The organism is Planctomycetota bacterium (assembly GCA_035384565.1).
Classification (GTDB): domain Bacteria; phylum Planctomycetota; class PUPC01; order DSUN01; family DSUN01; genus DAOOIT01.
The window spans coordinates 1-57,671 of record DAOOIT010000039.1 but is presented as its reverse complement, the minus strand read 5'-3'; the positions used below and the strand labels follow the sequence as shown (position 1 = coordinate 57,671).

The following is a 57,671-nucleotide window of genomic DNA, read 5'->3' as shown; positions in this document are numbered from 1 at the left end:
GCGTGCTCGACCTGGGGGCGCACGACCTCACGAAGGGCAAGCACACGCTCACCCTCGAGATCACCGGCGCCAACGACAAGGCCGTGAAGGCCTACATGGCCGGCCTCGACTACATCAAGCTCGAGCCGGCGAAGTGAGATGACCGCCGATGGCTGAACCGCACGAGCGGACCTTTCCGTGCCCCGGCTGCGGGCGGAGGTTCTACTGGCGCGAGGCGAACATCGGCCGGCGGCTGCGCTGCCACGTGTGCGGGCGGCAAGTGGAGGTGCCGCGCGAGCCGCCCGAGGGCGTCCCCCCTTCGGAAGCCTCCTCTGAGGCGGGCGCGCTGCCAGCAGAGCAAGCTGAGGCCCCGTCTGCCGAAGCGCTGCCGCCGGCGTCCGAGGCCGCGCTCGCGGCCGCCGCGGAGGCGGGAGAGGCCGCGGCCGCTCCGAGCGTCGCTCTCGCCTTCGCGCGGGCGCATTGGGGCAAGGTGTTGGCCGTGCTCGTCGCGGCCACGCTGGCCTGTCTGTGGTACGGACGGGTCCAGCCGGTTCATCGCAAGCTCGCCGAGGTCCAGGCGGGCCTGCGCGAGGCCACCCGCATCCGCGACCTCACGCTTGCCGCGCCCTTCCTGTCGCTGAGCCTGCCCGCGAAGGTCGCCGCTTCGGGCACTACCAGCGTGCCGTACGGGGCGCGGGACCTCTACTACCGCGTGGAGGCCCCCTACGTTGTCCGCCTCGAGCCCCGCGCGATCGTCATCCCGTTCGGCTCGTCGGTGGTCTTCTCGGGCCGGGTCGCGGGCGAGTACGACACCGCGGCCCGCCGCCTCACGCTGGAGGGCGACCTGACGGCCCTGTCCATCACCGGCCACATTCACTTCGAGCTCAACACGGTCACCCCGTGAGCCCCAGCCAGAGAAGAGAAAGGAAGATTGCCCATGACAGTGCGTAAGATGCCCCGTGCTGCCCTCGTCGCTGCCGTGGCGCTGGCTGCATCTGCCCACGCCGGCCAGGCCGGCAAGAGTCCCGTCCAGGTCTTCCTCCTCGCCGGCCAGTCGAACATGGAAGGCCAGGCGGTGGTGGATCTCGATCACGAGAAGTACTACAACGGGGGCAAGGGGAACCTCGAACACGTGATGCGCGACCCCGCCAAGGCGCCGCTCTACGCCCACCTGAAGGACAAGGACGGCCAGTGGGCCGTGCGCGACGACGTGTGGGTGTGGTACAAGACCGCCCGCGAGCTGAAGAAAGGCGCCCTCTCGATCGGCTACGCCGTCTACGGCGGCAGGCACCACTTCGGGCCCGAGCTTCAGTTCGGCCACGTGATCGGCAATGCCCTCGACAACCAGGTGCTCCTCGTCAAGACCGCCTGGGGCGGGAAGAGCCTCTACAAGGACTTCCGTCCGCCCTCCTCGGGCGGCGAGGTGGGGCCGTGCTACACCCAGATGCTCGCTGAGCTCCGCGAGGCCCTCGCCAGCCTCAAGCAGAGCTTCCCCGACTACGACGGCGGGGGCTACGAGATCGCCGGCCTCGTGTGGTTCCAGGGCTGGAACGACATGTGCACCCCGCCCGCCGTGCCCGAGTACACGCAGAACCTGGCCAATCTGATCAAGGACGTGCGCAAGGAGCTGAAGCGGCCCCACCTGCCCGTGGTGATCGGCGAGACAGGCAACTGCGACCACCTGGTCTTCCGCAAGGCCCAGGCGGCGGTGGCCGACCTGCCCGAGTTCAAGGGCACGGTGGCCTTCGTGCCCACGGCAGCCTTCTTGCGCCCGGCCCAGGAGTCGCCCAATGTCACCCACGGCCACCACTGGTTCGGCAACGCCGAGAGCTACTTCCTCATCGGCAACGCCCTGGGCGAGGCGATGAAGGGGCTTCTCCACGCCGCCAAGTGACGCCCGCCGTTCCCAGCCCGCTGAGCGCCAGTTGACACGCAGCGCCTGCGCTGGTAGGGTGGGGGAGGGCGCATCCGCGCCCAGCCGCCGTTCCCATGGGCCTGCATCACGGGAAGTCATGTGGGGATGAAGAGAATACTGTTTGCCATGTTCTGCCTGGGCGCGGCCTGCCTTCTGGGCGCCGAGCCTCGGTCCGTCAGCTTCGAGGGGGCGCAGTGGATCTGGGCCTGGCCCGACCCCGGGGCCAACACGCCCGAGCCATCGGCGGGGGTGTGGTACTTCCGCGCCGCGCTCGTGCTGCCCGAGAATGCCCAGGTGAAGGCCGCTGAGGCGACAATCGCCGTGGACAATCTGTATGCCCTGAGCGTCAATGGGCAATTCGTCGGCCAGCGCGAGACGAATCCCGACGCCTGGCGCATCCCGAACCGCTTCGACCTCGCCCCCCTGCTCGTGCCGGGGCGCAACGTGATCGCGGTGGAGGCGGCCAACACGGCGCCCGGCCCCGCGGGCCTGCTCTTCGTGCTCCGCGGGCAACTGGCCGACGGCCAGCCCATCGCCCTGGCCGGCGGCGAGAACTGGCTGGTGAGCGACCGGGAGGCGAAGGACTGGCAGCAGCCGGGCTTCGACGACAGCAAGTGGCAGAAGGCCTACGTGGTGGCGCCCTACGGCGGCGGCCCGTGGGGCAGGTTCGCCGACAAACTCGAGGCCGTGCCCGTGGCCAAGCCCAAGCTGGGCAAGGCCCCGGCCCTCAACTGGCAGGCCGCCGCCGGCCCCGTCGTCTCCGTGCGGCCCTCGGTCGAGGTGGTGCCGCCCGAGGACTATCCCTGGCCCGAGGGCCTCGCCTTCGTGGGCGACGACTGCTCGCTCTACATCCCGCGCAGCGGCACCGGCAGCCGCTACGACAGCCTCACGGTCACGATCTTCAACCCCCGCAAGGCCCGCACCTTCCCCGAACACGACCTGCCCGCGCCCATGAAGGTCGGCCGCAAGCTCTACGCCCTCACGCCCGCCAGGCCCGGCGCGAAGCCCGCCGTGCTGCTCGACGCCGGCAAGGGCGCCATCGGCTCGCCCAGCGTCACCTTCGACGGCAAGGCCATCCTCGTCTCCATGGTCCCCGAGGGCGAGGGCTTCTTCAGCATCTGGCGGCTGCCCGCCGCGGGCGGCACACCCGAGCGCCTCACCCGCGGGCCGTTCCACGACATTGACCCCGCCGAGCTGCCCGACGGCCGCATCGTCTTCACCTCCACCCGCATCGGCACCTTCGAGGAGTATCACAACCCGCCCTCCCGCGCGCTCTTCGTGATGAACCCCGACGGCTCGGGCATCCGCCCCATCACCACCACCTTCATCTTCGACAACGAGCCCGAGGTGCTGGCCGACGGCCGCATCCTCTTCATCCGCTCCGACAACTTCTTCGACCGCGGCAAGGTCGAGACCCTCCTCCACGCCGTCCACCCCGACGGCACGGGCGGCTACACCGAGTTCGGGCTGGACATCGGCCCCGACTACGGCGGGCGGCTGCGCGCCTTCTGCTGCGGCAGCCCGGCCCCGATGCCCGACGGCCGGGTGGCCTGGCTCACCGGCGGCGGCATCGCCGTGGGGCCCACCGGCGGCCTGCCCTTCGGCACCCGCCACTTCGGCCTCGACGCCGGCGACGTGGCCGCCCTGCCCGACGGCCGCCTCGTGTGCACCCTCGCGCGCCGCGTCGAAATCGAGGTGCCCGCGGGCAAGCAGACGCGAAAGGTGCAGGACATCAGCTACGAGAAGATCGCGATCCTCGACCCCGACAGCCGCACGGGGGGCGTGGTGATCCTGCACGATTCGCAGGGCATGGCCCTTCATTCCCCCGTGTACCTCGGCCCGCGGCCGCGGCCCCCCGTGCTCGCCGGCAAGTCGAAGCCCCACAAGGGCGACGCGGCGGCCGCCGCCACCGGCGTGCTCTTCTGCCAGGACGCGCGCCTCACCAAGAACACCACAGCCGGCTGGAGCCACGTGCGCGCCCTGCGCGTCCTCGGCGGCAAGGGCCTGACCCTCCGTTCCTCCCACTCCTACATCGTCCACGCCGGCAGCGAGGTCGTCGAGCTGGGCACCGTGCCGCTCGCGCCCGATGGCTCGTTCGCCATCGAGGTGCCGGGCGACATGGCCATCGCCTTCCAGGCGGTGGACGCCGAGGGCCGCTCGGAGCTGAACGAGATGTCGTGGATCTACGTGCGGCCGGGCGAGACGCGCGGCTGCATCGGCTGCCACGCCGAGCGGCGCCTCGCCGCCCCCAACTCCGCGCCCACGATGCAGGCCCTCCAGGCCCGGCCCCTCAAGCTCCTCGGCCAGGGCCAGCCCCACCGCTTCCGCGGCAACAACGCCGCCGTCACCGGCCTCATGGAAATGCAGTTCGACCGCTACCGCGAGGTGGCCGGCCTCAACCGCCACGCCGGCGACATTTCCGATCCCCCATTGCCCGGCTCCCAGCCCGGTCCGCCATCTGCCCTTCGCCATCCCCAATCGCCCGACCCCACCGGCCCGCAGGAAGTGGCGGCGCTCATCGCGCAACTCGCCAACCTCCCGCAGGTTCCCAACCTGCGGGAGGTCCAGATTTCCGCGGCGCAGCGGCTGGCTGTTTTCAGAGACCCCGCCGCCGCGCCCGCCCTGGCCGAGTGCCTGAAGGCCGAGAGCCGCGAGGCCCGCGTGGCCGCCGCCCTCGCCCTCGCCGCGTGCGGCACCCGCGACTCCGTGCCGCCCCTCCTCGCGGCGCTGACCGATGAGGACCCCCTCGTGGCCCAGGCGGCCAACATCGCCCTCGAAAACCTCACCGGCCACGCGGAGCCCCAACCTCCCGCGGGTTCCAAACCCGCGGGAGGTTCCGCCACGGGCATCCCATCCGCGGGAGGTGATGCCGGCCCGCACGCCCCGAGCGGCTTCGACGGCCCGGCCTCCCGCGCCCGCCTCGCCCAGGCCTGGCGCGCCTGGCTCCAGGCCAACCCGTGGGACAAGATCGAGGCCGACCTCGTCCAGCGCCTCGCCAGCGAAGACCGCGACGTCGTCCGCCGCGCCGCCGTGGCCCTCGGCCACACGGGCGGCGACGCGGCCCGCGCCGCCCTGCGCGCCTACGTGACGAAGGAGCGCCAGAACAACCCCTATCCCGAATGGCGCAAGGCCCACAACGGCGACAACGCGCGCTTCAACGCCCTCTCCCCCGCCAATCCCCGCACGCCTCAGGCCGCCACCCGCGCGCTCGGCTACCTGAAGGACAGGGAATCGGTGGGCCTCCTTGCCGACACCCTCAACCGCCTGGCCGACCCCGGCACGGGCAACCTGTTCCTCGCCGAGGCCTGCGCCGAGGCCCTCGGCCGCATCGGCACGCCGGAGGCCGAGGCCGCGCTCATCGAGGCGTTCCCCAAACTCAAGGACTACCCGCACCACGCCGGCTGGTACGGCGACCACGGCGCCCTCATCGCCTGCCACGCCGCGCCGATCCACTACTTCATCATCGAGGCCCTCGACGCCCTCGGCTCCACCAAGGCGGCGGCCATCGTGCCCCACCTCATCCGATCAGTGCCCACCGACCCCGACCGCGCGCTGTTCGCGTATAACGATGATTACGAGGCGGTGACCGGCCGCGTCATCCGCCGCAACGGGGCCGAGGAGGCCGTCGTCGAGACGTGCCTCGCCACCCTGGGCGACCCCGAGGCCAAGCCCGTCAAGGAGATTCAAGCCGCCTTCGGCACCCACGGCGCCTGGGCCGGCCGCCCCGACCCCGAGAACCGCGCGGCGCAAGTCCTCTCCCTCGCCTGCCGCGACCGCAAGTGGGAGCCGCGCATCCGCGCCGCACTCGAGCGCTACCGTGCCAAGCCCGTGGACATCATCCGCGAGTTCGACCACGGCATCCCCGTGGTCCACAAGCTCCCCGTGAGGCACTGGGTCTGCTTCTTCCTGGCCCGGGCGCTGGGGAATCTGGCCGACCCGCAATCGGCCGAGGCGCTCATCGCCGCGCTCGAGCAGTCGCCGGCCGAGGGCGCGGCCGGCCACCCCGACCCTCTCGGGCCGGGCGTGCTCTTCCTGCACCAGGACCTCACGCCGTGCTGGCGCGCGGCCGTGGCCTGGGCGCTGGGCCGCATCGGCGACAAGCGCGCAGTTCCCGTGCTCCTCCAAGCCGCTGGAGAAATGAAGAACGCCCCCGACACGCGGCACGCCGCGGCCGAGGCCCTCGAGCGTCTGGCCGACCCGGCCAGCCTCGACGCCCTGCGTGCGCTGGCCGCGAGCCATCCCGAGGTTTCCACGCGGCAGGCGCTGCTGCGCGCGGCGGCGGCCGCGGCCCGCTGAGCCGACCGAGGCCGCCCCCCCTTGCCACCCTGGCATGCAGCGGCCCTCGCAGTCCGTGAGGGTCGGCGAGGGCCGTTGTGCTAAGCTCTGGTTGTGCCGCGCGGCTCAGTTCACGCCGCCCGCGTAGAGGGGGGTGACGCCGTCGTCGTCGTAGACGGTGAAGGCGGGCACCCGCCGCAGGCGGATGGTGGTGCCGCCCACGCCGCGCTGGAAGATCAGGTTGCCCTTCCTGTCGCGCACCGTGAGGTTTGCGAAGTTGGCGTAGATGGCCAGTTCATCCCAGCCACCGCCGCCGTCAATGTAGACCACGTCCGGGCCGGCCGTGCAGGTGTAGGTGATGTCGTCGCGCCCGCCGCCGCCCAGGATGTCCACCGTGTCGGTCCCGGCGCCGCCGATGCAGGTGATGGTGTCGTCGCCGCTGCCGCCACTCTGGTAGATGCGGTTGTTGCCGTCGCCGGCGTCGGCGTCGAGCGTGTCGTTGTCGGGGCCGCCCGACTGGTTGATGGTGTCGTTCCCCGTCCCCGTCGTGGCGGTGATGATGTCGTTGCCATAGCCGCCGGACTGGGTGATCACGTTGTTTCCGTTGCCGCCGTCGGCGGTGAAGGTGTCGTGGCCTGGGCCGCCCTTCAGGAAGTCGGAATACGAGTTGCTGCCGTCGCCGCCCTTCTGCGAGATGATGTCGTTGCCGTCGCCGCCGTCGGCGTTCAGCGTGTCGCCGCCGAAGCCGCCGTTCTGGGTGATCCGGTCGTTGCCGTCGCCGCCGATGGCGTTCAGGGCATCGTCGCCCATGCCGCCGTCCTGCTCGATGGTGTCGTCGCCGCCGCCCATGTCGGCGTCCAGGGTATCGTTGCCCATGCGGCCGGTCTGCTTCACCGACTCGGCGAGGACGCCGCCCACGACGTTCAGGGCGTCAGCGTCATCGGTGCCCTTCTGGGTGAAGGTGCCGCCGCTGGCGAGAGACAGCGGGATCAACGCGACCGTCACGAGCGACAGCACCAGTATCCGCACGCTCATCTTCCAGTCTCCACGAAGGGAACCCGCACACGTACCACCGCGCCCCCCGACGGGGCGAGGACCGCCCTCGCGCCCTTGAATGATACGCGCCGTGGGAACGGATGTCAAGGCCCGAGCCGCTCTTGCGCCGATTTTCTTCCCAGGCAATGCTCGCCGGTCGGCGACAGGCAGGGCCGCGGTCAGAAGCGCGTGTGCTCGGTGCGGGCGATGATCTCGTCCTGGAGGTCGCGGGCGAGATCGGTGAAGTAGTCGCTGTAGCCGGCGACGCGGACGATGAGGTCGCGGAACGCCTCGGGGTGGCTCTGGGCCTTGCGGAGGGTGGCCGCCGTGACGATGTTGAACTGCACGTGATGGCCGCCCAGGGCGAAGTAGGTGCGCACGAGGCGCGCGAGGCTCTCGATGCCCGCCTCGTCGCCGACGAGGCTGGGGGTGAACTTCATGTTGAGGAGCGCGCCGCCGGTCCTGAGGTGGTCCATGCGGGCGGCCGACCTGATGACGGCGGTGGGGCCCTTGCGGTCGGCTCCCTGGACGGGGCTGATGCCCTCCGAGAGGGGCTGGCCGGCGAGGCGGCCGTCGGGCGTGGCGCCGGTGACGGAGCCGAAGTAGACGTGGCTGGTGGTGGGCAGCATCTCGACGCGGTAGCAGCCGCCCTTGGTGTTGGGCCGGCCGTCGAGGAGGGCGACGAGGAGGTCGAAGGCGCGCACGGTGAGCGCGTCGGCCTCCGGGTCGTCGTTGCCGTACTTGTGTGTGCGGTTGAGCAGGCGATGGCGGAGGGGCTCGTGGCCGGCGAAGTTGGCTCGGAGGACGGCGAGGAGGTCGGGCAGGGCGATGGCTGCCTCATCGTAGACGAGTTGCTTGAGGGCGGCAAGCGAGTCCGTAAGTGAGCCAATGCCAACGAATTGCACGTAGGAGTTGTTATAGCGGGCACCGCCGGCGTTGTAGTCGCGGCCCTTGCGGATGCAGTCGTCGGTGATCACCGAGAGGAAGGGGGCGGGCATGGTGCGGGCGTAGAGCTGTTCGATGAGGGCGTTGCCGCGTAGCTTAACCTCCAGAAAATGCTTGACTTGCGTGGCGAAGGCGGCGAAGAGAGCATCGAAGGTGGCGAGCGACTCAGGGGGGCCGGTCTGCGGGCCGAGCTGTTTGCCTGTGCGTGGGTCGAGGCCGTTATGGAGTGCTAACTCCAGGATTTTCGGGAGGTTGAAGTAGCCTGTGAGGATGTAGGCTTCCTTGCCGAAGGCGCCGGTCTCGACGCAGCCCGAACAGCCGCCGGCGCGTGCGTCCTCGAGGCTCTTGCCCATTCTAAGTTGTTCGGCCACAACGGCTTCGACGTTGAAGAGGGAGGGGAAGCCGTAGCCCTTGCGGATGACGCGCAGGGCGTGCTTGAGCAGCTCGTCGGGCGTCTTGACTGAGACCTGGAGGTTCGTGCTGGGCTGGAGGAGGTGCATTTCGTCCACGATATCGAGGAGCATGTGCGAGAGCTCGTTCGAGCCGTCCGAGCCATCGGGCGCGACGCCGCCGAGGTTGATGTTGGCGAAGTCAGTGTAAGTGCCTGATTCTTCGGCGGTTACGCCCACCTTCGGCGGAGCTGGGTGGTTGTTGAACTTGACGAAGAACGCCTCGAGCAGTTCGCGGGCGGCGGCGGGGGTAAGCGAGCCGTCGGCCAGGCCGCGGCGGTAGAAGGGCAGAAGGTGCTGGTCCAGGTGTCCGGGCGAAAAGGAGTCCCAGCCGTTCAGTTCCGTGATCACCGCAAGGTGGCACCACCAATACATTTGCAGCGCCTCGTGGAAGTCGCTGGGCGCGTGGGCTGGCACGCGGGTGCAGACGGCGGCGATGCGTTCGAGGTCGGCCTTGCGGGCTGGGTCGGCCTCTCGGGCGGCCATTTCGCGGGCGAGTGCGGCGTGACGCTCGGCGAAGAGGATCACGGCGTCGCAAGCGATGTCCATGGCCGCGAGCTGCTCGCGCTTGGCGTAGGCGTCGGGGTCGCCGATGGGGTCGAGCGCCGCGATGGCCTGCGCGATCTCGCGCTTGAAGTCGAGCATGCCTTTGCGGTAGACCTTGTCGTCGAGCACCGTGTGACCCGGGGCGCGCTGCTCCATGAACTCGGTGAACAGGCCAGCGTCGTAAGCTTCTTTCCATTCGAGGCTTACAGCGGCGAAGATGCGGTCGCGCATGCTCCGCCCGCGCCAGTAGGGGATGATGCGCTCCTCGTAGACCCGGCGGCATTCCTCGGGCACGGCATAGCTGGTCTTGGGCCGCGAGTGGAGAACGCGCAGGTCGTCGAGGCTGTGGCAGGTGAGTTCGGGGAAGGTGGGCACGGCCTTGGGCCGCGGGCCGCGTTCGCCCACGATCAGCTCGTCGGGCCCGATCCAGATCGTCTTGTGCTCGCACAGGAAGTGGAACGCCATCGCCCGCATCCTGGGGGGCGAGAGCTTGCCCTCGTGGGCTTGATAGAAGTCCGTCATCAGCACCGCGCGCTCGGCGCTGATGCAGGGCTTCGCCGCGAGGCTCGCTTGTCTGAGGCGTTCCGTCCGCTCTGTCACGGTCGCAGGCTCCTCATTGCGGCTTGAGGCCGAGGTCTTTGTAGACAGGGTGCTCGCGGCAGCCGAGTGCGATGGCCGCGTTGGCCGCGGCGAGGGCCTCGGCGCGGCGGCCCAGGCCCAGCAGGGCGGCCGCCCAGTCGGCCAGGTACGGGCCCTTCGTCTGGTCGAGCTCCACGGCGCGCCGCGTGGCCTCGACGGCGTCGGCGAACTTGCGCTGGCCCGTGAGGGCCACGCCCAGCCCGTTCCAGTAGGAGGCGTTGGCGGGGTTGCGCTCGATGGCCCGCATGTAGGCGGCGGCCATCCGTTCCCACTGCTTCTGTTCGCGCGCCGCTTCGGCCTGCACCGCCAGCGTGGCTTCATCGCGGGCGAGCGGCTCGGGCTCCTTCGGCCCTTCCTTGGCAGCCGGCGCGGGTTCCTCCTTCTTTGGCGGCTCGACAACGAAGGGAGGCTCGACCACCTTCGTTGGTTCCTTGGCCGCGGGGGTCGGCTCCTCTCTCTTCGGAGGTTCGACCACAGTCGGCGGCTCTACGGACTTGGTGGGTTCCTTGACCGCAGGCTCGGGCTCCTCCTTCTTCGGCGGTTCGACAACGATGGGAGGCTCGACGGACTTGGTGGGCTCCTTGACCGCGGGCGCTGGCTCCTCCTTCTTCGGCGGTTCGACAACGAGCGGAGGCTCCACCGCATGGGTCGGTTCCTTCTTAGGCGGCTCGACCACCACCGGGGGGTCCACGGACTTGGTCGGCTCTTTGACCGCGGGCGCCGGTTCATCCCTCTTTGGCGGCGGGACCTCGACGACGATCGGCGGACGCCCGGTCACCCGAACAGGCGGCTCGCCGGGCTCCTCCTCCATTCGCTCCTTGAGGGCCTCGGCCGGGCTGACCTGGGTGGCGCTGGCCCGCCCCGATGACCTGCCGAGCGAGGAGAGCTTCTCGCGCCACCAGCTCAGGGGCTTGAGCGCGAGGGCCGCGCCGATGCCGCCGCCCACGAGCAGCACGGCGGCGAGGGCGATCCACTTGCCGTGTCCCGCCCGACGCCCGGGCGCGGAAGCCGGCGGGCGCGGGGCTGCGGGCGGCGGCACGGGCGCCTCCGGCTGTCGGGGGGGCAGGGCGGCAGCGGAGGGGGGCGGTGCGGGCCTCAGTGCCGCGGGCGGGGCCGAGGGCGCGGGCGGCGTGGGCCGAGGCGCGGCGGGCGGGCGGCGCACCTCCACGGTTGCGGCCAAGGGCGGCTCGGGCGGCGGAGGGGCCGCCGCGGGACGCGGCGCCACGGGGGGCGGCACAGGGGCCTGAGGCGGCTTGGGCGGCGGCACTGCTGCCACGGGCGGCGGCGGCGTGGGAGCCTGCGCGGGCGGGGGAGGGGGGCTGCCGGGCACGCTGGGGGGCGGCGGGGCCGCTGGCCCTGCCTGCGCCACGGCGGCGCCGCACTGCGTGCAGAACCGTTCCTCGCCCTTCAGCGCCGCGCCGCAGCGACCGCAGGTTCGGGGTACGCTCATTCACCCGCCTCCTGTTAGAAATCTGGTGATCGCCCCATACCCACAATTGTAGGCGGGCCGTGGGCCGTGTCAAGCCGGACGCGACCAGGAGGGCTTGACTCGCCGCGCGGGGTGTGCTAGAAGCGCAGTAGGGGGACGCCGCGGACGGAGGCCCCGCATGCGCCACGCGGCGCCGACCTTCGCCGTTCTCGTCGCTCTCCAGAGCCTGGGCTGCCCAGCGCAGAAAGCCGAGCAGGCCGCCATGAACCATGCAGACCGCGCCCACAAGAACCGCCTCGCCACGGAGCAAAGCCCTTACCTGCTCCAGCATGCGTCGAACCCGGTGGACTGGTATCCGTGGGGCGACGAGGCGTTCGCGCTGGCCCGCCGGCTGGACAAGCCGGTCTTCCTCTCCATCGGCTACTCGACCTGCCACTGGTGCCACGTGATGGCCCACGAGTCGTTCGAGGACCCCGAGGTGGCGCGGCTGCTCAACGACGCCTTCGTGTGCATCAAGGTGGACCGCGAGGAGCGTCCCGACGTGGACGGCGTGTATATGGCCGTGTGCCAGGCGCTCACGGGCAGCGGCGGCTGGCCGCTGACGATCGTGATGACGCCCGACAAGAAGCCGTTCTTCGCCGGCACATACTTTCCCAAGGAGTCGCGCTTCGGCCGCATGGGCCTGGTCGAGCTGGTGCCGAGGATCCGGGAGACGTGGCAGACGCGGCGCGGCGACGTGGTGAAGTCGGCCGAGCAAATCGCCGCCGCCCTGGCCGCGCGCCCGCGGCCGCCGGCCGGGGGCGACGTGGGCGCGGCCGCCCTCGACGAGGCGGCCGAGCAGCTCGCGGCCCGCTACGACCCCGAGCACGGGGGTTTCAGCGACGCGCCCAAGTTCCCCACGCCGCACAACCTCTTCTTCCTGCTGCGCCACTGGCGGCGCACGGGGCACGCCGCCTCGCTCGACATGGCCGTGAAGACCCTTCGGGCCATGCGACTCGGGGGCCTCTGGGACCACGTGGGCTTCGGCTTCCACCGCTACTCGACCGACGCCCGCTGGCTGCTGCCGCACTTCGAGAAGATGCTCTACGATCAGGCGCTGCTGGCCATCGCCTGCACCGAGGCGTTCCAGGCCACGGGCAGCCTCGAGTTCCGCGACACGGCCCGCGACATCCTGGCCTACGTGCTGCGCGACCTCGCGGCGCCCGAGGGCGGCTTCTACTCGGCCGAGGACGCCGACTCCGAGGGCGAGGAGGGCAAGTTCTACCTCTGGTCGGTGCCCGAGGTGTCGGCCCTGCTCGGCCCCGAGGACGGCGATCTGGCGATCCAGCTCTTCCGCCTGGAGCCCGAGGGCAACTTCGTAGACCAGGCGCACGGCGTGCGCACGGGCCTGAACATCCCGCATCTCGCGGCGCCCGTGCCGCCCGAGCGGCGCGAACGCGTCGAGGCGATTCGCCAGAAGCTCTTCGCCGCGCGCGAAAGGCGCGTCCGCCCCCACAGGGACGACAAGGTGCTCGCCGACTGGAACGGGCTGATGATCGCGGCCTTGGCCCGCGCGGCGCAGGCCTTCGACGAGCCGCGGTACGCCGAGGCCGCCGAGCGGGCCGCGGCCTTCGTGCTTCGCGAGTTGCGCCGCCCCGACGGCCGCCTGCGCCACGCCTGGCGCGAGGGCACGCCCTCGGCCGCGCCCGCCCACGCCGACGACTATGCGTTCCTGGTGTGGGGCCTGCTCGAGCTCTACGAGATCACGTTCGACGCCGCGCACATCGAGACGGCGCTCGGCCTGAACCGCCTGCTTCTCGAGCACTACTGGGACGCAGCAGACGGCGGCCTGTTCTTCACCGCCGACGACGGCGAGAAGCTGCTCTTCCGGCAGAAAGAGGTCTACGACGGCGCCGTGCCCTCGGCCAACTCGGTGGCCATGCTCAACCTGCTGCGCCTCGCGCGCATCGCGGGCGACGCGGCGCTCGAGGAGCGCGCGGCGGCGATCGGGCGGGCCTTCGCGGGCGACGTGGCGCGCATGCCCTCGGCGTTCACCCAGTTCCTGTGCGCCGTGGACTTCGCGGTGGGGCCGTCGCACGAGGTGGTCATCGTCGGGCGCCCGGGCGCCGACGACACGCGCGCGATGCTCAAGGCGGTTCGCGAGGCGTTCGTGCCCAACAAGGTCGTCCTCTTCCGCCAGGCCGACGAGGCGGCGCCCGCTATCGCGCGCATCGCGCCCTACACGGCGGCGCAGCGGGCCCTGGACGGCAGGGCCACGGCCTACGTGTGCCAGGGCGGCGCCTGCCAGGCACCCGTCACCGCGCCCGCCGCCATGCTGGCAGCTCTTGGTGTGTCCCCCCGGTGAATGTCAGAGAAACGACGCGGGGGAGGAGAGGGCAAGCCTCTCCTCCCCCGGTGTGTGTTGGGAACGGTGAGCGGGCTTAGAACTCGGTGCCCTTCGCCGCGGGCGCGGCCTGGGCCGCCGCGGCAGCCGTGTAGCCGAGGATAGCGTTGGCCTTGTCGGCGCCAACGGCCTCGGTGACCTTGGCCCGGCACGCCGCTTCGGCGTCGGCGACCTTCTTGTTGTAGGTGTCAATGGCGGCGCAGACGGTCGCGAAGTCCTTCTTCTGCGCGTCGGTCAGCAGGTTGGCGGCCATCTTGGCGTCGGCGTCATCCGTCTCGGTGCGCACCTGGCGGAACAGGGGCGCCATGCGGCGGAACTGCTCGGGGTCGGGCCGGCCGCCGTCGGCGCCACGCAGGTTGGCGAACTGGGCGCGCATCTTCTCGCGCACGGCGTCGCGATTGCCGTCGCGGATGACCTCGATCTCCTTGCGCTGGTCGTCGGTGAGGACGAAGCAGGTGCGCAGGGCGTCCATCTTGCGGGTCGGCACGTCGCCCGGGCGCATGCGGAAGAAGCGCTGATTGGGGTCGGCCTGGGCGACGACCTTATCGGCGCCCTGGCTGGTCTTGACCTTGGCCAGCACCTCGCGCAGCTCCTTCTCGGCGGCGGCGATGGCCTCGTCGCGCTCGGTCATGGCGGCGATGGCCTTCTCGTACTTCGGCTTCTCCTCGTCGGGCAACAGAGCGACGATGCGGGCGAGGAACTCCTTGTTCAGGCGCCTGCGCACCTCGGCCATCGCATCGTTCTCGGCGAAGGCGTACTCGATCTCGAGGTTTCCGAGGGCCGCCTTCTTGTCGTCGGCCAGAGTCGCGAGGCGCCGGGCCACGTCGAAGAGGTCGGCCTCGCGCGGGCCGCCCATTCCCGGGAAGCCGCCAGGGCCGCCGCGGAACCCGCCGGGCCCGCCCCCCGGGCCACCCTGCCGACCACCGGGTCGGCCGCCCTGCCGGCCGCCTTGCTGGCCGGCTTCGCCCGCCATAAGCGTCGAAGCCCCAAGGGCTACCGCGATCAACGCCAGCCACACGCTACGCATCGCACACACTCCTACCCAGGTGAACAGGGCTCACGGGAGCGGCCCCTACTTGCCGTCTCCTTCTTCTCTCTAGATTCCCCTCGGCGGCGGATTGCTGCACCGCCCGCTTGGGGCTGTGGGCCCTGGGGCCGGGAAGCGGCTTGCCCTCCCGAGGCGCTGCGCTATAATAGGGGCGCCAGCATGGGGCGCGGCGCGCCCCGCTTTCCAGGGCATGGCCGGAGGACTTCGGCGATGATTGGCAAGCAGATCCGCCTCGAGCGCATCATTGACCGCAATTCGAACCGCACGGTGATCGTGCCGATGGACCACGGGGTGACGGCCGGCCCGATCGCCGGCCTGGAGTGCATGCGCGAGACGATCAACCGGGTGGTGGAGGGCGGGGCCAACGCCATCATCATCCACAAGGGCATCGTGGCCAACGGCCACCGCCGCAGCGGCAAGGACGTGGGCCTCATCATCCACCTCTCCGGCTCCACCTCGATGAGCCCCGACCCCAACGCCAAGGTGGCCGTGTGCACCGTCGAGGAGGCCCTCTGCCTGGGCGCCGACGCCGTCTCAGTCCACATCAACCTCGGCGCCAGCACCGACGCGGCCATGCTCGCCCACCTGGCCGACGTGGCCCGCGATTGCACCCGCTGGGGCCTGCCGCTCGTGGCCATGATGTACACGCGCGGGCCAAAGATCGAAAACCAGTTCGACGTCAAGCACGTCAAGCACGCGGCCCGCGTGGGCGCCGAGCTGGGCGCCGACGTCGTCAAGTGCGTCTACACCGGCGACCCGCAGTCGTTCGCCGAGGTCGTCAACGGCTGCCCGGTGCCCGTCGTCATCGCCGGCGGCGAGAAGATGGACACCGACGAGCAACTCCTGGCGATGGTGGAGGGCGCGTTGAAGGCGGGCGCGGCGGGCGTGTCCATTGGCCGCAACGCCTTCCAGCACGACAGCCCCCAGGCCATCGTCCGCGCAATCGGCATGATGGTCCACGGCCGACAGTCCCTCGCCGCGAGCCTGGAGTTCCTCGACCGCTCCAAGGCCAAGTAGGGCGTGCATACTTGCACGCGGGCCCCGGGACGGGTAGGAGACCGCGAATCGCGCGAATCTACGCGAATCAGAACCCGAGAACCGAAAACCGTTTCGAGGACGACGACGAGGACGATTCATGAAGAAGGTATGGGTGCAGGTGGACCCCTGGCGGAAAGAGCTGGTCACCGCCGCGCTCGAGGCGGGAGCCGATGCCGTGGTGCTGCCCGAGGGCTGCTCGGCCCAGGCCAAGGCCCTCGGCCGCATCGCCACCGTGGCGCCCGACGGCGACATCCGCCTCGGATCCGACGCGGTCCGCCTCGAAATCGCCAGCAAGGGCGACGAGGAGCGCGCCGCCCGCTGCCCCGCCGCGACCGTCATCCTCCAGATGCGCGACTGGACGATCATCCCGTTGGAAAACCTCCTCGCCCAGCGCGAGGGCATCTTCGTCGAGGTCCGCCGCGCCGAGGACGCCCGCGTGGCGACCCAGATCCTCGAGAAGGGCGCCGACGGCATTGTGCTAGTCACCGATGACCCCGCCGAGATCACGCGCACGTGCGCCGCCGTCCGCGAGCATGGCGAACGCCTCTCCCTCGTCGCGGCCACCGTCACCCGCGTCGCCACCCTGGGCATGGGCGACCGCGTGTGCCTCGACACCTGCACCGAGATGCGGCCCGGCGAAGGCATGCTCGTGGGCGACGCCAGTTCCGCCTTCTTCCTCGTCCACGCCGAGACCATCGAGACGCCCTACGTCGCCACGCGGCCCTTCCGTGTGAACGCGGGCGCCGTCCACGCCTATGTGCTCTGCCCCGAGGGCCGCACCAAGTACCTCGACGAACTGAAGGGCGGCGACCCGTGCCTCCTCGTGCGGCACGACGGGGCGACGCAGGTGGCCTACCTGGGGCGAAGCAAAGTCGAGCGGCGGCCCATGCTGCGTGTCGAGGCCGAGGCCGGCGGCAAGGTCGTTTCGCTCGTGCTTCAGAACGCCGAGACGATACGCCTCACGCGGCCCGACGGCACGGCCCTTTCCGTCGCCGTGTTGAAGCCCGGCGACCAGGTGCTCGCCCACCTGGCCGAGGGCGGCCGGCACTTTGGCATGGCCGTCAAGGAAACGCTCAAGGAGCGGTGAGCGCCGAAGCGGCGTGGTGTTGGGGGCAAGAGGCGGTGGAGCCTGTGGGCGGGGCCTCCGTGCCCCGCGTGGTCAGGAGTGTCGCCTGTTGGGGGCGCTTGGACCTGTGGTCGGGGCGTCTCTGCCCCGCGCCTTGTGGCCTGAGGCGCAGCAGAGGCCCATCCCTCGCCCTTGCCCCGCCAGAGGAGTAGGTGGCGATGAGGTGTGCGCTCTTCCTGCCAGCCATCACCCTCTCGCTCACCGTCGCCTTCGCCCAGGAGCCGAGGATGACGCTCAAGACCGACCGGCCGGGGAACCTGTTCGCATTCGGGCAGAAGATCTCGGTCCAGGTTGAGGCGAAGGACGCCGAATGGCATGTGACCGACCTCGACGGCGCCGAAGTGGCAAAGGGCAAGGGGGCCATCGAGATCGCCAACCTCCCCCACGGCTATTATGAGCTGGTCGCCAAGACCGGTGAGCAATCGGCGAAGCTGCCCTTCGGCGTCGTCGCCGACCACTCGGCCTCGCCGCCCCCCTCGGGCCGCCTGAATGTGGACGGTGCAACGGCGTGGCTCGAACGCCACGGCCGCCACGAGGCCATCGCGCAGATGCTCCGCACCGTCGGCATCGGCTGGGTGCGCGAGCGCTTCTCCTGGGCCGGCACCGAGCCTGAGAAAGGCAAAGTGACTTGGCAGCAGTACGACGCCACCGCCGATGCCTTCACGAAGCACGGCGTCCGCGTCTACCAGATCTTCCACGACAGCCCCGCCTGGTCGCACGCGGGCAAGAAGAACACGCGGAACCCCGCCGACCTGCGCGACGCCTATGCCTTCGCCAAGCGGCTCGCCGAGCACTACAAGGGGCGCGTCCAGGCCTGGGAGGTGTGGAACGAGCCCGACATCTTCTTCTGGCCCGACCTCTCCGACACGTTCGCGGGCCTTCAGAAGGCGGCCTACCTCGGCTTCAAGGCGGGCGACCCGACCCTGCCCGTGCTCCTCGGCTCGTTCTGCCGCGGCCACTGCGCCTTCGACGAGAATCTCTTCGACGCCGGCATCCGCGACTACTTCGACGTCTTCAACTGGCACATCTACGCCCCGCCCGAGCAATACCCCGCCACGCTCGCCCGCTACCTCGAACTGCTCAAGCGCCATGGCTGCGACGAGCGCCCCGTCTGGCTCACCGAGGCCGGCATCCGCCTCACCGCCACCGAGCCCGACGGCGAGATCACCGCCGCCGACGAGCGCCGCCAGGCCGACTTCGTGCCCAAGAGTTTCGCATACTCCCTCGCCGCGGGCACCGACAGCCATTTCTTCTTCGTCCTGCCCTACTACCTCGAGCACGGCGTGCAGTTCGGCGCGCTGCGCAAGGACCTCTCGCCCCGCCCCGGCTTCATCGCCATCGCCGCCGCGGTGGACATCCTGGGCGAGGCCCGCTTCCTCGGCCTCCGCCAGGAGGCCGGCCTCACCACCCTGGCCTTCCACAACGGCAGGGAGCGGGTGCTCGTGGCCTGGAGCAATGCCTCCCGCGAGGTCGAGTTGCCCGTGGCGGCTCAGAAAGTGGTGGTGGCCAACTGCGTGGGCAAGCGCAACGAGCGCGAAGCCGCGGGCGGGACGCTCAAGCTCCCCCTCAGCCCCTCGCCGCAGTACATCATCGGCGTCGGCGACGAGGCGCTGAAGGGCCTCGGCGGCACGGCCCGGCCCCAGGGCAAGCTGCCCGCCAACCAGCCCTCGCCCATCGTCCTCCGCGCCCAGGCCCAGGTGCCCACGCTCGACAAGGACAGCGATTCCTACGTGATCGGGGACGAGCCGTTTGCCTACGCGGTCGAAGCCTGCAACTTCGGCGAGAAGGCAGCCGCCGGCCGCATCGCCCTTGAGCTCCCCGCCGGCTGGCAGGCCGAGCCGGCCGAGGCACCCGTGAGCCTCGAACCGATGGGCCGCCTCGTCAGCGACTTCCGCATCACCCCCGGCACCGTCGCCCTCGGGCCGCAGCGGATTCGCGTGAAGCCCGCCTTCGGCGACCCGCGCGTCGCCCCCGCCGTCTCCTCCTTCCGCTTCGACCTCGCGCGCGTGAAGCCCACGAAGGAACTCGGCCTCGGCCTCGACGACCCGGCGCGCTGGCAGAAGAACATCTCGGGCAACGGCACGATGGAGATCGGCGCTGTGAAGGATAGCGGCGTCCGCTTCGAGGCCACCTTCACCGCCCCCGGCGACCGCTGGTGCTATCCGAGAAGCGACTTCGGCCGCCCGATGGACTTCTCGGCCTACCAGGCCATCTCCTTCGAGTACCGCTGCCACGCCAACGACGACGCCACTGCCGTCCGCCTCCAGCTCATCGAGCCCAACGGCGCCTGCTACCTCACAGCCACCGGCTGGAAGGCCCGCAAGGACTGGACCCGCGCCACCGCCGCCTTCGCCGACCTCGCCTGGGGCAGCTACTCGCCCCGTGACCCCAACGGTGCGCTCGACCTCAAGGCCATCCGCGCCCTCATGATCGGCCTCAACACCCCCCGCGACGCCGCCTGGCTCGAAATCCGCAACGTAAGGCTCGTCCAGCTCGCGCAATAGGCCGGATCGCCGATTCTCGGCCTTCCACCCATACTGGCTCATCGCCCGGACAGGCGCCGTATGGCTGGAGCCGCCAGAATCGCCCAATCTCGCCTTTCCACCCATACTTGCTCACTTCCTCCCCCCAGGGGTGAGCAAGTATGGACGCATGTCCCTGAACCACGCAGCCCCGCCGACGCCCCTCCGCTCCCCAGAAGGTCACCGCCGCCCACAACGGCTTAGCATTTCGAGGCTTACGCTTCCAGAGGCGCACGCACTCGACGAGGCCCCGCCTCTTATCGCCTGCGACAGCCTTTGGGAGTGCGGCGCGCAGCGCCGCTTCGGGTGCCCGAACAAGTCGCACGGACGCACACGGGCAAGCACGGACGGGCAGACTTGTCGCCGCGGGCGCCTGTCCGCGTCAGTCCGTGCAGGCCCGCGTCGTTTTCCCTGCGGTCTGTGTCAGGCGGGTCGCTCGTTGCTACCGGGCTGCTGCCGGCCGCCCGGCGGCTGGCCGCCGCTCCCCAGGTCGCGGAACAGCCGGGCAATGTCGCGCGCCCCGAAGGGAATCACGAGAAGCGCCATGGCGAAGAAGCTGCCCATGCCGACAATGCACGCCCACTTCCAGAAGGTGACCCAGCCGCTCACGGTTGCGCCTCCGCAGGGGCCGCCGCGGGCCTCTTGTCGGGGAACAGCCACGAGAAGACGATGAAGAGCACGGCGCACAGCGCGTAGTTCCCCAGCCCGCACTGGCCCATGAGCACCGTGCTGCCGGTGAACCAGTCAGGCAGGAACACGATGGGCACCGAGGCCAGGCCGCCCAGCAACCCGGCCAGTGCGCCCGCCGACGAGGCGCGCTTCCAGTACATGCCGCCGATCAGGATGACGATGGCGCCGCACAGGTACACGCTGCCGGTGACGGCCATGTAGTTCCACACGCTGTCGGGCAGCTTGTACCACACGCCCCACACGAGCAGGAAAACGCCGATGCACACGATGATGATGCGGGTGATGCGAATCTGCTCCCGGTCGCTCAGCTCGCGGCCGCGCAGCGGCGCGATCACGTCGCGCGCGATCACCGAGGCCCAGCACATGAAGTAGCTGTCGTGGGTGGACATGAGGGCCGAGACCATGCCGGCGAGCACGAGGCCGAGGAGGCCGGCCGGGATGATCTTGCCGAGGAGCAGCGGCGCCGCCTGGTCGGCGTGCACGCCCTTGCCCCGCAACCCCTCGGGGAAGAAGTGCCGCGCCAGCTCCTGGTTCTGGCTGATGAAGCAGAAGGCGGCGATGCCGAAGAGCGCGGGAATCGCCAGCCGGATGAACTGGCCGGGGGAGCCGTAGAGGAAGGTCCGCCGCGCGGTCTCGGGGTCGCGCGCGGTGAGCGTGCGGCTGGCCTCGGGCGCCCAGCACAGCGCCGCCGCCGCGAAGTGCACGAGCATCCAGGCCACCCAGAAGCCGCCGTACGAGCCGGCGGCCAGGGGGTTGAACGCCGCCTCGCCGCGGTAGGCCTGCCACGAGGCCGTGATCTTGCCCCACCCCAGCTCGGGCCGCGTGAGGCAGTAGAAAACGCCCAGGCCAAGCCCCAGGGCGAGGAGCACGAACTGCGTGTAGTCGGTCACGATCACGGCCACCATGCCGCCGGTCACCGTGTAGAGGAGCACGATGGCGAGGATGATGGTCATCACGATGTTCACCGTGAGTTCCTGGCGCGCCAGCGTGGCGCGCTGGCGGGCCATGTGCTCCTCGGCGATGCGGGCCGACTGGGCGGGGTCAGCGGCCTTGGCCACGGGGGCCCTGTCTGGCGCGTCGCCCTCCACCACGATGTGGGTGACGCCCGCCGAGCCCAGACCGGTGGCATACGTGATGAACGTGGCGCCCATCTTGGGGAAGAGGCCCATGTTGAGAATGCCGGCCAGGGCGCAGATGACGCCCGCCACGACCCGCACGCGGCGGCTGTAGCGCAGTTGGAAGTACTCGGGCAGCGTGGTGAGCTTCGCCGCGCGCAGCCGGCGGACCACGAAGCCGGTCGAGCCGATGAAGAGGCCGATGGCCATGCCGATGACGCCGAGGATCATGTAGGCGAAGCCGCGGTTGAAGCCGTCTATGGCCGAGTACATGATGGTCACGAGGCAGAGGCCCGTGGCCACGAAGGTGGCGACGTTGAGGGCCGGCCCCGCCGAACGCCCCGCGACCATGTAGTCGGCCACGCTGTGGACGTAGCGGTTCACCCACACGCCCAGCGCGCCGATCGCGCACAGATAGACCGCCACGATCCACCAGTCCAGCGCGGTGAAGTTCGTCGCGAAGATGCTCATGGCGTGCGCGTCCGAGGGACCGGGGACGGTCGGCTTGCGATGGCGGCATTGTGCCACGGGGCCGCGGCGGCGTCAAGATCACTTCTTGCCCACGCGGGCCTCGGCCCAGGCGGCGCTGCCGACGAGCCAGCGCGACGCGCTGCAATCGGCCTCCAGGCGCAGGGTCTTCACGCCCTGAAGGTCCACTTCGACCGCCACGGGTTTCGAGTTCCACTTGAGCCATTCGGAGCTGTAGAGGCGCTTGTCGTCGCCATGGACCACGAACTGCACGCGCTCGCCGCGGTCGCGGGCGGGCGTGGCCTCGAGGTCGTCCTCCAGGTCAATGCCCACGGTGGCGCGGAAGACGGCATACTGACCGTCGAGCTGGTATTCGACCTTCGAGGGGGCGCGGACGCCGAGGCCGCGAGGGAAGCTCTTGCCGCCGATGGTCAGCGGGTTGCCCTGGTGCGAGCGGTCGTAGCCCACGAGGCCCTTGTGCTGGTCCACGAGCGACGGCATCAGGTCGCTGAGGAACAGCTCGTCGGGCGCGGGAGTGGGCAGGGTGCGCAGCGTGGGGACCTTCTGGGGGACCGTAGCGGCCCGCGCCGCGTCGTCGCCGAGGAACTGGTAGCGGTCGTCCAGCTCCCAAGCCTGGTCGAAGAAGCCCACGCACAGAAAGGTCTCGGGCGACACGGTGCGGGCGTCGAAAACGCCGTAGTCGAACCAGTCGTAGTTGTCGTAGGGTCCCCAGCCGAGCCAGTTGCCGAAGCGGTTGTTGATCTGGTCGAGCGCGCTGGGGGAGAGGCCGGCGAAGATGACCACGTAGCGCTCGGGGTTGAGGGGATTCGGGTAGCAGAGCTTCACGCCCACGTCGTCGCCCTTGAAGGTCTTGTTACCCACCCTAACCTCCCGCAGGTTGCCAACCTGCGGGAGGTTGAGGGGGAGCTTGGGGGCGACTTTGGCAGCGAGGGCATTCGCTGTGGGGCCCCCGTAGAGGACGAGGTGGTGCGCGGCCACGTCGGCGTCGGTCACCGCCGTGTCGTCCTTCACGCGGGGGCGGCAGTGATAGAGGCGCTCCCAGTCGCGGGCCTTGGCCTCGACCTCGCGGGCGATGACCTCGCGCTCCCAGGGGTCGGGCGACGTGGTGCCGCGCACGAGGAGGAAGCTGCCGAGGAAGGCGTCGGCGACTGGGCCTTCCAGGCCCTTGTGCTTCGCCAGGCCGCGGGGAAGTTCGCCAGCGGACCACTTGCCGCGGGCGGAGCGAACGAGCGTGGCCTCATGGCCCTTCACCCGCACCTCCTGCCCATCCACCCTGACCTCCCGCAGGTTTGGAACCTGCGGGAGGTTGGAGAGGGAGAAGGCGGCGATGTTGGAGGTGGCGACCTCGAAGCGGCCGTCGCCGAGGTGGCGGGCGTCTATCTCGGCGAACTGGAGCGGCTCGGCGAAGCGCAGGATGCGCACCCAGTAGGCGCCGTCGTGCCGCAGGCGGGCCGTCCTGTAGCGCACGCGCTCGGGGGCGGGCTCGCGCCGCTGGGCCAGCATCCAGTCCCAGCGCTTCGCATAGAAGTCGTTGGGAAAGCCCCAGTGGCGCACGGTGGGGAACTCGTGGTACTGCACGGGGCAGCCGAGCTTCGCCGCCGCCTCGGCCATGTTCCGCGAGTTGGCCGCGGGCACCACGTCGTCCATCGCGCCGTGGGCGGCGAGGGCGGGCAAGTTGAGCAGGTTGCCGGCGTAGGCCACGGGCTCGATGCTGTCGAGCAGCCAGTGGCGCAGCTCGGCGAAGCGGGGCGGCATCTCGTAGCGCACGCGGCGGCGCTGCGGCTTCCAGGCGTCCCACGCCCGCCGGTCGGCGTTGCCGCACACGGGCGCGATGGCCGCGAAACGACCCGGATGATGCACGCCGAGGTGCCACGAGCCGGTGCCGCCCATCGAGTGGCCCTCGACCACGATGCGGCCGAGGTCCACCCAGTAGTCGCGCACCACGTCGTCAATCGCCGCCAGCACGTCGTCCTCGGCCAGGAGCATGTAGTCCTGGCTGCCGCGCCCGTGGGGTGCCAGGGTGAGCACCCCGTTGTCCACGCGGGCGGGGTGGCCCTGGAAGGGCGCGTACCAGCCGTGGCCGTGGAGGGTGACGAGCAGGGGGAAGGGCTTGTCGGCCCGGTAGTCGCCCGGCACGCCGAGCGAGTAGCTCTGGAGCGAGCCGTCGGCTTCGGAGCGATAGGAGCGCAGGATCGTGCCGCGGCGGTCGCGGAAAGGGTCGTTGCCGGCCGTGAGGGCGCGGAAGTCGTTGCTGAGGCCCTGGAGCGCGCGCGTGGCCTGCGTGGCGGCGCCAAAGAAGGAGTAGACGTCGGCCAGGCGGTGCTGCCAGTGGGCCACCTGGGTGCGGAGCCACCCGAGCTGGCGGACCAGCGGGCCGCCCAGAGCCATGCGCTGGTCAATCTGGTCGCCGAGGGCGGCGAACTGGCGGAGCACGTTGTCGGCGGACACCGTTGTGCGGCGGTCGAGCGCCGCGTAGTGCTCTGCCGCGTCCCGCGCATACGCTGCCTGCTCCTCCGTCCACTCGGCGGCCTCGAGCGTAGCGGCGAAGACGTGCATTCGCCGGTTGTAGGGCAGCGACAGGGCCTCGAGGGTCTTCTTGGGGTCGAGGCCGACCCGCACGAGCCACAGGCGGGGCGCCGTCTCCTCGCGCACCATCGTGCGCCGTTCGCTCGACCAGGTGTAGCGGCAGGGCGCCTCGAAGGCCACGCGGTCGCCTTCGGCCGGCTTCTGGCACCAGTCGCGGAGCGCCAGCTCGGCTTCGGCCGGGCCTTCCTTGTAGGCCAGCGACAACACGTCGCGGAAGCTGCCGTTCTCGGAGGCGCCGACGAGGTGGAGCGCCGTGTAGCGCCCCGGCGGCACCTCGAGCCGCTGGCCGTTGCACGACACGTTGTTGAAGTCGCCCCGCTCCTTGCTCGGGAAGAGAAAGTGCACGCCGTCGAAGGAGAACTTGCTGCCCGTGGCGGGCAGGTTCTCGGCGGGGAAGACGGAGCCGGGGATATCGGCCGCGTGGTCGGGGCAATCGAAGTTGCCGTCGGAGCGGCGTTGGGCGTCGGCGATGGCGTCGTTGTCGAACAGCGCCTCGAGCTTCAGCGGCACCTGCCCCTTCACGCCCCAGGCGTCCTTCGGCTCGGCGCCGAGTGCGGCAGCGGCGATGGCAGCGAGTATGCCGGCGATAGCGCGCATGCCTGCCCCTCAATGCCCGGTGGCGGAGATCACCCTTGGCGATCAAACCAGCCACGGGATGGAAAGTCAAGCGACGTAGTCGCGGATGAGCTTGACGTTGGCGGGCGGCGTCTCATAGGGCAGGGCGCCCGTGCCCAGCAAACAGTTGGGGCGCGTGGCCGCGAGGGCGAGAATGCGGTCCACCTCGCGCACAATCTCCGCCTGGCTCCCGTGTGCAACCGTGTGCGGGTCGAGGTTGATGCGCACCTTGACGTGCGGATGGCTCGCCGAACGGGCGACGAAGGCCGCCTGGTCCGTCTCGGCCGGGCAGATGACGTAGCCCGTGCCCGTGGCCAGGATGTCGCCGAGGATCGGCTCGGTGTCGCCGCCGATCACGCACGGCACGGGGTGGCCGGCAATGTCCGCCGCAATCGCCATCGCCCGTCCGAGAGCGGGCAACTCGACCTCGCGGAACTGCCGCGGCGAGAGCAGGGGAGGGGCGGCGGCGGATTCGAAGAACGCCACGTCGAGCCCCGCCTCGGCCACGGCCTCGCAGAAGGCCGCCTGGTTCTCGGCGAGCCAGAGCAGCCATTCCCGCGTCGCGCTCGGCTCCAATGCGACATCCTCCAGCAGCCCGCTGACGCCGCGCAGGCTGACGGCGATGGAGAAGGGGCCGCTGACGGGGATGCGCACGTCGGCCTCGGGCAACTCGCGTGCGAGGCGCCGGCCGACGCCGAGCACCATCGGGATGCGCCCGTCGCGTCGCGGGTCCAGGGGCCGCAGGCGCCGCGCGGCGTCGAGCGAGTTCACCAGCGGCTCGGCAATCGCCGGGATGCCGTTGCCCCCGGGCTCCACCACGCGCCCGCCATAGGCCTCCGCCTCCAGGTTGTAGAGGTCAATGCCCACCACGACGGGCGAGTGGCGGTACTCGCGCCAGGCGGCCCGGTGCGCGGCGAAAAGCAGGTCCGCATCACGCGACACCTCCCACGGCGTCCGCCCGATCAGCGCGGCCGCGTGCTCGTAGACCGAAGGAGAGAACGGGATTCGCACAGTCATCGCCCCTCGGCGCACCGGGACGTCCTCCCACCTCCGGTGCCCACGCTACCATGCGCAGGCTCGGTTGGCAAGCGCGCTTGACTCGCCCGGATCAAGCTGATAGTCTTAGAGCAGGGGTGAAGAGACGAATGACGCCCAGAGACGCCCGCATGACCCGCTTGCTGTGTTGGCTGGCCTGTGCCGCCGCGGCGTTGAACGCATCGGGGGCCGCCGACGCGCCCGAGGGGCGCAAGGCCGCGCACATCCCGCTCCAGGGCCGTCTCGACGAGTTCCTCGTCGAGTCGTTCCACCAGCGGCTGGCCGAGGCGATGCGCACGGCGGCGCCCTCGCTCATCGTGCTGGAGCTTCAGACCCAGGCCGGCGCCGTGGGGCCGGCTCTTGCCATTGCGAACACCGTCGAGGCGCTGCACAAGCAGAGCATCGAGACGGCCGCCCTGGTGCGCGAGCCGGGGTCAGCCTCTGACACGCTGGTGGCCCTGGCCTGCGACAGGCTGTTCGCCACCGAGAAGGGTCGCCTCGTGCCGCTGGCCCCGGAGGCCTTCACGCCCGCCGCCTCGGAGGCCGACCGCAAGAAGCTGGCCGATGCGCTGGAGACCTTCAGCGCCCGGAGGCCGCGCCTGCGCGCCTTCTACCAGGCCCTCGCGGACCCGTCGCTCGAGGTATATGCCGTAGCCTTCGAGGGCCGCGAGAGCCAGCCCGCCTTCTACCTGGCCGAGGATTTCCGCAAGCTCCAGGCCGCGCCGCCCAGCCCCATCGTGCGCAGCGAGCGGCTGGCGGCCCCCCACGCGCCGCCGAAGCTGGGCGCGGCCGACCTCGAGCGCCTCGGCCTCTCGGGCGGCACGCTCAAGAGCGCCGAAGAGGCGGCCGCCCGCCTGGGCGTGGCCCTGCCGAGTCTCCTCGCCTTCAGGCCCAAGGGCGAGCCCATGGCCCGCGCCGCGCCGGCGACGGGCGACGAGGCCCGCCCCAAGCCCCGCGCTAAGCCCGCGCCGGGCGGCGACAAGGTGGTCTTCATCAAGCTCGACAGCATGGTGGGCGAGGGCATGCTCTACTCGGTGCGCCGCCGCCTGGCCACGGCCAGGGGCATGAACCCGGCGCTCGTGGTGTTCGAGATGGACACCCTGGGCGGCGCGCTGCACCCCGCCCTCCAGATCGCCGACCTCATCTTCGCCTTCACCGCGTGCCCCACCGTGGCCTGGGTGAACCGCGAGGCGATCTCGGCCGGCGCCCTCATCTCCGTGTCCTGTTCCGAGATCGTCATGCAGGAGAGCTCGGTCCTGGGCGACTCGGCGGTGGTGGAGGGCACGTCGGGCGAGATGCTGCGCTCGGAGAAGATCGACTCGTACCTCCGCGCGCGCTTCCTCAACTTCTGCGAGGGCAAGTACCCCGGCGCCCTGGTCGAGGCCATGGTCACCCTCGGCACCGAGGTCTACGAGCTGGAAACCCTCGACGGCAAGTTCGAATACTTCACGGCCAACGACTACCAGAACCTGCTCCGCTCGCCCGAGCAGTTCGCCCGCTACAAGGACCCGCGCAGCGCCCGGAAGGTGCTGGAGAGCGGCAAGCTGCTCACGATGAACGAGAAGCAAGGCAGACACTTCGGCTTCTCGAGCGCCACGATCCGGAGCCGCGAGGAGCTGCTCAGCTTCTATGGCCTCGCCGGCCGCGAGGTGGTCACGCTCGAGTGGACCTGGTCGGAGAAGCTCGTACGCTGGCTCGACCTGGTGGGGCCGTTCCTCCTGAGCCTGGGCGTGCTGGGCATCCTGATCGAGCTGAAGACGCAGGGCAGCACGTCGGGCCTCTTCGCCCTGATCGGGCTGGCGTTCATCGCGCTGTTCTTCTTCGGCAAGTACGCGGCGGGGCTGGCCGAGGTCTGGGAGATCCTGCTCTTCTTCGTGGGCCTCGTGCTGCTGGCCATCGAGCTCTTCGTGACCCCCGGGTTCGGCGTGCTGGGCGTGTCGGGCCTGGCGCTGATGCTCGTGAGCGTGCTGCTGTCGTTCCAGGGATTCACCATCCCGGCGACACCGGGGGAATGGGTGGATTTCCGCTCGAGCATCGCGCAGATGGGCCTGGCGGCGGCGGTGGTGTTCATCGGCGCCCTGCTGCTGGGCCGCTACTTGCATCGCGCGCCGTACCTGGGTAAGATGATCCTTGCGGCGCCGCCGCCCTCCACGGCGCCCACCGCGGTGACCGAGTCGGTGTCGCCGCCCCCCTCGCCGGCCGAGGAGGAACGCCGCGCGCGCGAGCTGCTGGGCAAACGGGGCAAGGCGCTGAGCGTGCTGCGGCCGGCCGGCCGCGCCGAGTTCGGCGGCGAGCCGCTGGACGTGGTGACCGAGGGCGACTTCATCGCCGCGGGCGAGCCGGTGGAGATCGCCGCCGTGCAGGGCAACCGCGTGGTGGTGCGTCGGGCCGTCTGATGCCGGAGGAGCCCCCTTGTCGCTCGGGTTCGCCATCGTGTTGTTCGCCGTCGGGGTGCTCCTCGTGGTGCTCGAGGTGTTCCTCCCGTCGTTCGGCGTGCTCACCGTGGGCGCCATCGTGTGCTTCGCCTTCAGCATCTGGGGCGTGTACGATCCGCAGAGGCCCGGGGGCGCCATCGCCATGGCCATCGTGGCGCCCGCCGCCAGCATCGCCATCCTGTATTTCGGGCTGAAGTACATCCCGCGCACGTCGTGGGGCCGCGGCCTCGTGCTGCGGCACCCGAGCGACGAGGGCGCGCCGGAGCCCCCGGCGGCCAGCGAGACCGCCGCGCTCACGCCCGAGGGCGGCACCGTGGAGAAGGAGCTGTCGCCGCTCGTGGGGCTGGAGGGGGTGGCCCAGTCGGAGCTTCGGCCGGCCGGCGTGGCGCTGATCCAGGGCCGGCGGGTGGACGTGGTGAGCGAGGGCGCGCTGGTAGACGCCGGGGCGCGCATCCGGGTGATCGCCGTCGAGGGCAACCGCGTGGTGGTCCGCAGAGTGCAGGTGTAAACCCCCCAGCGGGAGAAGGAGAGAGGCCATGCTGCCGACGCCGAGCCTTGCAACGCCCGTGGGTGCCTTGCTGCTGGCCCAGGCCGGGCCGTCCGAAGGATTGGGGCTCCTGTGGATCCCCATCGCCATCGGCATCCTGGTGCTGCTGGTGCTGCTGGCCGTGATCATCAGCTTCTTCAACCTGTGGATCCAGGCCTTCGCCGCCGGCGCGCGGGTGTCGTTCATCGAGCTGATCGGCATGAAGTTCCGCCGCGTGAACTCGGCCCTCGTCGTCGAGCAGCGCATCACCGCCAAGCAGGCGGGCATCGAGCTGCCCGTGCGGGGCCTCGAGGCGCACTACCTGGCCCTGGGCGGCCGCGGCGTGGGCGAGAAGTATCTGCCGATCGTCGTGCGCTCCCTCATCATGGCGCACAAGGCCGGCCTGCGGCTCGAGAGCCGCGACCTCGAATCGTTCCAGCTCGCCAACGGCGACGTCAGCGTGGTGACCAACGCCCTCGTGGCGGCCCACAAGGCGGGGCTCGACGTCACCCTCGGCCCCCTCCAGGCCCACTATCTGGCCCGCGGCCGCGTCGAGAAGGTGGTCAACGCCCTCATCTCGGCCAAACGGGCAGGCATCCCGCTCGACTTCCAGCGCGCCGCGGCCATTGACCTCGCGGGCCGCGACGTCGAGGAGGCCGTGGCCACCTCGGTCAACCCCAAGGTGATTGACTGCCCCCGGGCCTCCGCCGGCAAGGACACCGTGGCCGGCGTGGCCAAGGACGGCATCGAGGTGAAGGCCAAGGCCCGCGTCACCGTGCGGGCGAACATAGACCGCCTCATCGGCGGCGCCACCGAAGAGACCATCATCGCCCGCGTGGGCGAGGGCATCGTCACCACCATCGGCTCCTCGGCCTCGCACAAGGAGGTGCTCGAGAACCCCGACCGCATCTCCAAGGTCGTGCTCTCGAAGGGCCTCGATGCCGGCACCGCCTTCGAGATTCTCTCGATTGACATCGCCGACGTGGACATCGGGCAGAACATCGGCGCCCGGCTCCAGACCGACCAGGCCGAGGCCGACAAGAAGGTGGCCCAGGCCAAGGCCGAGGAGCGCAAGGCCCTGGCCCTCGCCCAGGAGCAGGAGATGAAAGCCCGCACCCAGGAGATGCGCGCCAAGGTCGTGGCCGCCGAGGCCGAGATTCCCCTGGCCATCGCCGAATCGTTCCGCAGCGGGAACCTCGGCATCATGGACTACTATCGCCTGCGCAACATCCAGGCCGACACCGCGATGCGCCAGGCCATCGGCGGCACGCCCGAAGGCGGCACCCAGGGCACCCAGTAGCGCGGCCCCCGCGCCCCCTCCGCGGGGGAGAGGGAAGCATGGAACGCCTCATCGTCTGGCTCATCGTGCTGTTCCTGTTCTTTATCCTGCCGAACATCCTCCAGGCCATGGCCAAGCGGCGCGCCGAGCAGGCGCGCCGCCAGGCTGGGCCCGAAGGCGAGGAGCCGGCCGAGGACGAGGCGGCGGAAGGCGAACAGGTGCACGTGGCCGGGCCCGACGACATCGCGCGCTACCTCGAGAGCCTCGGCATCAAGGTCGAGCGACCCGCGCCGCCTCCGCCGCGTCGCCCGGCCCCGCCGCTGCCCGCACCCAAGCCTGAGCCCAAGCCCGCCGTCCCGGCCGCAGCCTACCGCGGGCCTGGAGTCACCGCACCGCCGACGGCTGGCCCAGCGATCCAGGTCCCGCCGCCCAAGCCGCCGCGGCGCGCTCGGCCGGCGCCGACCCATGCCGTGCTTCCGGCCCAGGCACCCGAAACCACGCAAGAGCCCGGCCCGCCGGCCCAGGCCGAGCCGGTGGCGCTGCCGACGGCGCCGCTGCCGATTCCCGTCCTCGGCGGTCGGCCCACGGCCGCAGACCTGCGCCGGGGCATCGTCCTCGCCGAGATCCTGCGGCGGCCCGACCTCGAGCGGCTGCCCTGCGACCGCGACCTCCTGTGAGCCGGGGGCAGCTTCTCGGCCATCGGGCGAAGCAACGGAGAGGCCGCCGTGGAGTACCCGATCTTCGACGTGCCGCTGCTCGGCGGCAGCCTGCTGATCGCCAAGGTGGCGATCTTCCACGCCTTCATCGCCCACTTCTCCGTGGGGTCGGGCTTCTTCGTGGCCCTGGCCGAACGCCGCGCCATCCGCGAGGGCGACGAGGCCACCCTCGCCTTCCTCAAGAAGTATGCCCTGCTCATCCTGCTCGTGCCCTACGTGCTGGGCACCGTGACGGGCGCCGGCATCTGGTTCACCGTGGCCCTCGTCAGTCCCAGGGCCATCAGCGTGCTCATCCACCAGTTCGTGTGGGACTGGGCGGCCGAGTGGGTGCTATTCCTGATCGAAGTCGTCTCGATCTTCCTCTACTTCTTCACGTGGGGCCGCGTGCGGGCCGAGGTGCACAACCGCATCGGCTGGGTGTTCGCCGGCGCCTCGCTGCTCACGCTTGTCATCATCAACGCGATCCTGAGCTTCATGCTCACGCCGGGCGGCTGGGCGCCGCACGCGCCCGGGGCGGTGTGGAAGGCGCTCCTCAACCCGTCGTACGTCCCCACCACCCTGGTCCGCGCGCTGGCTGCGTTCGCGCTCGCCGGCGCGGGGGCCGTGGCGCTGGCCGCCTTCGTCCGGGGCGCCGACGCCCGCGTGCGCGAGCGGGTGGTGGGCCTGGCCTACCGGATGATTCTGCCCGCCGTCCTCATCTTCCCCCTGCTCGGCTGGGCGTTCGCCGTGATCCCCGAGCGCGCGCAGCAGGTGGTGCTGGGCGCCGGGCCGGCGATGCTGATCTTCGGGGGCTTCGGAGCGGCCAGCCTCGCCATCCTGTGGCTCGGGGCCGCGCTCGCCGCCTGGCGGCGCGACCATGCCGTCTCCTCCGTGCAGGCCCTCGTCACCGTGCTCGTGGCCTTCGTGGCCTACGGCGCCTTCGAGTTCGTGCGCGAGGGGCTGCGGCGGCCCTACATCATCGAAGGCTTCATGTATTCGACGGGCGTGACCGCCGAGACCGCCGCAACGCTCGACCGGCGGGGCAACATCACGCGGACGCGCGCCCAGGGCGTCGTGGCGTCCTGCCCCTGGGCGCTCCCGCCGGGCAAGGCATATGGCCAGCTCGACACCCTCGGGCAGGGCGAGGCCGTGTACCGCGCGGCGTGTCTCCGCTGCCACTCGGTGGACGGCTACAACGCGGTGCGGCCGCTCGTGCGGAGCTGGTCGCGCGAGACGATCCGCCACCTGCTCGACCGCATGCACGAGGTGAAGCTCTCGATGCCCCCCTTCCCCGGCACCGACGCCGAGAAGGAGGCCCTGGCCGACTACCTGGTGTCGTTGAGAAAATGATGAAAGCCTCCCGCGGGTTTCAAACCCGCGGGAGGTTGAGAGGGGGAACCCTTTGAGCGCGAACCTGATCCCCTCGTACGACATGCTCGGCCTGCCGGCCCCGCCGTGGCTCGCGCAGGCGCTGATGGCCCTCACGCTGGCCCTGCACTGGACGTTTCTCGGCGGCGTCGTGGGCGGCACGGCGCTGCTGCTGGCCAACGCGCGGCGGGCCAGGGCAAACCCCGACCTGGCCGAGCTGAGCCGCCGCCTGACCCCGTTCCTGCCGTTCTTCCTCTCGATGGCGATGACGCTGGGCATCGCCCCCCTGCTCTTCGTGCAGGTGCTCTACGGCCAGTTCTTCTACACGGCTAACATCCTGCTCGGCTGGTGGTGGCTGGGGATGCTGGGTCTCCTGCTCGCGGCGTTCGCGCTGCTGTGGTTCGGCTGGCATCGCCAGGCGGAGGGGAAGCCATTGGGCCTCGTGCTCCCCGCGCTCGCGCTCCTCGTGCTGGCCAAGGCAGCGGTGATCCTGTCGAGCAACGCCACCCTCGCCCAGAGCCCCGAGACCTGGCAAGCCGCGTGGGCGCGGGGGATGAACCGCCTGTTCACCGGCGACCCTGCGCTCGTGCCGCGCGTGGCCTTCGCCCTGTCGGGTTTCGTGGCGACGGGCGGGCTGATCGCGGCCATCCTCGCTCAGACGGGCCTGCTGCCCGCGGCGGGGCGGCGCGAGGGGTTGGGTGTCGCGCTCCCCCTGCTGGGCGTGCAACTGGTGTTCTGGCTCTGGCTCATGGCGTCGCTGCCGGCCGCGCAGCGGGCGCAATTGATGGCCACGGAGGGCGGAGGGGCGCTGTGGTGGGCCGCGACCATCGCGTTCCTGGCCGTGATCCCCGCCGGCGTGCTGGCCTGGCGTGGCGGCGGCCTGGGAGCGCCGCTGGCGGTGGCGGGCGTGCAATTCGCCGGGCTGCTGGCGTGGGCTCTGACGCGCGACGCGCTGCGCCGGGCGGCCCTGGCGCCCGTGTTCTCGCTCTCCGACGTGCCGGCGCACCCCGAGTGGAGCAGCTTCGCGATGTTCGCCGTGGTGTTCGTCGCGGGCCTGGGCGTCATCGGCTGGCTGGTGAAGATGTCCCTTCCCGCGGCCAAGGCGTGACCCCGCTCATCCCACCTCCACCACCGCCTCGGCGAATTGCGGCAGGTCCCGCGCGCCGTACTTCACATCCACCGGGATGATGTGACGGCCGGGCTTGGCGCCGAGCGGCATGCGGAGGGTCAGCTTCACCTCGCCGTCGGCCTTCGGCTGAATCGTGGCCTTCGACCAGTCGGTGGCCCCGCCGCCCCACGCCGTGGGCAACACGGCGCGGCAGGCCGCCTCGCACGCCGCGGCCGAGTGGTTGGTGAAGATGACGGAGAGGGGAATCTCGCGGGACGGGGACGTCCCGCCCGCCACCTTCTGCTCATAGGGGAAGCAGCGGCACCACGGCTCGTCCATGCCGTAGTTCGCGTGGTCCCACGGCACGATCTCGCCGAAGAGCTTCTCGCGCTCGGCCAGGTTCGCCCGCATGAAGGCGATCTCTTCGTCGGTGAAATCGAAGGCGGGGTCCACGTGCTCGTTGAAGATGTGGGTGGGCTTGAGCCGGGCCGTCAGCTCCAGGCAGTGGTCGAACCCGAGGCCCTTGCCCAGCCAGTTGCGGTTGTGGGCGCAGTAGTCGTCAATGCCCGACATCGTGTAGGAGTCGCCCACGAAGAGCATCCGCAGGCCCTCGCCCTCGACGAGCAGGCCGCTGTGGTAGAGCGTCTGCCCAGGGAAGTGGTAGGCGGTCATCTTGAACTCGCGCCACTGCCAGCTCTCGCCGTCCTTCGTCGGGTGGTCCACCTTGACCTGGATCGGCGAGAGGCACGTGAGCCGCCAGCCGAGGGGGTTCGACACCACGTCGGCCACGTGGGTGTCGGTGATCACGGGGCAGTTGTAGGCCTTCACCAGGTCGGGGATGCCCTCCATGTGGTCGTAGTGGTAGTGCGTGATCCAGATGGCCTCGATCCAACGGACGTCGCCCTTCTCCACCATCTGCTGGATGCGTTTGGCGGTGTTGGCGTTGCACACGTCAATCACGAAGGCCGCCTTGTCTTTCGACACGATCATCCACGTGGTGTCGAGGTGGCGGAGGCAGGCGGGCGCCTCTTTGCCCTTGCGGATGGGCATGTGGCCGGGCCGGCCGTCGTAGGCCTCGAACATCTTGGGGAAGTAGTGGCGGAGGGCCGAGACGGCCACGTAGCGGTCGTAGCACTTGTCAAGCCGTTGCGCCAGCAAGTCAATCGCTTTCGCCGGGTCGCGCATCAGGTTGCCGTGCGAGGGGATGAGAATGCTTGGCTTCGCGTCCTTCACGCGGTTGAGGCCGGCGAGGAGCGCCGGGCGGGTGTCCATGAAGCCGTGGTAGTCGCAGACGAACTTGTTGCCCTTCTGCATGCTGTGGAGGTCGTAGACCTGTCCCTCGTCGTAGATCGCGTCGCCCACGAACGCGGCGCGGAGGCCGTCAACATCCACGAGGTAGGTCGCTGAGCCGTCGGTGTGGCCGGGCGTCGCCAGCATCGTGATCCGCGCGGGGCCCCACGCGAACGACTCGCCGTCCCTACACGTGGCGTCCACCCGGATTGGCTCGGCCAGCACATGGCGGAAGGGGTGGAAGTCAATCAGCCCCCAGCGGCTCTTTCGGTCGGCCCAATAGGCATCCACCTTCGCCAGATGAGGCACCTCCGCCTCCGGCGCCCCGATGCGCACGCCCTTGTCGAGCAGTGCGAACCCGCACACCTGGTCGCGGTGATGATGCGACAGCAGCACCGTGTCCACCGTCTTGACGCCGAGTTCCTTCAGCGCCGGCAGCACCGAGCCGTCGCCCAGATCGAATAGCAGCGCCTTCTCCCCATCGCGGATGATGCCCACATTGATGTGCCCGCGCCAGACCGAGAGATGCTCGCTGAGCTTGACCACGTTCTCTGCCATGCGGTGCTTCCTTCTGCAAAGGGGATGACTGGATGATTGGATGATTGCCTGACACCCATCCACTCGTCCACCCATCCATTCATCGAATGCCCCTGCCGCCCCATCCTAGCCGAGCGCCTCCCTGGCTGCAAGCACGCCGCACGACCCGGCGGCCCCCGGGGTCATACTACTCCGGCCGCGAATCTGTTTGCACTCTCCTGGGTAGCGACAAGCGTCTCGCTTGTCGAAAACCACCGCAAGCGGGACGCTTGCGGCTACACTTGAAGCCTTGCCCGACGCAGCGTGGCTCCGGCCCCTGCAAACTGATTCGCGGCCGGAGTAATATCTGCGTTGTGCACGATGGGCTTTGCGCGCCGGGGCCAGGTTGTCCATCACATAAGGGCGGCCAGGTTCGGGTCGCCCCGGTTGTGCCCACACGGGCGTTGGCACAGGTTGCCCGCCAATCGGCGATTCTCGGCCTTCTACCCATACCTGCTCATCGCCGGGACGGGCGCCGTATGCCCGGAAACGCGAGAATCGCCGGTTTTCGCCCTTCCACCCATACTTGCTCACTTTCTCCCCCTCAGGGTGAGCAAGTATGGACGCCCGTGCCCGTGCCCCGCGGAGCAGTTGGCGCGGTCAACGCGCGGTCGGTGCCGAGCCTCCCGCCGTCAGTTACTGCTCCGGCCGCGAATCTGGCGGCGGGCTCCCGCGTAGCGAGAAGCGTCTCGCTCGTCCAAGACCACCGCAACAGGGTTGGGGGCCACACCCCGTGAAGCCTCCGGCACTTGACCGCCTCCGCCGTTGATGATATGTATGAAGTCAGCGGAAGGGAGAAGCGTGGATGCTCACGCCTGCCTCCAGATTGGGCGAAGCAAGATGAGGGCGGCCCTGCTACGCCCCCCCCAACTAGAAGGAACCCGATGATGAGTCGAGTGCTCCTGGTCCTCTTGCTCCTGGCGACCGCGGGCGCCTCCGCGGGCGAGGTCGCGCTCACCCTCCAGGCCGACCGCGCGCTGAACCGGATTGATGAGAAGGTCTACGGCCATTTCCTCGAGCACATCTACCACTCGTGCAACGGCGGGCTGTGGGGCGACCTGGTGTGGGACCGGAGCTTCGAGGGCGGCGGAGGCGGCGCCCACTGGTCGCAGCAGGAGGGCTGCCTCGCGCAGGAGGGCGGCGGGGACAACGTGCGGCTGGTCTTCGGCGACCCCCAGTGGGCGGACTACGAGTTCACCGTCGAGGCCCGAAAGACCGGCGGCGACGAGGGGTTCCTCATCCTCGTGCGGGCGCTGAACGACCGGGAGTTCTACTGGGCCAACTTCGGCGGCTGGGGCAACGTGGGCCACGCGCTCGAGCGCGGGGTCAGGGGCCAAGGCCGCTGGAGCCCCGTCACGCGCCGCCTGGACGGCCGGATCGAGACCGGCCGCTGGTACCGCATCCGCGCCCGCTGCGAAGGCCGGCGCGTGCAGTTCTGGCTCGACGACCAACCGGCCATTGACTACACCGACGACGGCAAGGGGCCCACCCGAGGGCGGGCCGGCGTGGGCACGTGGCAAACGCAGGCGCAGTTCCGGAACTTCAGGGTCACGTCGCTCGACGGCAAAGTGCTCCACGAGGGGCTCCCGCCGCTGCCGAAGCAGGACGCCGGCATCGCGCCCGCGTGGCGCCCGTTCGGCGCCGCGCGAGCGCCGGTGGTGACCGACAACCCCCTGAACGGCGCCCGGTGCCGGCAGATCGAAGTGACCGAGGGACTCGGCGGGCTGGCGCAGCAGCCGATGGCCATTCGCGCGGGCGAGGTCTACCGCGGCTCCCTCTGGGCTCGCGGCGACGCCGCCGGCGGGCTGGCCGTGCGTCTGGCGGCCGACGGCAAGGTGCTGGCCGAGCAATCCCTGCCCGCGCCCACCCCGGCGTGGCGCGAGTTCCCCCTCGAGCTGAAGCCCTCGGCCTCGGCCGACAACGCCGAGCTTCAGATCGGCGTACGCGGGCCGAGCAAGGTGTGGCTCGACCAGGTGAGCCTGATGCCCGAGTCGTGGCGGCAGGCCGGCGGCTATCGCCCCGACCTCCTCCAGGCCATCGCCGAGCTGCGGCCGCCCGTCATCCGCTGGCCCGGCGGCTGCTTCGCCTCGCCCTACCGCTGGAAGGACGGCATCGGGCCGCAACACAAGCGCGGGCCGCACCCGATCAACATCTGGGACGACAGGGACGTCAATTCCTTCGGCACCAATGAGTTCGTGGCCATGTGCCGCCGCGTCGGGGCCGAGCCGCTTGTGGTCATCAACATCGGCACGCCCCAATGGAACCGAGGCGTCGTGGGCAACGACTTCCTCCAGGAGGCCCTCGACTGGATCGAATACTGCAACGGCCCCGCCGACTCCAAGTGGGGCAAGGTGCGCGCGGCCAACGGCCACCCCGAGCCCTACCGCGTCAAGTACTGGGAGATTGACAACGAGACCTGGGCCATGGGCGCCGAGACCTACGCCGAGTGGGTGAACCGCTTCGCCCCGGCGATGCGCAAGGCCGACCCCTCGATCCGGCTCGCCGCCTGCGGCAGCGCCGGCTACGGCGACGGCGGCAACGGCCTGGCCTGGAACCGCGTGCTCATCGAGCGGTGCGGCGACAAGATTGACTACCTCAGCATCCACCACTACGAGAACCCCAACCGCTACGCGGACGGCCCGCTGGCCTACGAACGGTTCTTCCGCAAGACGGGCGAACTGATCGCCGCCTCGAAGAACCCGAAGCTCAAGATCTACGTCTCCGAGTGGAACGCCCAGAGCACCGACTGGCGGACCGGCCTCTACTGCGGCGGCCTGCTCAACGCCTTCGAACGCTGCGGCGACGTGCTGGAGATCGGCGGGCCGGCTCTCTTCCTCCGCCACGTTTCGGCCACCGCCTGGGACAACGCCTTCGTGAACTTCGACCACCGCACGTGGTTCCCGGCGCCCAACTACGTCGTCATGAAACTCTGGCGCGATCACTACGCTCCGCAGCGGATTGCCCTGGAGGGCGATGGGGGGCCGCTGAACGCGGTCGCGACGCGGTCTGACGACGGCAAGACGCTGCGCCTCAAGGCGGTGAACCCGTCCGACGCAGCCGTGCCGGTGACCCTGAAGGTAGCGGGCGCCTCGGCAGGCAAGGCCACGCTTCAGTTGGTGGCGCCCGGCGCGCTGGACGCCCGCAACACCCTCGAGGCCCGCGACGCAGTCAAGCCCCAACCCGGCACCGTGCAGCAGGACGGCTCGACGCTGCGATTCACCCTGCCCCCGCTCTCCTGCGGGGTGGTCGAAATCCGCTGCGAGTGACCTGCCAGAAGCCCTGCCGGAGCCGCCTCGCACCGCTCCACACCCCGCGCGGCGGGCCCACCCGCCTTTGACTCCTCCTTCCTGCGGCCATACAATCGGGGCCGGGCAAAGTCAGGGCGGCCCCAGAATCCCACGGAAGGCGACCGTTCGTGTCCGTCCTCGTCCAGCAGAGCGTCCGGCGCACGCTGTTCGGCATGGCGTTTCCCATGCTGGCCGGAACCTTCGCGATGAATGCCTACAACCTCACCGACACGTGGTTCGTGGCGAAGCTGGGGACGTTGCCCCTGGCCGCGATGGGCTTCACCTTTCCGGTGGTCATGCTGCTGTCGTGCGTGGCCCGGGGAATCGGGGTAGGGGTGACGACGCTGGTGTCGCACGCAATCGGCCGGCACGACGATGCAGACGCGGCGCGGCTGGTGACGCACGGCATGGCTCTGACGCTGGTGGTGACGGCCGTGATGTCGGTGGGAGGGTACCTGACCATCGGCCCCCTGTTCCGCCGGCTGGGCGCGGACGCGGCCACACTCCCGCTGGTCGGCGAGTACATGCGCACGTGGTACGTGGGCGCAGTCTCCATGTCGCTCCCGATGCTGGGGAACGGAATCCTCCTCTCCGCGGGCGATTCCAAGGCGGCGAGCCGGTTCATGATGCTGGGCGCCGGGCTGAACCTCGTGCTCGACCCGGTCATGATCTTCGGATACTTCGGCTTCCCGGCGATGGGAATACGGGGAGCAGCGCTGGCCACCGTGATCGCGCAGGGGGTCTCGACCGCGTGGCTGCTTCTCCTGCTCCTGCGAAAGCATCGGCTGCTCGTCTTCCGGAAATGGCCATTCAGCGACTACCTCGCCTCATTCCAGCGGATTCTAGGCTTCGGGGTGCCCAGCATCCTCAGCCTGATCCTGATGCCCATCTCGGCCGGGGTCATCACACGCATCCTGAGCGAGTTCGGCAACGAGGCGGTCGCGGCCAGCGGAGCGGCGGGGCGCATCGAAATGTTCGCCTTCGTCATCCCCATGGCGCTGGGGATCTCCCTCACGCCGTTCATCAGCCAGAACTACGGGGCAAGGCGCATGGACCGCGTCCGCGAGGCCAAAGCCGCGTCCACCCGCTTCGCCCTGTTCTACGGCGGCGCCGTGGCCGTGGCGTTCTTCCTGGGCGCGCGGCCGCTCGCGGGAGCCTTCAGCGACGACCCCAAAGTCATCGCCACCCTGGTCGCCTACATCCGCATCATCTCGTTCGGCTACGGAATGATGGAGGTGCACCGCTACTGCACGTTCTTCCTCACGGGCCTGCACCGGCCCGTCTCTGCCTCGCTGCTCAACGCCCTGCGGGTCGTCGGGTTCCTGATCCCGCTGTCGTTCCTCGGCGCGTGGCTGGCCGGACTGCGGGGCGTGTTCTTCGGACGCCTGGTGACGGACCTGGCCGTCGGCGCGATTGGCTTGGCGTGGGTAGAGCGTGCCTTCCGTGCCACGGCGGCCGGGGCCGCCGACCCGCCGCTACGTCCTGAGGCCGGCGTCGCCACCCTGGGCAACGCGCCGCCGCCAGACCGCGCCCAAGAGCCTTGAGGAGTTCGCCGTCTGGGGGCGGCCATCGCGCACGCCGGCCGTCCGGTTGACAGAAAGCACAGATTCCCCGCCCGGGGGATTGGCCCCTGAGGCGGCCCTTCGGCGTCACAATAGGAGCCAGAGGAGACTCACATGGGATTCCCCACATTGTCCGACGCGCGGCGTCTGGAGCGCCTGCGCCCGCCCAGCGGCAAGGTGCGCATGGTGCTCGACACCGACACCTACAACGAGATTGACGACCAGTTCGCCGTGGTGCACGCGCTGCTGTCGCCCGAGCGGCTGAGCGTTGAGGCCATCTACGCCGCGCCGTTCTTCAACCCGCGGTCGAGTGGGCCGGCCGACGGCATGGAAAAGAGCTACGACGAGATCCTCCGCGTGCTCGCCCGGCTGGGCGTGGCGCACGAGGGCTTCGCCTTCCGCGGCTCAGCGGGCTACCTGCCCGGGCGCGACCAGCCGCGCGAGAGCGACGCCGCCAAAGACCTGGTGGCGAAGGCCCTGCGGGCGGGCGGCGACGAGCCGCTCTACGTCGTCGCCGTCGGCGCCATCACCAACGTGGCCTCCGCCATCCTCCTCGAGCCGGCCATCATCGAGCGCATCGTGGTGGTATGGCTCGGCGGCCAGCCCCTCCACTGGCCCACCGCGCGCGAGTTCAACCTCCAGCAGGACCTGCACGCCTCGCGCCTAATCCTCGACTGCGGCGTGCCCCTGGTGCAGATTCCCTGCTCCGGCGTCTCATCGCACCTGCTCACCACGGTGGCCGAAATCGAGCGCTACGTGGCGGGGCAGGGCGCGATCGGCGACTACCTCGCCGACATCTTCAAGGCCTACCACGCCGACCACTTCGCCTGGTCGAAAGTGATCTGGGACATTGCCGGCATTGCCTGGCTGCTCGATGGCTCGTGGGTGCCCACGGAGCTCGTCCACAGCCCCATCCTCACCGACCAGGTGACCTGGAGCGAGGACCGCTCGCGGCACTTCGTGCGGTTCGCCACACACGTGCGACGCGACCCGGTTTTCCGCGACCTGTTCACGAAGCTGGCCCGTCGGGCGACGGCCTCGGGCGAGGCCGCCGATTGACCCAACGCCGCCTTGACAATCCGAGGGGAATGGTTATAATACACGCACCACCGCGGGGTGGAGAAGTGGTATCTCGTCAGGCTCATAACCTGAAGATCGCTGGTTCGAATCCAGCCCCCGCTACCAAGTGAAAAGAAGAATCCGAGATCGCGGGTTCGAAGCGAGGTAGGCTCGCAAAGTCTGGCAGGGCAAACACTTCGGCTCGGCCCTCATGATTCTGGGGGTCGAGCCGAACCTGTCTTACGAACGCCCGGATCACCCTCCGCTGCTCGTCAATCGTCCCTTCCTTCATCACGTCCGCGAACGAGCGCAGCATCTCGACGACCGCGCGCATGGCCTCGTCGAGGTCCACGTGCGCGCCTGCGGCCCGCTCCAATTCCTCGATCTTCGGGGAGATGTCCATCAATTCCTGCTTGAGTTCGGCGATGCGCTGGTCGGCGAACTCGCGGTTCTCCCGCGTCAGGTTGTCCAGGATGTTGTTGATCTTCGCTCGGACCTGTTCCCTCTGCTCGCGCAGGCGGAGGAGTTGCTCTGACGCACCTTCCTCGGTGACGCCCAGGTACTGCTTCACGACGCCCCGCAACTCGGAGGGGTCCGCCGCTTCTACCATGCGGCGGATGTGGTTGCCGATGGTGTTGACCAGCAGGCCCTCGATCATGTCCCTGCGGATGATGTCCCGCTCGCAGATCGTCGTGCCCTTCATCACGTAGCCGCCGCAGGCGTAGTACTCGTTGATGCTGTGCGAGCCGTCCTTCCGCGGCTTCCCTCCCTTCGTCGTGTAGCCCTGCCATCTGTGCCCGCAACGCTCGCACACGATCACCCCGGTCAGCAGGTACCTCGACTTGGCGCCGCGTCCGCCGCGGTAGGTCTGGGTAGACCGGCGCCGGCGCTCTCGGCGGAGGGCCTTCGACTTCTCGAACATCGCCCGTGGGACAATGGCAGGATGGGCATCACGCGTGACGATCCAGTCCTGCTCGCCGTTCCTGTCGATGGCGCGCCGGCGCACCTTCGGCGTGGGGGCGGGTGCCTTGCCGCTGATCTTGTGGAACTTGGCGAAGGACCTCCGGTTCCAGACCGCGTCGCCGGCGTAGGCGGGGTTCATCAGGATGTCGCGGATGCTGGTCATGGCCCAGTCGTCGCTGTGCATCTCCGACCACTGGCCATTGCGTGGCGACGGGATGCCCTTGCCGTTCAGGTGGTCGGCGATCTTCTTGTAGCCCAGGCCGTCGCGGACGTAGAGGCGGAACATCTCCCGCACCACGGCCACGCGCGCGGGGTCACTGAGCACCAGGCGCGCCCGGTCCTGCTTGGAGGTCAGCAGAGCATCCCCCCGGTTGATCACCCGCTGAAGCTCGCCCTTCTCGTTGAGCACCTGCTTCGTGCCGTCGGGCATGAAGCGGACGACCATCAGGAACTCGCCTCGGGCGTTGTAGTAGGCCAGGTCATAGCCGAAGGGCGGCGTCCCACCCATCCACGACCCGTCGTCGGCCTTGCTCAACAGCCCGCGGATGGTCACCTTCGAGAGGTCACGGAGTTCCTGCCGCGCCTGCCACTGCTTCACGGGCAGGAGGAGGTCGTCCGTGTCATCGCCGTTGAAGTTCTCGGCGACGTAGACGACCTCGACCCCTGCCTTGCGGAGCAGATAGCGGTAGTGGCCGGTCTCGTCGTTATCGAGGCGGCCGAACCGCTTCACGTCGTACACGAGGATGTAGTCGAAAGGACGGTTGGGCTGCTGGGCGTCCTGGATCATCCGCAGGAACGCTGCGCGGTCGTCGGCCCCTGCGCCGCTGATCGCATCATCGGTGTACCAGTCCAGGATCCCATAGCCGGCCTTCTGGGCATAGGCTTCGACGACCTTCCGCTGGTCGCCAAGCGACTGCTCCTGCCGGTCCGTGGACCGCCGCGCGTAGCCTACGGCAGGCTTGCTGCCCCGCGTTCTCGTCTTGTCGGTCATGGCGTCCCCTTTCCTGTGGTGGCCCGGTCGGGGGGACATAGGGGCATCTTCTGCCGCGGTAGTCAAGGCGATTCCTGCCCCGCGTGCGGTGGGTTCCCAAGGCCGTGCTCCCTGCGGTACCGGCGGGCGAGCAGCTCGAACACGATGCTCAGGCCATCTCGGATGCGCTCCACCTGCTGGCCGGTGGGCGACACCTGTTCGACGGCCCAGGTGATGGGCGGCTGTTCTTCTGCGATTGGCTCCTGAGGTCGCTCGTGCTCGCCCATCATCCGGGGCCGCCTTCCGCCAGTGGGGATGGCAGAGCGCCCCGGCGCGGCGGGCCGTCCGGGGCGCTCGCCTGGCTCAGAACGGGCAGTCGGGGACCTTGGCCTGGACTTCCGCCCACTGCTCGGGCGTCACGCGCTCGGCGTCCTCGTGGCCGCAGACGGCCTTGATGGCCGCGAACCACTCGTCGTGGAGCCGGCCTTCGTCGGCCTCAACCTTCTTCGCCCATTCCGCGAAGAGCGTCCAGGTCTCGTCCATCGTGGCCGTCTTCTTGGCCTGGGGTGGTGCCGCGGCGCGCTTGGGCGGAGGGGCAGGAGCGCCTGCGGGCTTCGGCGCCGGCACGGCGGTTCCCCCCGAGTAGGCGCGCAGCTTGCAGCCGAGTCGGGCGCTCAGAGCGCGCCGTTCGTTGGCGTCGGCGTGGGAGATGCCCGTCGAAGGCTCGGCGTCGTGGGGGTTGAGGTAGCGCACGCGGATGCGCTTCTTGCCCTCGTACTCGTCCCACTCCAGGGTGAGCTGGACCGGCGGCAGATCCTGCTCATCCTCGAACCAGAAGGGGTCGATGCCGGGCCAGCCGAGGGCCTCCTTGAGCGCGTCGATGATGAACTCGTTCAGGGTGCCGTCGCGCTTCTCGACGTAGAAGTAGGCGACGACCTCGAGGTCCTCCGCCGTGATGTCGTGCCACTCGCCGTCGCGGTACTCCTCGGTGAGGGCGAAGCGCAGGATGACGGTGCAGAGCTTGTTGGGGCCGGTCGAGTTGACGCCGCGGTCGGTCACACGGGCACGGAAGCGGCCTTCACGATTCGCGAGCATTGGTGCCTTCCTCCTTCTTGGGGTTGGGCTTGCCGAAGAGGGCGTCCCAGACGGCCGTATCGTTGGGGCGCAGGGGGATGGGGTCGGACAGCCTGCGGCTCTTCGCCATGCAGTGGGGCATCTCGACCGGCCAGAGCGTACGGGTGCCGCAGCCCCGGCCTTTGCCGTCTTTCACATCGATATCGTAGCCGAGGAACAGCAGGTGGTCGGCCCACTCGCGGACGCGGAGCCGGACGGAGGCTTTGCCGCTCGAGGGCGACATCAGCCGCGGCTCATAGCGCAGCCAGTCGTCGCCTTGGGGGTTGGGCGTGTTCGTCGTGCAGTCATGGCAGATGAGGATCGCGTTGCGGCCCGCCCGGACGTGGCGGTCCAGGTCGCCCAGCAGGGTCAGGAAGACCTCGTAGACGATCTGGTAGCCCTTGCCGTAGCCGTAGTCCTCGAGCCGGGAGACGCGGTGGCCCTTCTCGTGCGGCACGTTGGCGATGGTCCACGCGACGGCGAGTTCTTCTGCCCGCGTCGCACTGTCGATGACGAGGGTCCGCACGCCGTCCCATCCGTCGCCATTGAGCGTGGCACGGAGGTTGTCCCAGTTCTCGATGCCTGCGATCCGTTGCGTATGCTCGGGCCGCAGGATCGCCAGAGACTCGTCGAGGTCGAAGCTCACGACGGGACCCGGCGCGAGGTCGGCGAGCGTCGTCTTGCCGACCCCGCCGGGGCCGTAGAGGACGATGCGGTGCCCGACGTTCGCCGCCGGCTCCTCGAAGCTCAGGGAACGGCGTTCGGGCCGGGCCTGGGGCGCGCGCGGCGGAGGCGCGGGCCGTGTGGGCGCACTGGCCATGTCAGTCTTCTCCTTCCATCAGTTCGGGGTGAACATTGGCCACGAACTCGTAACCGGCCGGGGGCGCCCCCGGCTCCACGGTGATCGACTGGAGGCACAAGCTGGCGTACTCGCAGAAGGAGCAGGTGTTGCGGCCCACGTTGCGGAACCATCGCCCCCAGCGTCGACAGTCCGACAGGAGCCTGGCCTGCTGCCAGCATTCGAGGCGGAACTCGTCGAGGTCGTTTTCGAGGCGCGGGACCTCGCGGCGCTGGAAGTAGAAGTCGGGCCGCTCCTCAATGTCGGCCAGGAGACGGGCGCCGTACTCCTCGGCCGTCTCCGTGCGGGCCAGGAGCTTCAGCCCAGGCCCGGCCGACTGGCGCGGGGAGCCGTCCTTGTTGAGCGCCCGCTGGCCCGTCTCCTCGCTCACGACGACCTTCAGCCCGCCGTCGTCGAGCACGGGGACCTGCCGCGGGCGGATCGAGGGCTTCCGCACGACGTCGTAGACCACGCCGGCCACGTCGTGGCCATCGTGCCGGGCCGAGAGAATGTAGAGCGAGATCTGCGGATCGCAGCGGAGGCGGAGCCAGTAGTCGGACTCTGGGCCGATGTCGTCTCCCGTGGTCTTGCGCTCGAGGACGAAGAGGCGGCCGTCGGGGGCTTTCACCAGACCGTCGCGCTTGCCGGCCAGTTCATACGTGCGGCTCGCCCGCCCGGTCTCGGGGTTGACGAGCGGCATGCTCCAGGCCTTCTCGACCTCGACATACTCCAGCGGGTCATTCTGGTAGCGCCAGAAGTAGCCGGCGAGCAGGTTGGCAACGGTCTCCCGCTCGACCTCCCAGTCGTCGCTCTCCGCCCAGGGCGGGCAGGTCTCATAGGAGCGGGTTGACTCAAGGATGGCGGCGTCCGCGGCTGTTCCACGGCTCCAGCGCTCGAGGCCGAGGTGGACGGCAGCGCCGATGCGGAGCGCTGCGGCGTCGCTCACGCGGCGCAGGCCGAGTTCGTAGCGGTAGTAGCACTGGCGCAGGCAAGTCCGGGCGCAGGCCATCGCGCTGTGGGTCAGCGCACGGCGGGGGGCTGGGGGTTGGGGGGCTGTGGGCGCGTGCTCAGCGGGGGTGTTGGGGGTTTCCATGGCTCACTCCGCCTTCGCCGTGGCCGCAGCGTCCGCCGTGGGACGCGCCCCGCCATCGTGTGCGGCGCACACCGGTTCGGGCACGAAGGGATCGTCGACCCGTTCGACGCTGTAGGCGCCGTCGCCGAACTCCTTGGCGATGTAGTTGACGAAGAGCTTGGCGAGGCAGCGGCCGACCTCGCTGCCGCGGTCGATCTCGACGGTGCGCGTCGCCTTGTCGAAGCGGAACTTGGCGTCGAGCCGCATCTGGGCTTCGCCGTGGATGTTCTCGGTGTTGACCGCTGCCAGGAAGAGGCGCTGGGCGATCTGGCCGTCGGTGACATCGTCCGTGAATCGGAACCGGTATTTCTGGGGCATCGTGGTTGTCTCCTCTGTCCGGTTACTACCCCTTTTCGCGGGTTTGTTAACCGCGGCCCTGTGGAAATCCTCCGTCGGCTACGAGCCAGGGCCGGCCCGTTTGACAAATGCCCCCTTGGCGAGTACTTTGCAGATGATGTGAGAGGCGAGCGGTTGACCCATGGAGATGCCTGATGAATGACGCAGCCCCAAAGGCCCGGCAGGGTTACCACAAGCTCAGAGCGCTGGAGGTCGTCGGCGGGTTCCTCGACGGGGCCTGCTTCGAGTTCTCCGATGCCCTGAACTGCCTGATCGGCTGCCGAGGCACGGGCAAGACGACCGTGTTGGAGTTCGTCCGCTACGCGCTCGCCGCGCTCCCCGCCGGAGAGGACAACCGCCCGCTGTGCCGGAACATCGAGAGCCTCGTGCGCAGCAACCTGGGCGGCGGGCGCCTGAAGCTGACGATTGAGACGAAGGACGGGCTGTGCTACGTCGTCCACAGGACCTTCAACGAGGACCCACAGGTCTTCACGCCGGAGGGCAAGGCGACCGGCATCGCCCTGGGGCACGGGGGCCTCTTCTCCGCTGACGTCTACAGCCAGAACCAGATCGAGAACATCGCCAACAACCCCCGCTTTCAGTTGACCCTCATCGACACGTTCATCGAGACGGAAGTCCAGGAGGTCGAGGCCGGCCTCCGGGCAGTGCATCGCGACCTCCAAACCAATGCGGCGGGAATCCTCCGCCTGGAGCGGGAGATCGCCGAGCTGGACGAGGGGCTTGGGGAACTGCCCGTGGTGGAGGAGCAGCTCAAGGCCTTCGCCCAGGGCGAGGGGGAGAACGTTGACGAGATCAACCGCCAGCACGCCCTCAAGGCGCTGCGCGACCGCGAGAAGCGGGGGGTCGTCGGGCTTGGGACGGCTGTGAGGGACTTCCGCAATGACCTTGCGGGCCGCGCCGGCCAGCTTCAGCGACTCATTCCCGCACATCTGGAGGCAGAACTGCTCGCCGGCCCCAACAAGGCCATCGTCACCGAGGTGCGCGATGCAGTGCGTCAGTGTGCGGAAGAGGTCGATGCCTCCATCCGGACCGCGGTGGGCCGGCTGGATGCGGCGCTGGAGAACCTGCTCGCCCTCGCCCAGAAGCTGAAGGCCGCTCACCAGGAGCAGGACCAGGTCTTCCGCAGCGTCATCGAGACCCACGAGCATGCCCAGGCCCAGGCAGCCGAACGCACGCGGTTGGAGCAGCGCCGGAACGAACTGATGGCGCAGCAGCGCAGCCGCGACGAGAAGCGCGGAGAGCTTCGGAGGCACCTCGAGGCCAGGGCGGACATGCTGAAGCGGGCCTCCGAGTTCAGGGACAGACGCTTCCAGCGTCGCTACCAGGTTGCCGAACACTTGAGCGCGAGGCTAGCGCCGACAATCCGTGTCAGGGTCGAGCAGTTCGGGAACGCCGACGAATACATGGCGAAGTTACAGGAGGGCCTGCGGAACTCCGGCGTGCAGCCGGGGCGTGCGGCCCTGAAGATCGCCAACGGCTTCGCGCCGCCCGATTTTGCACGCGCGGTGCGGCAGAACGACGTCGATGCCCTGACGGACCTGGCCGAGTTGAACCAGGAGCAGGCCCGCAAGGTCATCTCCGCCTTCGGGGCGACCCAGCGCATCTTCGAGATCGAGAGCGTGGAGCTATTCGACCTGCCTCACATCGAGCTGCTCGACGGGGACGAGTACAAGGACTCGACCACGCTTTCCACGGGCCAGAAGTGCACCACGATCCTCCCGATCCTTCTCCTCGAGAGCGAGAGTCCGCTGTTGATCGACCAGCCCGAGGACAACCTCGACAATCGCTTCATCTACGAGACGGTGGTCCGGAGCGTCCAGGACGTCAAGACGAAACGGCAGCTTGTCTTCGTCACCCACAACCCCAACATCCCCGTGCTCGGCGAGGCCGAGCGGGTCTTCGTCCTGTCTTCCTCCGGCAAGAAGGCGACCCTCGACCGGGTGGGAAGCGTGGACGAGTGCAAGGGCGACATCGAGACGCTCCTCGAGGGCGGCCGAGAGGCCTTCGAACTGCGCATGCAGAAGTACGGTCACTGATGGATATCGACGGAACCGAAGCAAGCTTGCGCGCGGCGTTGGCGAGGCTGAGGGACGGGGACTCCCTCTCGTGGTCCGAGCGGCAGGGCCTCGCCGTCCGGCTGGGTGACTGCCTGCGAGCCGTCTCTGACCCCGGGGTGCTCGAGGCCTGCAGCGCCGTCTACCGCATCCTGATCGCCGATGAGAAGTGGGAGGTGCGGAAGGCGGCCGCCGAATCGCTGCTGCATCTCCAGACGGATGACTTCGACGGCCTCGTGGCCCGCCTTCTGGATGACCCCAACGTCCTCGTGCGCCGGGCGGCGGAACGGACGCTCGCTCGCCGCAAGAAGGTAGCGCAGCTCGACGCGCTGAAGCGGGAGCGGCTGGAGGGCATCTACGACCAGTACGAGGCCTTCGTAAGCCGGTACGGCCAGGCGGCGGCTGACCGGGCGCTGAAGCTCGGGGAGCGCTTCTTCGAGCTGCTGGCCAGCGCGGCCACGCACGAGATCCGAGGCATCCTCACCTCTCTTTGCGGCGCCCTCGACGGCTTGGGGAGCCGCCTTCAGGCCGCGGGCATTCCGGCCAGCGCGTACGGGGAGCACCTGCGGAAGGCCCAGGAGCGAGCCGGCTTCCTCGGCAGCGTGCTGAACGACATGAAGAGCTACGCGCAGGAGCCGACCCACGAGTTCCGCGTGGAGAAGCTGCGGGAGATGATCGAGGAGGGGTGCCGGCTGGCGGAAGACCAGTTAAGGCCCGAGGGCCATCTTCCGCAGGACGCGCGGCTGATCAACAGAACGCCCGACTACATTTCCGTCGAGGCCGCCCGCTACCAACTCATCCAGGCATTCGCCAACGTGGTCAAGAATGCCTTCGAAGCGTTGGAGAAGGACGGGCGGGTGGAGATCGACGCCAGGCTCGCGGAAGGCAACCGGGCCGAAGTGACCATCGCGGATAATGGTGTGGGGATGGACGAGGCAGACCGGCGCGACGCCTTCATCCCCTTCAGGACGAGCAAGAAGAACCAGGGCGGCACCGGGTTCGGCCTGCCCATTGCCAAGAAGTCCATCGAGGCCCACGGCGGGAGCATTTCGCTCTCCAGTGTCGACGGCGGGGGAACGACGGTGACCATCCTTCTGCCCCTCCAGCAAGGGGAGCGAGCCGAGGAATGAGCGAGCACGTCCATCGGGCATTGATCGTAGAAGACGACGTGCGGATCGTCGAGGAGGTGAGGGACCGGCTGGACTCGCTTGGGCATACGTACGACTGTGCCGCGACCCAGTTGGAAGCGCGGCAGCGTCTGGCCGGGGGCAAGTACTGCTACATCCTTCTCGACCTCGAGATCCCCGTGCGCCCCAAGAGCATGCCACGAATCGACAGCGGCCAAAACCTCCTCGAGGAGATTCGGCGGGAAGGGATCAACCGGCAGACGCCCGTGATCATCATGACGGGCCACGGCACCGACGGCTACGACCTGGCCGTGGAGATGATGAAGAGGGGTGCCAACGACTATGTGGGCAAGCCCTTCGCTCCGGGGAGCAGCCCACGATCCCTGACGAGCAAGATAAAGGAAGCGCTGGAACGCGGCTGCGAGTGTCGGCCGAGCGAGGGCGTGGCATCAGCAGAAGCCGCAACTGCCGAGAAGCCCCGGGGAGAACACCCTGCGGGTGCCAAACCATTCCAGGGCAGCGAACTCGTATTCTACCCGAATCGTGTCGAGCTGCTGGGCGAGAAGATCCTGGGGCCCAGCGGGCCAGGGATCACCCGCAGGGTTCTCGACGCCCTCTCGGAGCATCGCGGCGGGAGGTACGCGACGTACAGCGGCGAGGTACTTGCCAGGAAGGTCGGGGCGGACGGACAAAATGCGGTCTCTGGCTGCATCAAGAACCTCCGGAAGACGATCAGGAAGGTGCTCCAGAAGAAGGGCTTCGCTTGCGAGCGGAATGACGTGATCGAGAGCGGAAGCCGCGGATATCATCTCAACACGTGGATGACGGTGAGAAGGCTCGACGAGTAACGGCCGCCCACCATCGTGTCCGGAACTCTCCCTGGCGCTCGCCTTTTCCGGCAGCGGCGCATCCAAGCCGTTGGCTGCTCCCCAGTGACCCTCCCAACCACGGTGCTGTCGCCAGACTCCACATCAGACTCCATGTGGCGTTCCGGCCACTCCACATCTAACGCCATATGGCGCGCCGCCCACTCCACCTCTTGCTCCATGTGGCGCGCGGGCATGCCACTCACCTGATCTGCCCGATGCCACATCAGACTCTAGATACAAGGGCGGCTCGCTCTGGCATGATCGGAGCGGATGCTGGATGAACTCACGTGGGAACTCCTCCTGCTGAGGAGCCGAAGAGCAAGGAGCCGTTGCTGATGAGCCAAGCCGCGAAACAGGACCTGCCCGATGCCCGTGTTGCCCTTCTCTGCCCCAACTGCGGGAAGCGTCTGCCGTTGAGCGGACGGTTCTCGGTGCGCGGGACGGCCGGGGTCTTCTGCCGCGGCTGCCAGCGGACCGTCCAGATCTCTATGGACATGGAGGAGGATTGCGCCGGCGCCTCCGACGCGCCGAACACGACAACGGACTGAGGGCCCGAGCCTCCGAGCCAGCGCCCTCCACACACAACCATGACCCGACTCTAAGAGAGCCACACAGTCGGCCAGAGCCTTTGAGCCCGTGCCGCAAGAGCCCAGTCGGAAGGGGATGTCCCCCCGGCCGCTGGGCTTTTTCCATGAGCGCCGTGCCTCCGGGGCGTCCCGGAAAGGCCGCGGCACGTGCCGGAGAACGACTACGGTGATCTTCTCGAACGGTGGAAGGTGGAACTCATCGGGGTCCGAGCCAGACGGCTTCTGTTCCCCGAGGGTGAGATCCCGGACCTCGAGCAGATGATCGTCCCCGAACTGCTCAAGGCGGACTACGCCCCCGTAAGGCAGGGGGCCGCCTCGGAGCGCACATTCGTGATCACGGTGATCGACCATCTTCTCATGAGGACGAAGCGCGACCGGGCGCGCGACAGGCGAAGGGCGGCCTTCGAGGCGCGGTCTCTCGACGCCGACCCGGCGATTGCCGAGAAGGTGTTCCTCCAGTTGCACCATGCCGAGGACATCGGGATGCGGCTGGACTTCGAGCAGGCCCTGATGGGCCTGGCGCCCGCCGAGCGCGCGATCTGCGAGGCCCTGATGGAAGGGCAGAGCCAGGCGGACATCGCCCGGGCGCTCGGCTGCACGCGGGCCGCCGTCTGCAAGCAGGTGAGCAAGCTGGCTGACCGGCTTCGCCGGCTCGGCCTGGATGCCTATCTGCCGCCCCGCGGAAATCGTGGTTAACAAATCCCCGCAGAGGGGTAGTAACTCTCCGGGGCAGTTGCCCTCTTCGCCGACGCAGGCCCCCTGCGCGGCCGTTGAGACGCTTTGCGCGAGGTCGAGATGTCCGTCACCTTGAGAGACTACCAGCGCCGTGCCGTCGAGCGGCTCAAGGCCGTCATCGGCCGCCGGCCGATCCTCGTGGCCCCCACCGGCTCGGGGAAGACGACGATGGCCGTCGCCCTGGTCGAGGAGCTTGGCGTCCCCACGCTCTGGTTGGCGCATCGCAAGGAGCTGATCGACCAGGCGGCACAGCATCTGGAGGAGCTGGGCTTGTGGCCCGGGCGGATCATGGCCGGCTACCCGCCGGCGCCGTTCGCCCAGGTCCAGGTCGCGAGCGTCCAGACCCTCATCAGGCGGCAGATGCCCCCGGCGAGGCTCGTGGTGATCGACGAGGCGCACCATGTGGCCACCAGTTCCTACGGCCGCATCCTCGAGCAGTACCCCGACGCGCACGTCCTCGGCCTCACGGCTACCCCATTTCGACTTGACGGCCGGGGCCTGGGCGACGTGTTCGGCGAGATCCTCGTAGCCGCTCGCACCGACGAGCTATGCCAAGCAGGCGTGCTCCACGACCCGCGGGTCTATGCCGGGCAGTCGCCTGATCTGCGCCACGTGAAGATCGCCATGGGCGACTACGCCCTGAGCGAACTCTCCAGGCGCACGAACACCGAGGAGTTGAACGCCGACCTCGTAAAGACGTGGCTGGGGAAGTCCCCCGGGCGCCGCACCGTCGCCTTCGCGGTGGACATCGAGCACTCGCAGGCCATCGCCGCGGCGTTCCAGGCTGCCGGGGTCCCGGCCGAGCATCTCGACGGCGGCACCCCACGCGATGAGCGCGAGGCGATCTTGGAGCGCCTGCGCGGTGGGCGCACCCTGGTGGTCTCGAACTGCATGGTGCTGACCGAAGGCTGGGATCTCCCTGCCCTCGAGACGGCCATCATCGCGCGGCCCACCGCCAGCCTGAACCTGCACCTCCAGATGATCGGCCGGATCATGCGTGCCTGCCCCGACAAGGACGGCGCCATCGTCCTGGATCACGCGGGCAATCACCACGTCCACGGCCGCGTGACCCGCCGCCTTGAGTACACCCTCGACAGCGGGAAGAAAATCGGCGAGAGCGACCCTCTGCGGCTGCGGCGCTGTCGGGCATGCCAACTGCTCTTCGACCCCGGCGACCCCTGCTGTCCCGAGTGCGGCTGGGCGCCACCGCCTCCGGTGCGGGAGCGGCCGGTCATCCACGGCGTGGCGCAACTGGTCGAATTCGACGACGGCGACTTCGCCTATCGCTCCCACTTCTGGCGGCTCATGGAGGCCCAGCGCATGGCCGCCGGCTACAAGCCAGGCTGGTCAGCCTATCGGTTCAAGGAACGCTTCGGCGAGTGGCCCGTGGTCGCCGACGGGGAACTGGTGGACCCCGACAGGGCGACCCTCGACGACAAGCGCGCCGTCTATGTCGGCTTCCTCCGCCAGGCCGGGGAGAAGGGCTTCAAGCCCGGCTGGGCGGCGTACCGCTACCGCGAGGTCTTCGGCTGCTGGCCCCGCGGCTTCGTGGACGAGGTCCGCCGCGAGGCGCTTTCCGAACGGTTCGCAAGGTTGGTGCAGGCGTGATGCCCAGACCCGAGCGGCAGGTCCAGAACGAGATTCTGCGTGCCTTCGGCACGAGGCGCTGGCTGCGCCTCTGGCGAGCGAACGTCGGAGCGGCGCGGTTCGACCGGCGCGTGGTCTGCTTCGGCGTCCCCGGCCAGGCCGACCTGACAGGCATACTCCCCGACGGGCGCCGCCTCGAGGTGGAAGCGAAGTCCGCCACGGGACAGCAGTCGGATGACCAGAGGAACTTCCAGCGGCTCATCGAACGCTTCAACGGCGTCTACATCCTGGCGCGGTCCGCGGAAGACGTGCGCCAGGCCCTTCTCCAAGCCGGCTACGACGCCGACGCACCCTGAACGAATCCGGAGGAGGACCATGTGAGCGAACCGGACCCAGCCCATACCGACAATGCCATCCTCGAAGCTGCCCTCGAATATGCCGCACGGGGCTGGCTCGTCTTCCCTTTGAAGCCGAGCGGCAAGACCCCGCTGACCCCGCACGGGTTCAAGGATGCGACCACCGACCCCGAGCAGATCCGTGCGTGGTGGACGCAGCACCCCGACGCCAACGTCGGCATCCGCACGGGCGCCGTATCGGGCCTCGTGGTGCTGGACATCGACTGCCACGGCGAGGCGGACGGCGAGGCGTCCCTGGCCAAGCTCCAAGAGGACTTCGGGCGGCTGCCGCCGACCCTCGAGGTCAAGACCCCGAGCGGCGGACGGCATCTGTACTTCGTCCATCGAGACGGAGAGGTGAAGAGCCGCAACGGCCTGCGGCCCGGCCTGGACCTCAAGGCCGACGGGGGGTACGTCGTCGCGCCGCCGTCCGCGCTCCGCGACAGCCCCGAACCGTACGCCCGACACAACGGCCACTCGTCGTGCCCGCTCCCGATGTGGCTCATCGAGCAGGCCAACGGCCGCCGCTCGACGCCGGCGCCTGCGGCCACGCTGCCGGCCTCGCAGGTCACCCGCTCAGCCGCTCGCTATGCCGAGACGGCCCTCAAGCTCGAAGTCCGCAACCTCCGCCAGGCCCCCGAGGGCACGCGGAACGACACGCTGAACCGCGCGGCGTTCAGTCTCGGCCAGCTCGTCGGCGGCGGGTACCTCGACCGCGCCCACGTCGAGGCCGAGCTCGCCGCGACGGCCGCGATCACCGGGCTGGGCGAGCGCGAGGCCGCCGCGACGATCCAGAGCGGCCTCGAAGCCGGCATCCAGGAGCCCCGCAGGGTCGAGATGCGGCGCCCGCGGCGGTCCCTGACCTCCCCGGCGCCCGGCCCGAACGGCGTCATTCTGATCCCCGGCCCGCACTGGGACGACCAGGACCGCTACATCGAGCAATCGTGCAAGACCTTTGCCGACCAGGTGCTCGGCGCACTCCCGCCCGACCTGATCTACCGCAAGAGCCATCTCCCCGGCGAACTTCTGGGCAAGCCCGGCGCCCGACGCTGGGACGAGCTGAGCGCCGACCGCAGCCGCCTGCTCGTGGACGAGCACATGAAGCTCGGCGCCTGGTACCCCCGCAAGAACGACGAAGGCTCCGTCCTGGTGTACAAGCCCTGCAGCGGAGACAACGCTGCCCTCGCCCTCGCGGGGGCCAAGGCCGACCCACGCGTCCGCGATCTCGACCTCCTGGTCTGCTACCCCGTCTACGGCCCCGACTTCCAGCGCGTCCAGCCCGGTTGGCACGACGGCATCTACTACGACGAGCCGCCCGAGCTCCAGGGCATCGAGCCCCAGCGCGACCTCGAACACATCCACGAGGAACTCCACGAGCTGGTCGTCGACTTCCCCTTCAAGGACGAGGCGAGCCGCCAGAACTTCATCGGCCTCATGCTCACGCCCCTCGTGGCGCCCGCCATCGACGGCAACCGCCCGCTCCACCTCCTCCTATCGCCCCTCGAGCGCACGGGCAAGTCGAAGCTCGCCGCAGAGGTCCTCGGCGGCGTCATCCTGGGACGCGAGACGCCAGCTCTCCAACTGACGGACCGAGACGAAGAACGCGACAAGCGCCTCCTGGCCCTCCTCCTCCAGGGCGAGACGGTCGTCCACCTCGATAACCTCCCGCGTGCGCTCGACAGCGCGGCGCTGTCCTCCATCCTGACCGCCACGAGCTACCAGGGCCGCATCCTGGGCGCCTCGAAGATCGTCAGCCTCGCCAACACGGTCACCTTCGTGGCCTCGGGCAACAACACCGAGTGCAGCGGCGAGATCGCCAAGCGCACCGTGCCCATCCAGCTCCAGCCGAATACCCCGAACCCCGAGGCCCGCCAGGACTTCCTCTACCCCAACCTCCGCGCCCATATCCGAAGCTCGCGCGCCCGCATCTTCGCCGTCCTCCTCGGGATGATCGAGAACTGGCTTGAGAAAGGACGGCCCCTCCACAAAAACCGGCTCGGCGGCTTCGAGGCCTGGTCCGAGACCATCGGCGGCATCCTCCACGCCAACTGCTTCAACCGCTGGCGGACCAATGAGGCCGAATGGCGCAAGAGCGCCAACCCCACCGCCCAGGAGTGGGAGACGTTTGTGGCCGCCTGGTGGGAGAAGTTCGGGCCGGTCCCCGTGTCCGTAGCCGAGTTGATGCGGGTTGCCGACGATGAGGAGTGCTTCCCGGACGCGTTGAGCCGCAGGACAGAGCGCGGGCGGCAAGTGGCATTCGGCACGCTGCTCCGCCAGCGTGTGAACACGCCCATCGCTCAGGTCACGATCCGCCGAGAAGGCTGCGGCACCCACTCGGCCTACTTCCTGGAGCGGCGGCACCGTGAGTGAGCGTCGGCGCGCAATCTCGCAATCTCGGGCGCAATCTCCAGACCAGAGATTGCGCGGCGTAACCCCGTGCCACTCTGCGGCTTATGAGGCCGCCGCGCAATCTCGCAATCTCATGCATGCCTCGCGCGCGCGGCACGCGCGGGCGCACATGCGCGCACACGCGCGCGCACGCGTGCGTGCGGGTTGCATTACGGAAAAGATTGCGAGATTGCGCCGATCAGACGTAAACCCCACGCGGTGCATCACTTCCAGCGCGCAATCTCGTCTCCAGAGATTGCGCGGAGATTGCGCGAGATTGCGCGGAGACCGCCTCCAATGAACTCGATGCCCCTCTTCCAACCGCCTCGACGGCCCGTGTCAAGGCCCCCGCTCAGGCCGTTTCGCCCCGTGGTTCCGCGGCCGAGCATGGCGGAACGACTCCTCGCGCTCTCTCTTGCCCGGATGACCCCCGACCAGCGCGTCGCCTTCGAGGAGCGCGTGGCCATCTGCATCCACGATGGCGGTCTGCCTGAAGCCGAGGCCCTCCGTGTGGCGGCGAAGGAGCACGCGCGGTGAAGCCCTGTGACGCGCCCGACTACGTCACCCGCTGCCATCTCTGCGGATGGCCCGAGGGCCAACCCTGGCTCACCGTCGAGCAGGCGGCCGCGTCACTGGCCATCGCCCCGAGGAAGCTGCGGGAGATGATCAACTGCGGCGTCTTCAGCCAGGTCATCAAGGTCGCCCGCACATGGCGCATCCACCACGAGGCACTCGACGGCTACATCGTAGCGACCCAGGAGCTTCTGGGGGCACCGCAAAAAAATCCGCGGGAGCAGTGACGTTTATGTACGTCTACGACGCCACGCCGCGAAAAAATCTGCTGCAATAGACGTGGACGTTTCGAACGGTGTGAGCCTCGTCAACCTACGGAGGATGTTCCAATGCAGCGAGTTCTGACGGCAGCCGTCGGTTGTGTCCTTCTCGTCATCTTCGCCGGCTGCGGCACGCCGCTCGACAGGGCCGAGGACGTCTACAGCGTCGAGGAGTCCACGGCTCGCAAGTCCTACCTCATCATCGGCAAAGCCTACCTCTTGGGCCAAGCCACTGCGGACCAGATGGCCAAGGCCCGCTCCCTCTACGACGCCTACTTCGAGGCGCAGCGGCGCGCCTACGAGGACCTGACCGCCGCCCGGACCGAGGGCGACAAGGGCCTCGATGTCCCCGGCCGGCGCGAGCGACTCGCGGTGAATGAGGCCGTGGTCACCCGCTGTGCCGTCGAACTCGCCGCCTTGGCGAAGGAGGTGACGAAGTGAAGCTCCCCAAGAACCTCGACGACTGCCCCGTCCTGACCGAGGAGCTGATTGGCCGGCTCCTCATCATGCTCATCGCCAAGCTCATGTTCGGCGGCGCCGCCCAGCGGCCTCCCCTCAAGCCGCCGGTCCCCCGCGAGGAACTTGACAAGCTGCTCGAGGCCGCCGAGCGCGGCGAGGCCGTCGAGCTGGTGACGAAGGTCGCCGTCAGCGGCGAGACCCTCCGCCAGCTTCGGGATGA

The 57,671-nt window shown here is 69.5% G+C and carries 44 protein-coding genes, 1 tRNA gene and 1 pseudogene (1 of these 46 running past the window's edge); 33 read left to right on the top strand and 13 right to left on the bottom strand.

Annotated features, from left to right (window positions below; all coding sequences use genetic code 11):
- The 4 genes from PLE19_15065 to PLE19_15050 form a co-directional block, all read left to right on the top strand.
- Window positions 1-137: the 3' end of a DUF2961 domain-containing protein gene (locus PLE19_15065; protein HPD16271.1), read on the top strand. 1,894 nt of this gene lie to the left of the window's left edge; the window shows 137 of its 2,031 coding nt (coding positions 1,895-2,031); its start codon lies beyond the left edge, outside the window; the stop codon is at window positions 135-137.
- 11 nt (window positions 138-148) lie between these two features.
- Window positions 149-883: a hypothetical protein gene (locus PLE19_15060; GenBank protein ID HPD16270.1), complete on the top strand. Its 735-nt coding sequence runs from the start codon at window positions 149-151 to the stop codon at window positions 881-883.
- A 33-nt stretch (window positions 884-916) separates the two neighbouring features.
- On the top strand, window positions 917-1,873 hold the full coding sequence (locus PLE19_15055) for a sialate O-acetylesterase (GenBank protein ID HPD16269.1): 957 nt from the start codon (window positions 917-919) through the stop codon (window positions 1,871-1,873).
- A gap of 126 nt (window positions 1,874-1,999) precedes the next feature.
- A complete protein-coding gene (locus PLE19_15050; protein ID HPD16268.1) occupies window positions 2,000-6,190 on the top strand; it encodes a HEAT repeat domain-containing protein in 4,191 nt (1,396 codons plus the stop codon).
- A gap of 105 nt (window positions 6,191-6,295) precedes the next feature.
- Here PLE19_15050 and PLE19_15045 read toward each other — a convergent pair whose 3' ends face one another.
- From PLE19_15045 to PLE19_15035, 3 genes are all read right to left on the bottom strand, one after another.
- Window positions 6,296-7,204: a hypothetical protein gene (locus PLE19_15045; protein ID HPD16267.1), complete on the bottom strand. Its 909-nt coding sequence runs from the start codon at window positions 7,202-7,204 to the stop codon at window positions 6,296-6,298.
- Window positions 7,205-7,383: 179 nt separating this feature from the next.
- On the bottom strand, window positions 7,384-9,744 hold the full coding sequence (locus PLE19_15040; protein ID HPD16266.1) for a glycyl radical protein: 2,361 nt from the start codon (window positions 9,742-9,744) through the stop codon (window positions 7,384-7,386).
- Window positions 9,745-9,757: 13 nt separating this feature from the next.
- On the bottom strand, window positions 9,758-11,233 hold the full coding sequence (locus PLE19_15035; protein ID HPD16265.1) for a hypothetical protein: 1,476 nt from the start codon (window positions 11,231-11,233) through the stop codon (window positions 9,758-9,760).
- Between the two features lie 241 nt (window positions 11,234-11,474).
- Here PLE19_15035 and PLE19_15030 point away from each other — a divergent pair, with 241 nt between their 5' ends.
- Complete coding sequence (locus PLE19_15030; protein HPD16264.1) at window positions 11,475-13,556, top strand: thioredoxin domain-containing protein; 2,082 nt, start codon at window positions 11,475-11,477, stop codon at window positions 13,554-13,556.
- Window positions 13,557-13,632: 76 nt separating this feature from the next.
- Here PLE19_15030 and PLE19_15025 read toward each other — a convergent pair whose 3' ends face one another.
- Complete coding sequence (locus tag PLE19_15025) at window positions 13,633-14,451, bottom strand: Spy/CpxP family protein refolding chaperone (GenBank protein HPD16263.1); 819 nt, start codon at window positions 14,449-14,451, stop codon at window positions 13,633-13,635.
- Window positions 14,452-14,853: 402 nt separating this feature from the next.
- On the opposite strand from PLE19_15025, the gene PLE19_15020 reads away from it, so the two are divergent.
- The 3 genes from PLE19_15020 (at window position 14,854) to PLE19_15010 (ending at window position 19,311) form a co-directional block, all read left to right on the top strand.
- Window positions 14,854-15,660 carry a 2-amino-3,7-dideoxy-D-threo-hept-6-ulosonate synthase gene (locus tag PLE19_15020; protein HPD16262.1) on the top strand — a complete coding sequence of 269 codons (807 nt, stop codon included), beginning with the start codon at window positions 14,854-14,856 and terminating at the stop codon, window positions 15,658-15,660.
- Between the two features lie 118 nt (window positions 15,661-15,778).
- Window positions 15,779-16,768, top strand: coding sequence for a 3-dehydroquinate synthase II (locus PLE19_15015; GenBank protein ID HPD16261.1), 990 nt, complete (start codon window positions 15,779-15,781; stop codon window positions 16,766-16,768).
- 197 nt (window positions 16,769-16,965) lie between these two features.
- Window positions 16,966-19,311 (top strand): NEW3 domain-containing protein, encoded by a 2,346-nt coding sequence (locus PLE19_15010; GenBank protein ID HPD16260.1) that lies wholly within the window; start codon window positions 16,966-16,968, stop codon window positions 19,309-19,311.
- Between the two features lie 441 nt (window positions 19,312-19,752).
- Here PLE19_15010 and PLE19_15005 read toward each other — a convergent pair whose 3' ends face one another.
- The 4 genes from PLE19_15005 to PLE19_14990 all read right to left on the bottom strand — a co-directional run bounded on the left by PLE19_15005 (window position 19,753) and on the right by PLE19_14990 (window position 25,835).
- The gene (locus PLE19_15005) at window positions 19,753-19,938 is read right to left on the bottom strand and encodes a hypothetical protein (GenBank protein ID HPD16259.1); all 186 of its coding nucleotides are present in this window, start codon (window positions 19,936-19,938) and stop codon (window positions 19,753-19,755) included.
- Window positions 19,935-21,605 (bottom strand): sodium:solute symporter family protein, encoded by a 1,671-nt coding sequence (locus PLE19_15000; GenBank protein HPD16258.1) that lies wholly within the window; start codon window positions 21,603-21,605, stop codon window positions 19,935-19,937. The genes PLE19_15005 and PLE19_15000 overlap by 4 nt, the downstream gene beginning before the upstream one ends.
- Window positions 21,606-21,683: 78 nt before the next feature.
- The gene (locus tag PLE19_14995; protein HPD16257.1) at window positions 21,684-24,806 is read right to left on the bottom strand and encodes an NPCBM/NEW2 domain-containing protein; all 3,123 of its coding nucleotides are present in this window, start codon (window positions 24,804-24,806) and stop codon (window positions 21,684-21,686) included.
- Between the two features lie 66 nt (window positions 24,807-24,872).
- Window positions 24,873-25,835, bottom strand: a complete 963-nt coding sequence (locus PLE19_14990; protein ID HPD16256.1) for a uroporphyrinogen decarboxylase family protein — start codon at window positions 25,833-25,835, stop codon at window positions 24,873-24,875.
- A gap of 134 nt (window positions 25,836-25,969) precedes the next feature.
- Between PLE19_14990 and PLE19_14985 the strand changes: the two genes are divergently transcribed.
- From PLE19_14985 to PLE19_14955, 7 genes and pseudogenes are all read left to right on the top strand, one after another.
- Window positions 25,970-28,255 carry an NfeD family protein gene (locus PLE19_14985; GenBank protein HPD16255.1) on the top strand — a complete coding sequence of 762 codons (2,286 nt, stop codon included), beginning with the start codon at window positions 25,970-25,972 and terminating at the stop codon, window positions 28,253-28,255.
- Between the two features lie 16 nt (window positions 28,256-28,271).
- On the top strand, window positions 28,272-28,802 hold the full coding sequence (locus PLE19_14980; protein ID HPD16254.1) for an NfeD family protein: 531 nt from the start codon (window positions 28,272-28,274) through the stop codon (window positions 28,800-28,802).
- A 28-nt stretch (window positions 28,803-28,830) separates the two neighbouring features.
- Window positions 28,831-29,142 (top strand): annotated as a pseudogene (locus tag PLE19_14975) (flotillin-like FloA family protein).
- Window positions 29,119-30,120, top strand: coding sequence for a flotillin-like protein FloA (gene floA / locus PLE19_14970; GenBank protein HPD16253.1), 1,002 nt, complete (start codon window positions 29,119-29,121; stop codon window positions 30,118-30,120). Before PLE19_14975 ends, floA begins: the two are co-directional and overlap by 24 nt.
- Window positions 30,121-30,158: 38 nt before the next feature.
- Entirely contained in the window at window positions 30,159-30,776 is a 618-nt protein-coding gene (locus PLE19_14965) for a hypothetical protein (GenBank protein HPD16252.1), read from the top strand.
- 48 nt (window positions 30,777-30,824) lie between these two features.
- Window positions 30,825-32,144: a cytochrome ubiquinol oxidase subunit I gene (locus PLE19_14960; protein HPD16251.1), complete on the top strand. Its 1,320-nt coding sequence runs from the start codon at window positions 30,825-30,827 to the stop codon at window positions 32,142-32,144.
- A gap of 52 nt (window positions 32,145-32,196) precedes the next feature.
- On the top strand, window positions 32,197-33,270 hold the full coding sequence (locus tag PLE19_14955; GenBank protein ID HPD16250.1) for a hypothetical protein: 1,074 nt from the start codon (window positions 32,197-32,199) through the stop codon (window positions 33,268-33,270).
- A gap of 6 nt (window positions 33,271-33,276) precedes the next feature.
- Here PLE19_14955 and PLE19_14950 read toward each other — a convergent pair whose 3' ends face one another.
- Window positions 33,277-35,118 carry an MBL fold metallo-hydrolase gene (locus PLE19_14950; protein HPD16249.1) on the bottom strand — a complete coding sequence of 614 codons (1,842 nt, stop codon included), beginning with the start codon at window positions 35,116-35,118 and terminating at the stop codon, window positions 33,277-33,279.
- A gap of 905 nt (window positions 35,119-36,023) precedes the next feature.
- On the opposite strand from PLE19_14950, the gene PLE19_14945 reads away from it, so the two are divergent.
- The 6 genes from PLE19_14945 (at window position 36,024) to PLE19_14920 (ending at window position 43,244) form a co-directional block, all read left to right on the top strand.
- Entirely contained in the window at window positions 36,024-38,402 is a 2,379-nt protein-coding gene (locus PLE19_14945) for an alpha-L-arabinofuranosidase C-terminal domain-containing protein (GenBank protein HPD16248.1), read from the top strand.
- Between the two features lie 149 nt (window positions 38,403-38,551).
- Complete coding sequence (locus PLE19_14940) at window positions 38,552-39,967, top strand: MATE family efflux transporter (protein ID HPD16247.1); 1,416 nt, start codon at window positions 38,552-38,554, stop codon at window positions 39,965-39,967.
- Window positions 39,968-40,099: 132 nt separating this feature from the next.
- Complete coding sequence (locus PLE19_14935) at window positions 40,100-41,044, top strand: nucleoside hydrolase (GenBank protein HPD16246.1); 945 nt, start codon at window positions 40,100-40,102, stop codon at window positions 41,042-41,044.
- Window positions 41,045-41,095: 51 nt separating this feature from the next.
- Window positions 41,096-41,170: transfer RNA gene (locus tag PLE19_14930), tRNA-Met, on the top strand.
- A gap of 85 nt (window positions 41,171-41,255) precedes the next feature.
- Window positions 41,256-41,579, top strand: coding sequence for a hypothetical protein (locus PLE19_14925; protein ID HPD16245.1), 324 nt, complete (start codon window positions 41,256-41,258; stop codon window positions 41,577-41,579).
- 408 nt (window positions 41,580-41,987) lie between these two features.
- Complete coding sequence (locus tag PLE19_14920) at window positions 41,988-43,244, top strand: hypothetical protein (GenBank protein ID HPD16244.1); 1,257 nt, start codon at window positions 41,988-41,990, stop codon at window positions 43,242-43,244.
- Window positions 43,245-43,340: 96 nt separating this feature from the next.
- On the opposite strand, the gene PLE19_14915 is transcribed toward PLE19_14920, so the two are convergent.
- From PLE19_14915 to PLE19_14900, 4 genes are read right to left on the bottom strand one after another with little or no spacing between them, the layout of a single operon-like run.
- Window positions 43,341-44,072 (bottom strand): hypothetical protein, encoded by a 732-nt coding sequence (locus PLE19_14915; protein ID HPD16243.1) that lies wholly within the window; start codon window positions 44,070-44,072, stop codon window positions 43,341-43,343.
- The gene (locus PLE19_14910; protein ID HPD16242.1) at window positions 44,056-44,910 is read right to left on the bottom strand and encodes an ATP-binding protein; all 855 of its coding nucleotides are present in this window, start codon (window positions 44,908-44,910) and stop codon (window positions 44,056-44,058) included. Before PLE19_14910 ends, PLE19_14915 begins: the two co-directional genes overlap by 17 nt.
- Before the next feature lies 1 nt (window position 44,911).
- Window positions 44,912-46,021 (bottom strand): PD-(D/E)XK nuclease family protein, encoded by a 1,110-nt coding sequence (locus PLE19_14905; GenBank protein HPD16241.1) that lies wholly within the window; start codon window positions 46,019-46,021, stop codon window positions 44,912-44,914.
- Window positions 46,022-46,024: 3 nt separating this feature from the next.
- A complete protein-coding gene (locus tag PLE19_14900; protein HPD16240.1) occupies window positions 46,025-46,378 on the bottom strand; it encodes a hypothetical protein in 354 nt (117 codons plus the stop codon).
- A 173-nt stretch (window positions 46,379-46,551) separates the two neighbouring features.
- Here PLE19_14900 and PLE19_14895 point away from each other — a divergent pair, with 173 nt between their 5' ends.
- The 12 genes from PLE19_14895 to PLE19_14840 form a co-directional block, all read left to right on the top strand.
- A complete protein-coding gene (locus PLE19_14895; protein ID HPD16239.1) occupies window positions 46,552-48,453 on the top strand; it encodes an AAA family ATPase in 1,902 nt (633 codons plus the stop codon).
- Window positions 48,453-49,601 carry a HAMP domain-containing sensor histidine kinase gene (locus PLE19_14890; protein HPD16238.1) on the top strand — a complete coding sequence of 383 codons (1,149 nt, stop codon included), beginning with the start codon at window positions 48,453-48,455 and terminating at the stop codon, window positions 49,599-49,601. The genes PLE19_14895 and PLE19_14890 overlap by 1 nt, the downstream gene beginning before the upstream one ends.
- Entirely contained in the window at window positions 49,598-50,446 is an 849-nt protein-coding gene (locus tag PLE19_14885) for a response regulator (protein ID HPD16237.1), read from the top strand. The genes PLE19_14890 and PLE19_14885 overlap by 4 nt, the downstream gene beginning before the upstream one ends.
- A gap of 356 nt (window positions 50,447-50,802) precedes the next feature.
- Window positions 50,803-51,015 (top strand): hypothetical protein, encoded by a 213-nt coding sequence (locus tag PLE19_14880; GenBank protein HPD16236.1) that lies wholly within the window; start codon window positions 50,803-50,805, stop codon window positions 51,013-51,015.
- A 186-nt stretch (window positions 51,016-51,201) separates the two neighbouring features.
- Window positions 51,202-51,750 (top strand): hypothetical protein, encoded by a 549-nt coding sequence (locus PLE19_14875; GenBank protein HPD16235.1) that lies wholly within the window; start codon window positions 51,202-51,204, stop codon window positions 51,748-51,750.
- Between the two features lie 84 nt (window positions 51,751-51,834).
- Complete coding sequence (locus PLE19_14870; protein HPD16234.1) at window positions 51,835-53,397, top strand: DEAD/DEAH box helicase; 1,563 nt, start codon at window positions 51,835-51,837, stop codon at window positions 53,395-53,397.
- Complete coding sequence (locus tag PLE19_14865; protein HPD16233.1) at window positions 53,397-53,732, top strand: hypothetical protein; 336 nt, start codon at window positions 53,397-53,399, stop codon at window positions 53,730-53,732. Before PLE19_14870 ends, PLE19_14865 begins: the two co-directional genes overlap by 1 nt.
- A gap of 21 nt (window positions 53,733-53,753) precedes the next feature.
- Window positions 53,754-56,141 carry a bifunctional DNA primase/polymerase gene (locus tag PLE19_14860; protein ID HPD16232.1) on the top strand — a complete coding sequence of 796 codons (2,388 nt, stop codon included), beginning with the start codon at window positions 53,754-53,756 and terminating at the stop codon, window positions 56,139-56,141.
- 405 nt (window positions 56,142-56,546) lie between these two features.
- Window positions 56,547-56,696, top strand: a complete 150-nt coding sequence (locus PLE19_14855; GenBank protein HPD16231.1) for a hypothetical protein — start codon at window positions 56,547-56,549, stop codon at window positions 56,694-56,696.
- Window positions 56,693-56,959, top strand: a complete 267-nt coding sequence (locus tag PLE19_14850) for a helix-turn-helix domain-containing protein (protein ID HPD16230.1) — start codon at window positions 56,693-56,695, stop codon at window positions 56,957-56,959. Before PLE19_14855 ends, PLE19_14850 begins: the two co-directional genes overlap by 4 nt.
- Window positions 56,960-57,061: 102 nt before the next feature.
- Window positions 57,062-57,433 carry a hypothetical protein gene (locus PLE19_14845; protein ID HPD16229.1) on the top strand — a complete coding sequence of 124 codons (372 nt, stop codon included), beginning with the start codon at window positions 57,062-57,064 and terminating at the stop codon, window positions 57,431-57,433.
- Window positions 57,430-57,671, top strand: a 242-nt coding sequence (locus PLE19_14840; protein ID HPD16228.1) for a hypothetical protein, incomplete at its 3' end; no start/stop codon positions are given. The genes PLE19_14845 and PLE19_14840, both read left to right, overlap by 4 nt.

Bases quoted from the DNA above. Each gene is read 5' to 3' on its own strand.
- PLE19_14995 (HPD16257.1), bottom strand. From the start codon at position 24,806: ATGCGCGCTATCGCCGGCATACTCGCTGCCATCGCCGCTGCCGCACTC.
- PLE19_14945 (HPD16248.1), top strand. From the start codon at position 36,024: ATGAGTCGAGTGCTCCTGGTCCTCTTGCTCCTGGCGACCGCGGGCGCC.
- PLE19_14925 (HPD16245.1), top strand. From the start codon at position 41,256: ATGATTCTGGGGGTCGAGCCGAACCTGTCTTACGAACGCCCGGATCAC.
- PLE19_15035 (HPD16265.1), bottom strand. From the start codon at position 11,233: ATGAGCGTACCCCGAACCTGCGGTCGCTGCGGCGCGGCGCTGAAGGGC.
- PLE19_15045 (HPD16267.1), bottom strand. From the start codon at position 7,204: ATGAGCGTGCGGATACTGGTGCTGTCGCTCGTGACGGTCGCGTTGATC.
- PLE19_15060 (HPD16270.1), top strand. From the start codon at position 149: ATGGCTGAACCGCACGAGCGGACCTTTCCGTGCCCCGGCTGCGGGCGG.
- PLE19_15020 (HPD16262.1), top strand. From the start codon at position 14,854: ATGATTGGCAAGCAGATCCGCCTCGAGCGCATCATTGACCGCAATTCG.
- PLE19_14935 (HPD16246.1), top strand. From the start codon at position 40,100: ATGGGATTCCCCACATTGTCCGACGCGCGGCGTCTGGAGCGCCTGCGC.
- PLE19_14905 (HPD16241.1), bottom strand. From the start codon at position 46,021: ATGGAAACCCCCAACACCCCCGCTGAGCACGCGCCCACAGCCCCCCAA.
- PLE19_14950 (HPD16249.1), bottom strand. From the start codon at position 35,118: ATGGCAGAGAACGTGGTCAAGCTCAGCGAGCATCTCTCGGTCTGGCGC.
- PLE19_14965 (HPD16252.1), top strand. From the start codon at position 30,159: ATGGAACGCCTCATCGTCTGGCTCATCGTGCTGTTCCTGTTCTTTATC.
- PLE19_15055 (HPD16269.1), top strand. From the start codon at position 917: ATGACAGTGCGTAAGATGCCCCGTGCTGCCCTCGTCGCTGCCGTGGCG.
- PLE19_14880 (HPD16236.1), top strand. From the start codon at position 50,803: ATGAGCCAAGCCGCGAAACAGGACCTGCCCGATGCCCGTGTTGCCCTT.
- PLE19_15030 (HPD16264.1), top strand. From the start codon at position 11,475: ATGAACCATGCAGACCGCGCCCACAAGAACCGCCTCGCCACGGAGCAA.
- PLE19_14855 (HPD16231.1), top strand. From the start codon at position 56,547: ATGGCGGAACGACTCCTCGCGCTCTCTCTTGCCCGGATGACCCCCGAC.
- PLE19_15010 (HPD16260.1), top strand. From the start codon at position 16,966: ATGAGGTGTGCGCTCTTCCTGCCAGCCATCACCCTCTCGCTCACCGTC.
- PLE19_15025 (HPD16263.1), bottom strand. From the start codon at position 14,451: ATGGGCGGCCCGCGCGAGGCCGACCTCTTCGACGTGGCCCGGCGCCTC.
- PLE19_14900 (HPD16240.1), bottom strand. From the start codon at position 46,378: ATGCCCCAGAAATACCGGTTCCGATTCACGGACGATGTCACCGACGGC.
- PLE19_15000 (HPD16258.1), bottom strand. From the start codon at position 21,605: ATGAGCATCTTCGCGACGAACTTCACCGCGCTGGACTGGTGGATCGTG.
- PLE19_14910 (HPD16242.1), bottom strand. From the start codon at position 44,910: ATGGCCAGTGCGCCCACACGGCCCGCGCCTCCGCCGCGCGCGCCCCAG.
- PLE19_14865 (HPD16233.1), top strand. From the start codon at position 53,397: ATGCCCAGACCCGAGCGGCAGGTCCAGAACGAGATTCTGCGTGCCTTC.
- PLE19_15050 (HPD16268.1), top strand. From the start codon at position 2,000: ATGAAGAGAATACTGTTTGCCATGTTCTGCCTGGGCGCGGCCTGCCTT.
- PLE19_15015 (HPD16261.1), top strand. From the start codon at position 15,779: ATGAAGAAGGTATGGGTGCAGGTGGACCCCTGGCGGAAAGAGCTGGTC.
- PLE19_14895 (HPD16239.1), top strand. From the start codon at position 46,552: ATGAATGACGCAGCCCCAAAGGCCCGGCAGGGTTACCACAAGCTCAGA.
- PLE19_14890 (HPD16238.1), top strand. From the start codon at position 48,453: ATGGATATCGACGGAACCGAAGCAAGCTTGCGCGCGGCGTTGGCGAGG.
- PLE19_14920 (HPD16244.1), top strand. From the start codon at position 41,988: ATGGGCATCACGCGTGACGATCCAGTCCTGCTCGCCGTTCCTGTCGAT.
- PLE19_14985 (HPD16255.1), top strand. From the start codon at position 25,970: ATGACGCCCAGAGACGCCCGCATGACCCGCTTGCTGTGTTGGCTGGCC.
- PLE19_14845 (HPD16229.1), top strand. From the start codon at position 57,062: ATGCAGCGAGTTCTGACGGCAGCCGTCGGTTGTGTCCTTCTCGTCATC.
- PLE19_14885 (HPD16237.1), top strand. From the start codon at position 49,598: ATGAGCGAGCACGTCCATCGGGCATTGATCGTAGAAGACGACGTGCGG.
- PLE19_14915 (HPD16243.1), bottom strand. From the start codon at position 44,072: ATGCTCGCGAATCGTGAAGGCCGCTTCCGTGCCCGTGTGACCGACCGC.